This window comes from Ruegeria sp. CDSB113 (assembly GCF_059611045.1).
The window spans coordinates 56160-113484 of record NZ_JBXWOU010000011.1 but is presented as its reverse complement, the minus strand read 5'-3'; the positions used below and the strand labels follow the sequence as shown (position 1 = coordinate 113484).

General features: G+C 57.7%; 56 protein-coding genes and 1 riboswitch (1 of these 57 running past the window's edge). Of the genes, 20 read left to right on the top strand and 36 right to left on the bottom strand.

Features of this window, described 5'->3' with window-relative positions:
* The 3 genes from AC2FIS_RS17710 to AC2FIS_RS17700 form a co-directional block, all read right to left on the bottom strand.
* On the bottom strand, window positions 1-216 hold the beginning of the coding sequence (locus AC2FIS_RS17710; RefSeq protein WP_496774693.1) for a DUF1007 family protein. 432 nt of this gene lie to the left of the window's left edge; the window shows 216 of its 648 coding nt (coding positions 1-216); it begins with the start codon at window positions 214-216; its stop codon lies off the left edge, out of view.
* Window positions 217-290: 74 nt separating this feature from the next.
* Window positions 291-1097: a thioesterase family protein gene (locus AC2FIS_RS17705; RefSeq protein ID WP_496774692.1), complete on the bottom strand. Its 807-nt coding sequence runs from the start codon at window positions 1095-1097 to the stop codon at window positions 291-293.
* 8 nt (window positions 1098-1105) lie between these two features.
* Window positions 1106-2341, bottom strand: coding sequence for an acyl-CoA dehydrogenase family protein (locus AC2FIS_RS17700; protein ID WP_496774691.1), 1236 nt, complete (start codon window positions 2339-2341; stop codon window positions 1106-1108).
* A 127-nt stretch (window positions 2342-2468) separates the two neighbouring features.
* Here AC2FIS_RS17700 and AC2FIS_RS17695 point away from each other — a divergent pair, with 127 nt between their 5' ends.
* Window positions 2469-3404, top strand: coding sequence for a 2-hydroxyacid dehydrogenase (locus tag AC2FIS_RS17695; RefSeq protein ID WP_496774690.1), 936 nt, complete (start codon window positions 2469-2471; stop codon window positions 3402-3404).
* Window positions 3405-3411: 7 nt separating this feature from the next.
* Here AC2FIS_RS17695 and AC2FIS_RS17690 read toward each other — a convergent pair whose 3' ends face one another.
* Window positions 3412-3768, bottom strand: a complete 357-nt coding sequence (locus tag AC2FIS_RS17690; RefSeq protein WP_496774689.1) for a hypothetical protein — start codon at window positions 3766-3768, stop codon at window positions 3412-3414.
* 175 nt (window positions 3769-3943) lie between these two features.
* Between AC2FIS_RS17690 and AC2FIS_RS17685 the strand changes: the two genes are divergently transcribed.
* From AC2FIS_RS17685 to AC2FIS_RS17675, 3 genes are all read left to right on the top strand, one after another.
* On the top strand, window positions 3944-4777 hold the full coding sequence (locus AC2FIS_RS17685) for a bifunctional allantoicase/(S)-ureidoglycine aminohydrolase (RefSeq protein ID WP_496774688.1): 834 nt from the start codon (window positions 3944-3946) through the stop codon (window positions 4775-4777).
* A gap of 89 nt (window positions 4778-4866) precedes the next feature.
* The gene (locus AC2FIS_RS17680) at window positions 4867-5190 is read left to right on the top strand and encodes a hypothetical protein (protein ID WP_058273193.1); all 324 of its coding nucleotides are present in this window, start codon (window positions 4867-4869) and stop codon (window positions 5188-5190) included.
* Between the two features lie 54 nt (window positions 5191-5244).
* Window positions 5245-6231 carry a type I glyceraldehyde-3-phosphate dehydrogenase gene (locus AC2FIS_RS17675; RefSeq protein WP_496774687.1) on the top strand — a complete coding sequence of 329 codons (987 nt, stop codon included), beginning with the start codon at window positions 5245-5247 and terminating at the stop codon, window positions 6229-6231.
* A 94-nt stretch (window positions 6232-6325) separates the two neighbouring features.
* On the opposite strand, the gene AC2FIS_RS17670 is transcribed toward AC2FIS_RS17675, so the two are convergent.
* Window positions 6326-6814, bottom strand: a complete 489-nt coding sequence (locus AC2FIS_RS17670) for an ureidoglycolate lyase (protein WP_496774686.1) — start codon at window positions 6812-6814, stop codon at window positions 6326-6328.
* Window positions 6811-8229, bottom strand: a complete 1419-nt coding sequence (gene puuE, locus AC2FIS_RS17665) for an allantoinase PuuE (protein ID WP_496774685.1) — start codon at window positions 8227-8229, stop codon at window positions 6811-6813. Before puuE ends, AC2FIS_RS17670 begins: the two co-directional genes overlap by 4 nt.
* Window positions 8230-8390: 161 nt before the next feature.
* Here puuE and uraH point away from each other — a divergent pair, with 161 nt between their 5' ends.
* Window positions 8391-8747: a hydroxyisourate hydrolase gene (uraH, locus tag AC2FIS_RS17660; RefSeq protein ID WP_496774684.1), complete on the top strand. Its 357-nt coding sequence runs from the start codon at window positions 8391-8393 to the stop codon at window positions 8745-8747.
* Window positions 8748-8780: 33 nt separating this feature from the next.
* On the opposite strand, the gene AC2FIS_RS17655 is transcribed toward uraH, so the two are convergent.
* Window positions 8781-9704: a LysR family transcriptional regulator gene (locus tag AC2FIS_RS17655; RefSeq protein WP_496774683.1), complete on the bottom strand. Its 924-nt coding sequence runs from the start codon at window positions 9702-9704 to the stop codon at window positions 8781-8783.
* A gap of 96 nt (window positions 9705-9800) precedes the next feature.
* On the opposite strand from AC2FIS_RS17655, the gene AC2FIS_RS17650 reads away from it, so the two are divergent.
* The 3 genes from AC2FIS_RS17650 to AC2FIS_RS17640 all read left to right on the top strand — a co-directional run bounded on the left by AC2FIS_RS17650 (window position 9801) and on the right by AC2FIS_RS17640 (window position 17064).
* Window positions 9801-11024 (top strand): urate hydroxylase PuuD, encoded by a 1224-nt coding sequence (locus AC2FIS_RS17650; protein ID WP_113791601.1) that lies wholly within the window; start codon window positions 9801-9803, stop codon window positions 11022-11024.
* A gap of 215 nt (window positions 11025-11239) precedes the next feature.
* Complete coding sequence (locus AC2FIS_RS17645; RefSeq protein WP_496774681.1) at window positions 11240-12988, top strand: autotransporter assembly complex protein TamA; 1749 nt, start codon at window positions 11240-11242, stop codon at window positions 12986-12988.
* A 38-nt stretch (window positions 12989-13026) separates the two neighbouring features.
* Entirely contained in the window at window positions 13027-17064 is a 4038-nt protein-coding gene (locus tag AC2FIS_RS17640; protein ID WP_496774680.1) for a translocation/assembly module TamB domain-containing protein, read from the top strand.
* Window positions 17065-17076: 12 nt separating this feature from the next.
* Here the strand turns inward: AC2FIS_RS17640 and AC2FIS_RS17635 are convergent, their stop codons facing one another.
* The 7 genes from AC2FIS_RS17635 to ychF form a co-directional block, all read right to left on the bottom strand.
* The gene (locus AC2FIS_RS17635; RefSeq protein WP_496774678.1) at window positions 17077-17598 is read right to left on the bottom strand and encodes a thioesterase family protein; all 522 of its coding nucleotides are present in this window, start codon (window positions 17596-17598) and stop codon (window positions 17077-17079) included.
* Complete coding sequence (locus tag AC2FIS_RS17630) at window positions 17582-18388, bottom strand: cyclase family protein (RefSeq protein WP_496774677.1); 807 nt, start codon at window positions 18386-18388, stop codon at window positions 17582-17584. Before AC2FIS_RS17630 ends, AC2FIS_RS17635 begins: the two co-directional genes overlap by 17 nt.
* A 110-nt stretch (window positions 18389-18498) precedes the next feature.
* A complete protein-coding gene (gene fdhF / locus AC2FIS_RS17625) occupies window positions 18499-21282 on the bottom strand; it encodes a formate dehydrogenase subunit alpha (protein WP_496774675.1) in 2784 nt (927 codons plus the stop codon).
* 13 nt (window positions 21283-21295) lie between these two features.
* A complete protein-coding gene (locus tag AC2FIS_RS17620; RefSeq protein WP_496774674.1) occupies window positions 21296-22999 on the bottom strand; it encodes an NAD(P)H-dependent oxidoreductase subunit E in 1704 nt (567 codons plus the stop codon).
* Between the two features lie 85 nt (window positions 23000-23084).
* Window positions 23085-23966, bottom strand: a complete 882-nt coding sequence (locus tag AC2FIS_RS17615) for a LysR family transcriptional regulator (protein WP_496774672.1) — start codon at window positions 23964-23966, stop codon at window positions 23085-23087.
* Window positions 23967-24093: 127 nt separating this feature from the next.
* Window positions 24094-24327: a hypothetical protein gene (locus AC2FIS_RS17610; protein WP_496774670.1), complete on the bottom strand. Its 234-nt coding sequence runs from the start codon at window positions 24325-24327 to the stop codon at window positions 24094-24096.
* Window positions 24328-24516: 189 nt separating this feature from the next.
* A complete protein-coding gene (ychF, locus tag AC2FIS_RS17605; protein ID WP_109312571.1) occupies window positions 24517-25614 on the bottom strand; it encodes a redox-regulated ATPase YchF in 1098 nt (365 codons plus the stop codon).
* A 198-nt stretch (window positions 25615-25812) separates the two neighbouring features.
* Here ychF and AC2FIS_RS17600 point away from each other — a divergent pair, with 198 nt between their 5' ends.
* The 8 genes from AC2FIS_RS17600 to hmuQ all read left to right on the top strand — a co-directional run bounded on the left by AC2FIS_RS17600 (window position 25813) and on the right by hmuQ (window position 32391).
* Complete coding sequence (locus tag AC2FIS_RS17600; protein WP_058273182.1) at window positions 25813-26298, top strand: acyloxyacyl hydrolase; 486 nt, start codon at window positions 25813-25815, stop codon at window positions 26296-26298.
* A 79-nt stretch (window positions 26299-26377) separates the two neighbouring features.
* On the top strand, window positions 26378-27169 hold the full coding sequence (gene trpA, locus AC2FIS_RS17595; protein ID WP_496774669.1) for a tryptophan synthase subunit alpha: 792 nt from the start codon (window positions 26378-26380) through the stop codon (window positions 27167-27169).
* A gap of 153 nt (window positions 27170-27322) precedes the next feature.
* Complete coding sequence (locus AC2FIS_RS17590; RefSeq protein WP_496774667.1) at window positions 27323-28489, top strand: alpha-hydroxy acid oxidase; 1167 nt, start codon at window positions 27323-27325, stop codon at window positions 28487-28489.
* A gap of 267 nt (window positions 28490-28756) precedes the next feature.
* Window positions 28757-29413 carry a 50S ribosomal protein L25/general stress protein Ctc gene (locus tag AC2FIS_RS17585; RefSeq protein ID WP_496774665.1) on the top strand — a complete coding sequence of 219 codons (657 nt, stop codon included), beginning with the start codon at window positions 28757-28759 and terminating at the stop codon, window positions 29411-29413.
* Between the two features lie 256 nt (window positions 29414-29669).
* The gene (gene pth, locus AC2FIS_RS17580) at window positions 29670-30350 is read left to right on the top strand and encodes an aminoacyl-tRNA hydrolase (RefSeq protein ID WP_496774663.1); all 681 of its coding nucleotides are present in this window, start codon (window positions 29670-29672) and stop codon (window positions 30348-30350) included.
* An 82-nt stretch (window positions 30351-30432) separates the two neighbouring features.
* Window positions 30433-31596: a serine hydrolase domain-containing protein gene (locus AC2FIS_RS17575; RefSeq protein ID WP_496774661.1), complete on the top strand. Its 1164-nt coding sequence runs from the start codon at window positions 30433-30435 to the stop codon at window positions 31594-31596.
* Between the two features lie 9 nt (window positions 31597-31605).
* The gene (locus AC2FIS_RS17570) at window positions 31606-31983 is read left to right on the top strand and encodes a DUF2237 family protein (protein ID WP_496774659.1); all 378 of its coding nucleotides are present in this window, start codon (window positions 31606-31608) and stop codon (window positions 31981-31983) included.
* Between the two features lie 87 nt (window positions 31984-32070).
* On the top strand, window positions 32071-32391 hold the full coding sequence (hmuQ, locus tag AC2FIS_RS17565; protein WP_496774657.1) for a heme-degrading protein HmuQ: 321 nt from the start codon (window positions 32071-32073) through the stop codon (window positions 32389-32391).
* A 31-nt stretch (window positions 32392-32422) separates the two neighbouring features.
* Here the strand turns inward: hmuQ and AC2FIS_RS17560 are convergent, their stop codons facing one another.
* From AC2FIS_RS17560 to AC2FIS_RS17525, 8 genes are all read right to left on the bottom strand, one after another.
* The gene (locus tag AC2FIS_RS17560) at window positions 32423-32887 is read right to left on the bottom strand and encodes a class I SAM-dependent methyltransferase (protein ID WP_496774656.1); all 465 of its coding nucleotides are present in this window, start codon (window positions 32885-32887) and stop codon (window positions 32423-32425) included.
* Between the two features lie 50 nt (window positions 32888-32937).
* Window positions 32938-34185, bottom strand: coding sequence for a tryptophan synthase subunit beta (gene trpB / locus AC2FIS_RS17555; protein ID WP_496774655.1), 1248 nt, complete (start codon window positions 34183-34185; stop codon window positions 32938-32940).
* 67 nt (window positions 34186-34252) lie between these two features.
* Window positions 34253-34588 carry a hypothetical protein gene (locus AC2FIS_RS17550; RefSeq protein ID WP_496774653.1) on the bottom strand — a complete coding sequence of 112 codons (336 nt, stop codon included), beginning with the start codon at window positions 34586-34588 and terminating at the stop codon, window positions 34253-34255.
* A gap of 46 nt (window positions 34589-34634) precedes the next feature.
* Window positions 34635-35276, bottom strand: a complete 642-nt coding sequence (locus tag AC2FIS_RS17545) for a phosphoribosylanthranilate isomerase (RefSeq protein WP_496722326.1) — start codon at window positions 35274-35276, stop codon at window positions 34635-34637.
* Between the two features lie 9 nt (window positions 35277-35285).
* Window positions 35286-35636, bottom strand: coding sequence for a lipopolysaccharide assembly protein LapA domain-containing protein (locus tag AC2FIS_RS17540; RefSeq protein WP_496774739.1), 351 nt, complete (start codon window positions 35634-35636; stop codon window positions 35286-35288).
* A 7-nt stretch (window positions 35637-35643) separates the two neighbouring features.
* Entirely contained in the window at window positions 35644-35928 is a 285-nt protein-coding gene (gene ihfB / locus AC2FIS_RS17535) for an integration host factor subunit beta (RefSeq protein ID WP_037310872.1), read from the bottom strand.
* Between the two features lie 271 nt (window positions 35929-36199).
* Window positions 36200-37876 carry a 30S ribosomal protein S1 gene (gene rpsA, locus AC2FIS_RS17530; RefSeq protein ID WP_113791620.1) on the bottom strand — a complete coding sequence of 559 codons (1677 nt, stop codon included), beginning with the start codon at window positions 37874-37876 and terminating at the stop codon, window positions 36200-36202.
* 248 nt (window positions 37877-38124) lie between these two features.
* Window positions 38125-38400, bottom strand: coding sequence for a DUF6525 family protein (locus tag AC2FIS_RS17525; protein ID WP_496774652.1), 276 nt, complete (start codon window positions 38398-38400; stop codon window positions 38125-38127).
* A 215-nt stretch (window positions 38401-38615) separates the two neighbouring features.
* On the opposite strand from AC2FIS_RS17525, the gene AC2FIS_RS17520 reads away from it, so the two are divergent.
* Window positions 38616-40091: a sulfatase family protein gene (locus AC2FIS_RS17520; RefSeq protein WP_496774650.1), complete on the top strand. Its 1476-nt coding sequence runs from the start codon at window positions 38616-38618 to the stop codon at window positions 40089-40091.
* Between the two features lie 95 nt (window positions 40092-40186).
* On the opposite strand, the gene AC2FIS_RS17515 is transcribed toward AC2FIS_RS17520, so the two are convergent.
* Window positions 40187-41875, bottom strand: a complete 1689-nt coding sequence (locus AC2FIS_RS17515) for a tryptophan halogenase family protein (protein ID WP_496774648.1) — start codon at window positions 41873-41875, stop codon at window positions 40187-40189.
* Window positions 41876-42183: 308 nt separating this feature from the next.
* The gene (locus AC2FIS_RS17510) at window positions 42184-42708 is read right to left on the bottom strand and encodes a hypothetical protein (RefSeq protein WP_496774647.1); all 525 of its coding nucleotides are present in this window, start codon (window positions 42706-42708) and stop codon (window positions 42184-42186) included.
* A gap of 218 nt (window positions 42709-42926) precedes the next feature.
* On the opposite strand from AC2FIS_RS17510, the gene AC2FIS_RS17505 reads away from it, so the two are divergent.
* Window positions 42927-43406: a YHS domain-containing (seleno)protein gene (locus AC2FIS_RS17505; protein WP_058273166.1), complete on the top strand. Its 480-nt coding sequence runs from the start codon at window positions 42927-42929 to the stop codon at window positions 43404-43406.
* Between the two features lie 24 nt (window positions 43407-43430).
* Here the strand turns inward: AC2FIS_RS17505 and cmk are convergent, their stop codons facing one another.
* The 10 genes from cmk to miaB all read right to left on the bottom strand — a co-directional run bounded on the left by cmk (window position 43431) and on the right by miaB (window position 53971).
* The gene (gene cmk / locus AC2FIS_RS17500; protein WP_496774645.1) at window positions 43431-44057 is read right to left on the bottom strand and encodes a (d)CMP kinase; all 627 of its coding nucleotides are present in this window, start codon (window positions 44055-44057) and stop codon (window positions 43431-43433) included.
* A gap of 5 nt (window positions 44058-44062) precedes the next feature.
* Complete coding sequence (gene aroA / locus AC2FIS_RS17495) at window positions 44063-45415, bottom strand: 3-phosphoshikimate 1-carboxyvinyltransferase (RefSeq protein ID WP_496774644.1); 1353 nt, start codon at window positions 45413-45415, stop codon at window positions 44063-44065.
* A gap of 68 nt (window positions 45416-45483) precedes the next feature.
* Window positions 45484-46194: a tRNA (guanine(46)-N(7))-methyltransferase TrmB gene (gene trmB / locus AC2FIS_RS17490; protein ID WP_496774643.1), complete on the bottom strand. Its 711-nt coding sequence runs from the start codon at window positions 46192-46194 to the stop codon at window positions 45484-45486.
* Between the two features lie 103 nt (window positions 46195-46297).
* Complete coding sequence (metK, locus tag AC2FIS_RS17485) at window positions 46298-47479, bottom strand: methionine adenosyltransferase (protein WP_496774642.1); 1182 nt, start codon at window positions 47477-47479, stop codon at window positions 46298-46300.
* A 5-nt stretch (window positions 47480-47484) separates the two neighbouring features.
* A riboswitch (SAM-SAH riboswitch) is annotated at window positions 47485-47532 on the bottom strand.
* Window positions 47533-47577: 45 nt separating this feature from the next.
* Window positions 47578-49071: an apolipoprotein N-acyltransferase gene (lnt, locus tag AC2FIS_RS17480; RefSeq protein ID WP_496774641.1), complete on the bottom strand. Its 1494-nt coding sequence runs from the start codon at window positions 49069-49071 to the stop codon at window positions 47578-47580.
* Entirely contained in the window at window positions 49068-49955 is an 888-nt protein-coding gene (locus AC2FIS_RS17475; protein ID WP_496767113.1) for a hemolysin family protein, read from the bottom strand. Before AC2FIS_RS17475 ends, lnt begins: the two co-directional genes overlap by 4 nt.
* A 36-nt stretch (window positions 49956-49991) precedes the next feature.
* Entirely contained in the window at window positions 49992-50486 is a 495-nt protein-coding gene (gene ybeY, locus AC2FIS_RS17470; protein WP_496774639.1) for an rRNA maturation RNase YbeY, read from the bottom strand.
* Window positions 50487-50525: 39 nt separating this feature from the next.
* Window positions 50526-51548 (bottom strand): PhoH family protein, encoded by a 1023-nt coding sequence (locus AC2FIS_RS17465; RefSeq protein WP_108860953.1) that lies wholly within the window; start codon window positions 51546-51548, stop codon window positions 50526-50528.
* 154 nt (window positions 51549-51702) lie between these two features.
* Window positions 51703-52458, bottom strand: coding sequence for an outer membrane protein (locus AC2FIS_RS17460; RefSeq protein WP_496774636.1), 756 nt, complete (start codon window positions 52456-52458; stop codon window positions 51703-51705).
* 193 nt (window positions 52459-52651) lie between these two features.
* Entirely contained in the window at window positions 52652-53971 is a 1320-nt protein-coding gene (miaB, locus tag AC2FIS_RS17455) for a tRNA (N6-isopentenyl adenosine(37)-C2)-methylthiotransferase MiaB (RefSeq protein WP_496774635.1), read from the bottom strand.
* A 120-nt stretch (window positions 53972-54091) separates the two neighbouring features.
* On the opposite strand from miaB, the gene AC2FIS_RS17450 reads away from it, so the two are divergent.
* Window positions 54092-54955 carry a hypothetical protein gene (locus AC2FIS_RS17450; protein WP_496774633.1) on the top strand — a complete coding sequence of 288 codons (864 nt, stop codon included), beginning with the start codon at window positions 54092-54094 and terminating at the stop codon, window positions 54953-54955.
* A gap of 29 nt (window positions 54956-54984) precedes the next feature.
* Here the strand turns inward: AC2FIS_RS17450 and AC2FIS_RS17445 are convergent, their stop codons facing one another.
* Window positions 54985-55782, bottom strand: coding sequence for a phytanoyl-CoA dioxygenase family protein (locus AC2FIS_RS17445; protein ID WP_496774632.1), 798 nt, complete (start codon window positions 55780-55782; stop codon window positions 54985-54987).
* An 86-nt stretch (window positions 55783-55868) separates the two neighbouring features.
* On the opposite strand from AC2FIS_RS17445, the gene AC2FIS_RS17440 reads away from it, so the two are divergent.
* Entirely contained in the window at window positions 55869-56759 is an 891-nt protein-coding gene (locus AC2FIS_RS17440) for a LysR family transcriptional regulator (RefSeq protein WP_496774630.1), read from the top strand.
* A gap of 1 nt (window position 56760) precedes the next feature.
* Here AC2FIS_RS17440 and irrA read toward each other — a convergent pair whose 3' ends face one another.
* Window positions 56761-57177: an iron response transcriptional regulator IrrA gene (irrA, locus tag AC2FIS_RS17435; protein WP_109312620.1), complete on the bottom strand. Its 417-nt coding sequence runs from the start codon at window positions 57175-57177 to the stop codon at window positions 56761-56763.
* Window positions 57178-57325: the final 148 nt, after the last annotated feature.

The window sequence follows — 57325 nt, the reverse complement described above, 5'->3', positions numbered from 1 at the left end:
GCTCTCGGTCAGAATGCCATCAGAATCCTGATCCAGCTTCATATCTTCAAGCTGAAACAAAGAGAAAAGCTCATCATACGCCCAAGTTACCCTGACATGGGTCAACTGGCCGCTGTCATCCACAATAAATTCCAGCCCGGTGTCGATAAAGACATGCGGGTGGGCCAATGCCGGAACCGGCAGGCAACAGGAGAAAAGGGTTATGAGCCATCGCATAGGCGAAAGATAGGGGCTTGGCCCGTGCCCGGCAACGTGTTTCGGCGGGCCTATGCATGAACCGGCCAAACCAGTCACTTCGGCGGGAACAAAACCAGTGTCTGCAACGCTGTTCCAACCGGGCCTTCGGTGTCGAACAGAACCGATTGCGACATCCCTATTCCTGACGGTTGCCAATGAGATACGGACTGCGAGGCCAACCAGTCCGATTTGGGTTCACGATGAATCTGGACCGTCAGATCGGTGTTCATGAACCCCATCTCGGACGTTGGTGCATTCCATGAAATCCCGTTGCCACAATCCGCCAGCGGGCATAGCGCTTGGATCGGCGATTGCGCCTCGTCTTCTAACAGCGATGGTGTGCGCATCCAGATTGTCTTTGGACCGGCTTTCTGGTTGCCACCCTTGGGGTAGAGAATGTCCGAATGGTTTGCGAACCCGGGCAGGTCGTGGCGCGTTTCGCCAATCGGAAATGGGCCGGTCACCGCATCGTCGAGTTCGGGCGTCGGCAACGTGATGTTCGGAACCGACCCCAAATCGCGACGCACCATGTGCATCGTGGTGGCCGTAGCGCACAGTGTGTCGTCCAGATCGTGCACAGTGACGCGGGTTGTGGCCAGCGTCTTGGTGTGTCGCGTAGTCTCCGCCGCCACACGCAGACCTGTCAGCGGCAGAGGGCGCAGCAAGTCCACGGTCAGCCGTGTCAGCATCTTTTCCGGCCCAACCTCTGTTTCGGCTGCACGAACGATCAGCCCCGCGACCGGGCCCGCATGGCAATGATCCGCAGACCACGGCCCGCGCGCGGGATCATTGCCGACAAAAGCTCCGTCAGCCCGAACGTGGAAATAGGCTTGTTCCTTCAGATCCGGTTTCAACACCACCTAAAACCTCAGACTTTTTCCTGGGTATGTTTTTTCAACTCGGCCCGCGCCACCTGACGGCGGTGTACCGCATCAGGCCCATCGGCCAGCCGCAAAGTACGAACATGGGTCCAGGCCGTCGCCAACGGCGTGTCTTGACTGACCCCCTGCCCGCCGAACATCTGAACGGCCTCATCGATGACTTTGAGTGCGACACGCGGGGCGACGACCTTGATCTGGCTGATCCAGGGAGCCGCCGCGCGGGCATCGCCCTGATCCATGTACCAGGCCGCTTTCAGGCACAGCAGGCGCGCCATTTCAATCTCCATCCGGCATTCGGCGATGATATCGAAGTTCGCCCCGAGTTGCGCCAGTTTCTTGCCGAAGGCTTCGCGCTGCAGCGATCGTTTGCACATCTGTTCCAGCGCCGTTTCAGCCTGACCGATTGCGCGCATACAGTGGTGGATACGGCCGGGCCCAAGGCGGCCTTGCGCGATCTCGAACCCGCGGCCTTCGCCCAACAGAATGCTCTCTGCTGGCACCCGGACGTTGGTAAAGCGAATATGCATGTGGCCGTGCGGGGCATCATCGTGGCCGTAAACCTGCATCGGTCGCAGAACCTCGATCCCAGGCGCATCAGCAGGCACAACAATCATCGACTGCCGCTTGTGTTTGGGTTGCTCGTCGCCTGCCGTCTTGACCATGACGATATAGACCTTGCAACGTGGATCACCCGCCCCCGATGACCACCATTTTTCCCCGTTCAGAACAAAGTCATCACCGTCCCGCACACAGGACATCGACACGTTCGTGGCATCCGATGACGCCACATCCGGCTCTGTCATCAAATACGCGGACCGGATATCGCCGTTCAGCAGGGGTTTCAGCCACTGCTCTTTCATCTGGTCCGTGCCGTAGCGCTCGAACACTTCCATATTACCGGTATCGGGGGCCGAACAGTTGAACACCTCGGCCCCAAGGGGTGTTTTGCCCATCTCTTCGGCGAAGTAAGCATACTCGACCGTGGTCAAACCAAAGCCCTTGTCGCTGTCGGTCAGCCAGTAGTTCCAAAGTCCGGCAGCCTTGGCTTTGGCTTTCAGTCCTTCCAGGATTTCAGCCTGACGTTCGGTGTACTGCCAGCGGTCGCCCTTATCGATTTCGGCCTGATATTCTTCTTCCAGCGGCATGATCTCATCCCGGATCATATCTGCCACACGTTGCAGCAGCGCGCGATTTTCTTCGCGCAGACCGAATGACATGTTCATGAGCTTTCCTCCTCAGGCCCAAAGAGCGGGCTTTACCTTTGAACAGAGAATGACTTAGCTGCCGATGGAATGTCTAGCTGTGTGACGGAACGTCAACTCAATCAAAATGAAATTGCGAGGGTGATTCATGGCGCTATTGATCGAAACCGGTCTGACCGACTGGATAAGCGATGATGACATCGCAAAAACGATCCGAAACATACACCCCGGCGCGGATGTGCGAACCCGGGAAACGATTGGAGATGCAAGCGAAATCACCATGGTCGCTGTTGTCGGCCTGAACAACGACCACCCCAAACGGCTGCCAAACCTGCAACTGGTCCAGAAACTGGGCGCGGGCGTCGAAACGATTGTTGGCAACCCGAGCCTGCCCGATCACGTCCGTATTGCGCGACTCAAGCCCGATGCGCCGGCGCAGGGCATTGCCGAGTGGTTCGTCGCCTATGTCCTTCACCATCAACGGAACATGGCATTTCACGAAGCAGCCCAGCGCAAGGCAGAATGGGTGCCCAAAGCGCCGGTATTCACGCCGGACACAATAGTGGGCGTTCTGGGCCTGGGCCATATCGGCGCCCGCAGCGCCAGGATGCTGCGCGCCATCGGATTTCAGGTCATGGGATGGAGCCGATCCCCGAAAGAGATCGAAGGCGTGACCTGCCTGCACGGCGAGGAAGCGCTGCCCACGTTGCTAGGCCAATGCGACCACGTTTGCGCCATTCTCCCGTCCACGCCGCAAACCGTTGGCTTGTTCGATGCGCAGATGCTGGCCGCTATGAAACCCGGTAGTCAACTGTTGAACGCAGGGCGTGGTGATCTGATTGACGAAAATGCGCTGATCGAGGCCTTGGACCGGGGAACGCCCGGCCACGCCGTTCTGGACGTAACCGGTACAGAACCCTTACCGTCAGACAGTCCGCTCTGGGCACACCCCAGCGTCACAATCACTCCGCATGTTTCTGGCTGGCACTTAGGTGAAGCACTGGCGGACGTTGCCGAGAATTTCCAACGGTTGTCCGCAGGAAAGCCCTTACTGCACGAAGTCGACCGCACACGCGGCTACTGAGCCGAAATTAGGGCGTCAGAACCCAGTTCCCGCCGGCGTCCCGGCAGTTGCGGGTTCTGACTTCGCGTGATTGTTCGGCCCCGGCGGGCACAATGAAATGCTGAAGATGCACGCAATTGTCCCGAACCTCGCGCACCCGAACAGTGCCTTTTGATCCGGTGTCATCGTTCGACCAAGTGCGCTCGGTTCCGACCTGAGGCGTTCCATCTGCCAACATCGCGTTGGTCGTGGCGTTGACGACACTATAGTCCTCGGGGCTCAAACCCATTTCTGCGATGATTCTCGAAAGTGGCTTGGCCTGTGCCAGTGAAACCGCGCCGATCATAACGGCTGCTGCAAAAAAGGGTGAAATCCAGGCTTTCATGATCTTCTCGCCTTGCTGAAATAAGTTTGGTCACAAGACTATACCGCCGGGGAACGGGGGCCAAGCCCCGCTGGCCGACCTTCAAATAATACCGAACAAACCTATCGCGACTCGGGTGCTAGGACCTCCGGGCCAATCCCCGCATAGTACCCCAAACACGAACCAGAGGCATGAAATGGCACAGCCCACCTATTATGCGCCCACAGGCGGACACCCCGGACAAGACCAGCTGCTGACCGACCGCGCCATGTTTACCGAAGCCTATGCGGTTATCCCCAAAGGCACCATGCGCGACATCGTTACCAGCAACCTGCCGTTCTGGGAGGGCACGCGGCTTTGGGTCCTGTCCCGCCCCCTCAGCGGATTTGCCGAGACGTTTTCGCAATACATCATGGAAGTTCAGCCTGGCGGCGGCAGCGACCACCCTGAAACTGACCCTCAGGCCCAGGGCGTTCTCTTTGTTGTCGAAGGTGAGGTGACCTTGACATTAGGTGGAGCTGTTCATGTTCTCGATACCGGCGGTTATGCCTATATCCCGTCCGGATCGGATTGGACCCTGCACAACCGCGCCGAAAAAACCGCCCGATTCCACTGGGTTCGCAAGGCATACGAGGCCGTTCCCGGCCTGCCTGCACCAGATCCGATCATCACCAATGAACGTGATGTATCGCCCGTCGTGATGCCCGGAACTGAGGGGCGCTGGTCCACGACCCGCTTCACCGATCCGCAGGATCTGCGTCATGACATGCACGTCAACATCGTCAATTTCGAACCCGGCGGTGTGATTCCCTTTGCCGAAACCCATGTCATGGAACACGGGTTGTACGTGCTGGAAGGCAAGGCAGTCTATCGGCTTAACCAGGATTGGGTCGAGGTAGAGGCCGGCGATTATATGTGGTTGCGCGCCTTCTGCCCGCAGGCCTGCTATGCGGGCGGGCCTGGGCGCTTTCGCTATCTGCTTTACAAGGATGTGAACCGGCACATGCCGTTGACACTGTCCAAACGCTAGGCTTTTAAACGCTTTATTTCGGTCAGGGGTTCACAGAAGCCTGTGAATCTGGTGAAATAACAGCAGTTTTTAGCACTGGAGATTGTTCAATGGTACTGCGTGTAACGATGCTGGCACTGGCAGCTGCAATTGGTTTGACGGCATTTGATGCAACACCTGTCGCCGCGAAGGAAGAAACAAAACAGGTTTCTGTCATGAGCCGTACCTGGGCGGTGACACAGGTCTCGGACGCTCCGGTCGTGTACCGTGCGACGCGCGACAACAACAACCTGAACCCCTTTGGCCCACCGCCGCGCTTGCGCACCATTCAGGCCATAGCCGCCTTTCAGCAAGCGACCGGGTGCAGACCGATCGTGGCCAGCATGTATCAGAACATTTCGGGTCAGTTCTTTTCGCAGGTTAGCTGCAACTGACCATAGGTCACAACGGGCATTGAGCTATTGGCAGAGCACTGCCATAGCTTGCGCATGAAACTTGCAATCAACGGATTCGGCCGTATTGGCCGCACAATCCTGCGGCAGCTGCTGGCTTTGCCGCAGGACACGGATATTGAGCTGGTTCTGATCAACGACATCGCCCCGCTTGAGACCTGCGCCTACCTGTTCAAATACGACAGTACATTCGGCCCCTACGCCGGCGCAGTAGAACAGGGCGACGCGGCGATCGTCGTCGATGGGCGTACAATCCCAATGACACACAGCCCCAATCTGGCACATGTCGACCTGTCGGATGTCGATGTTCTGATGGATTGCACCGGCGTTGCCCGTACCTCGGATGTGGCCAGTCAGGGCCTGACCGCCGGGGCCAGCAAAGTGCTAATCTCTGGCCCCTCGCCCGCGACCGAAATCACTATTGTTCTGGGCGCCAACGAAGATCAGTTGGGCAATGCTCGCATCGTGTCCAACGCGTCATGCACAACCAACGGGCTTGCGCCCTTGGTCAAAGTGCTGGACCAGATTGGTGGGATCGCGTCAGCCCATATGACCACGATTCACTGCTATACGAACAGCCAGCCTATGGTGGACGCGCCACGCGGCGATTTGGCCCGTTCGCGCGCGGGCGCGCTGTCTATGGTGCCGACCACGTCAAGCGCCACTCATCTGATCGACGAAGTCATGCCGCATTTGGCCGGCCGCATCTCGGGCGCTGCTGTTCGGGTCCCGACGGCCAGTGTATCCGCCATTGATCTGGTGGTAACGCTGGATCGCGGAATGTCGCCTGGGTTGTTCGAAGCCGAACTGCGCGCAGCCGTCCAGACATCGCCCGTGCTGGGCTGGACCGATTCCCCTCTGGTCTCGTCAGACCTGCGTACACGCCCAGAGTCGCTGGTTATCGCGGGACCCGAAACACGCATGGTCGGCGAACATCAGGTCCGTGTTTTCGGCTGGTATGACAATGAATGGGGATTTTCGGCGCGCATGCTGGATGTTGCCCGCCTTATGACAGATGGCTGAATTTGCGCGGGCGCAGCGGGCGGGCTTGCCCGCGCGCTGCTTGGCCAAACGGGTCACAAGCATCTTTGATGCGCATTGACCGGGCGGGAGAGCCCTATCCGCCTATGATCTCAAACGGGGCGTCAAACCAAAACTCCTCCAGATTAGCCCCCTCACCAATCCGATCAATCACAGCGAATAAGCCGGGCCCATGCAATGGGGTCAGCACCCCATGCCATGTGCCGCGAAAATAGTTCACACCCTGTCCGGGCCTGGTTACGAACGCCTGAGGAAGCCCGGGCTTCCCGCCCTCATCCGGGGCCACAACAACCAGAAAAGGCTGATGTGTCATTGGGATGAACGCCTGACTGCCCTCGGGGTGACGCTCAACCATATCCAGTTGAAAGGGCAAGGATCGTGGATTGGCGTTGAACAGATTGATCCCGGCGCGCCCGTCTGTGAAATCCAACCGCGCCAGATCGTGATATCGGCCACATTGCCCTTGATTGATGATCTTATCCGGATCACCGGTCACTTCGATCACATCCCCAAACGGGGCAAACGCCGAGGCCGTCAGCGGCGCGGTCGTAACGCGCGCAGTCATGAGCGTAAAACGTCCTGCAACCGGAATTCGGCGATCCTTTCGACCTGTCGGCAAGCCTCGGCGAATTCGGTGTCCTTATCCTGATCAATCCGCCGTTGAAACGCCTGAAGGATAGACGTTTTGTCGTGATCACGCACGGCGATGATAAACGGAAAACCGAATTTCTCGGTGTATTTCTGGTTCAAGCCCGTGAACATCGCACGCTCATCATCTGTCAGAGCATCCAACCCTGCCGAAGCCTGCTCGGACGTGCTTTCCTGCGTCAGCCGCTTTGCCTGCGCCAGCTTTCCGGCCAGATCCGGGTGCGCGGTCAGGACACCCATCCTTTCGTCCGCAGAGGCGGAACGGAACATGCGGGTCAATGCGCTGTGCAGCCCTCCGGCCGTGTCATGGGCCGGTCCCAATTCCAGCTCATAAGCCCGTTCAGCGATCCAGGCGGAATGCTCGAAGATGCCACCATACGCCGCCACGAACGCGTCCCGATCCATCTGGGCAGGCTTCGGATGCGGCGCTGCCGGATGGTGTTCCGCCCAGTGTTCGGCGATCTGCAACCGTGTTGCAAACCAGACATCAGAATAGCCGCGCGCGTATTCCAGAAACCGTTTCAACGCCATCACCCGGCCCGGTCGTCCGATCAGGCGGCAGTGCAAACCGATCGACAGCATCTTGGGCGCTCCGCCCTCGCCCTCGGCGTAAAGCGCATCAAAGCTGTCTTTCAGGTAGGAATAGAACTGGTCACCCGCATTGAAGCCCTGCGGCGTGGCAAAGCGCATGTCATTGCAATCCAGTGTATAGGGCACGATCAGCTGATCCCGCCCACCCGCTTGCACCCAATATGGCAGGTCGTCCGCATATGTATCGGCCACATAGGCAAATCCGCCCTCTTCTGCCACCAACTGAACAGTATTCTCGGAACAGCGCCCTGTGTACCAACCGCGCGGGCGTTCTCCGACGACCTCGGTGTGAAGACGGATAGCCTCGGCGATTTGTGCACGTTCTTCATCTGCCGGCATGTCTTTGTGCTCGACCCATTTCAAGCCATGACTGGCAATCTCCCACCCGGCGGCCTTCATCGCTGCCGTCTGATCCGGCGAGCGGGCCAGGGCTGTTGCAACTCCATAGACTGTGATCGGCAAGTCCTGCATCAACCGGTGCAGTCGCCAGAAACCAGCGCGAGAGCCGTACTCATAGATCGACTCCATGTTCCAATGGCGCTGGTCCGGCCATTGGGCGGCCCCCACGATTTCAGACAAGAACGCCTCGGACGCGGCATCGCCGTGCAGCACGCAATTTTCACCGCCCTCTTCGTAGTTCAGTACGATCTGAACGGCCAGCTTCGCGCCGCCCGGCCATTTTGCATCTGGCGGGTTGGCACCATATCCGATCATGTCACGAGGATAGCGAGAGGGCTGCATGGCATCTTCCATTCTTGATCTTTTGAATAGCCTTACCCCAGAAACACACCGATGATTATCAAATCAATCCGAACGCTGTTTCCGGTTCTTTCGGCATTTCCACTGTTTCAAACTTTGCGTCAGACTGTGACAAAGCAAAAGACAAATCAAAGGAGAGACCCGTGGCTGGCTATCTGACGACCCATGTTCTGGACACTGCACGCGGCTGCCCGGCTGAAGGATTGAAAATCGCACTCTACCGGGTGTCGGGGAACTCCCATCGCAAAATCGCCGAGATGGAGACCAATTCGGACGGTCGCACTGACAGCCCAATCTTGCCACAAGACTCTTTCAAAACTGGTACTTACGAGCTGGTTTTCTTCGCAGGAGACTATCTGCGCGCATCGGGCCAGGCTGCTGGTGACCCGCTGTTTCTTGATCAGGTGCCGCTCCGGTTTGGCATGTCTGATGCCGAGGCACATTATCACGTGCCCCTGCTGCTGTCCCCTTACGGCTATTCAACCTACCGGGGCAGTTAAACCGCGGGATGGGGCTGCCGCTAAGCGGCAGCTTTATTTGTCAGCTGATTCCGATCCACGCACGACCTTGCCGATCCGCGCAATCATGAAATCCATGAACAACCGCGCTTTGGGGTCCTGATGGCGGCGATGTGTGTATAGGCAGGCCATTTGAACAGACACCGGCGGCGTTTCGACCGCAACGGGGACCAGACGCCCCGAACTGAGGTGTTCGGCCACTTCAAAAACCGGTTTCATCGCGATCCCCTGCCCCGACAGCGCCCAGTCAGTCAGCACGTCACCGTCGTCACATTCGAACCGGCCAGAGACTGCGAACCGTTTGGGACCGTCAGGTGTTTCCAATTGCCACTGAAACTCGGTCGCGCCGGGAAACCTCAGGTTCAGGCATTCATGGCGCTGGGAAACCAGGTCCGCGCCGGTTTCTGGCATTCCCCGACGCTCGATATAGGCCGGTGCGGCGCAAAGCACGCGCTGACAGTCGGCGATCTTGCGAATACGCAAAGTACTGTCTTCGGGTTGGCCGATGAAAAAGGCCAGATCCAGACCCTCGGTCGTCAGATCAACGGATCTGTCCGTCAACCGCAGGCGCACATCGATCTCGGGATATTCCGCAAGGAAATCAGGTACGTGTGGCGCTAAGACCCTGCGCCCGACCCCTAGTGGGGCAGCCACAAACAGCGATCCGCGCGGTGCCTCAGTCAGGTGGACGACCTGCGCTTCGGCATCGTCTACCGCATCCAGAACAGCCACAGCACCCGGATAGAATGCCCGCCCCTGTTCTGTCGGGCTCAGGTTGCGCGTCGTTCTTTGAAACAGGCGCACGCCCAGATGATCTTCAAGCTGAGATATCCGCGCCGACGTCACCGCAGGCGAGATACGCAGGTCTCGCCCGGCGGCGGACATGCTGCCAAGGTCATAAACCCTGACAAAGGTACGGATGTTGTCGAGATAAGACATTTTTTCGTTTTTTTTGATACAGTTTGACAATATCAGGGAATACCGAAGAAAGTGCCCTTTGCCTAGTGTGTCGGCAACCAATCGGAGAGCTTTCTCATGTACGACTTCGCCGTGTTCTGGGACTGGATGGCTTTTGCCGTGCGCTGGCTGCACGTTATTACCGCCATTGCCTGGATCGGATCCTCATTTTATTTCATCGCGCTGGACCTTGGCCTGAACCGCGACATCCCCGGCCCGGCGGATGGCGAGGAATGGCAAGTACATGGCGGCGGTTTCTACCACATCCAGAAATATCTGGTTGCGCCCGAACGGATGCCGGAACACCTGGTTTGGTTCAAATGGGAAAGCTACGCGACTTGGCTCAGCGGGGCTGGGTTGCTGATGATCGTGTATTGGGTTGGCGGAGAACTGTATCTGATCGACGCCCAGAAAGCAGATCTGGCCCTGTGGCAAGGTATTCTGATTTCGGCCGCCTCGCTGACTGTCGGTTGGCTGATCTATGATTTCCTATGCAAATCAGGTCTAGGTGAACGTCCGACGCTTCTGATGGTGCTGCTGTTTGTGCTGCTGGTTGTTATGGGCTGGGGTTACAATCAGGTGTTTACCGGTCGTGCGATGATGCTGCATCTGGGTGCATTCACGGCCACGATCATGACGGCCAACGTGTTTTTCATCATCATGCCGAACCAGCGCATCGTAGTAGACGACCTGAAAAACGGGCGTACACCTGACCCCAAATATGGCAAGATCGCCAAGCTGCGCTCGACGCATAATAACTACCTGACGTTGCCGGTGGTGTTCCTGATGTTGTCGAACCACTACCCGCTGGCCTTTGCAACCGAATACAACTGGATCATCGCGGCTCTGGTCTTCCTGATGGGCGTCACCATTCGACACTACTTCAACACGCGCCACGCTCGGGCAGGCGATCCGACCTGGACATGGCTGGTGACCGCGTTGCTGTTCATCGCAATCATGTGGTTGTCGACCGCCCCCATGTACAAACCTCTGGAAGAGGCCGAAGCACAGCCACTGACACCGTTTGAACAGAAATACGCTGCCGCTGACGGATTTGAAGAGGCCCATGACGTCGTTCTTGGACGCTGTTCGATGTGCCACGCACGCGAACCGGTGTGGGAAGGCATTCTGTGGGCCCCCAAGGGCGTGTTACTGGAAACCGAGGGCGACATCGCCCGCAACGCCCAGCAAATCTATCTGCAGGCGGGGGTCAGCCATGCGATGCCTCCCGCAAACGTCACCTACATGGAGCCCGAGGACCGAGAGGCAATCATCCGCTGGTTCCGCAACGCCGGTTCCTGATCCCGAGACCGATCAATCACACAGGTCGCAAAATTCAGGCGACGCTGGATTTAGTCTTTTCCTGCAAGGACTCTGATGCTCTAACATGAATGTAATCAGCCGTTGCTTTGCAAAAAACGGCAAATGTGATTTCGAGTTGGGGCAGTTGGAGCTATCAGATGCCGGGGAGCAGGCCGCGCGCCTTTTTGAAGAGATGCCTTCTCGGCGCGATTGCAATGACCCTGCCGACCGCATTGGCCGCGCTGGAAACCACCTTAACAGCTCCGGGTGCTTCAAAGGAGCTTGTCGAGCGGATGGAGGAAACCTCCTCAGTTACGACGGCCGAATCTCGCGGGCTGGACACGCCGCTTGAGATCTTGTCGGCGGCGCTTTCGGATTATCGCACTCTCGTCCAAATTCTTTATGACGAAGGGTATTTCAGCCCAGTCGTAAGCATCAAACTGGATGGAAAAGAAGCAGCTGAGATCAGCTCGCTCAGCGTACCGGCGCAGATCAATAGCGCGGTAATCACGGTCAACACCGGCCCCAAGTTCACCTTTGGCGAAGCCATCGTACAACCGATAACGCCCGAAACAGTTCTGCCCGAGGAGTTTGCGGTCGGCAAACTTGCAACCACCGGCGCGATCCAACAAGCCGCGTCAGCTGGCGTGCAGGGTTGGCGCAACGCGGGTCATGCCAAGGCCGAAGTCGAAGGCCAGAAAGTCATTGCCCGCCATGCCGTGGCCAAGCTGGATGCCGAGATCGACCTTACCCCCGGCCCGCGCCTGAGATTTGGCAAAATGATCATCAAGGGCGACACCGATGTGCGCCAACGGTCAATCGAAAAGATCGCCGGGTTTCCGGCAGGCGAAGTATATTCGCCCGAGAAAATCCAGAAGGTCGGTACACGGTTGCGGCGGACCGGGACCTTCAACGTTGTTTCGATTGAAGAGAGGGACACTCCGAACCCGGACGGCACATTGGATTTCGACGCCACGTTTGAAGATTTACCCAAGCGCCGACTGACCTTTGGCGCCGAGATCGCGTCGCGCGACGGGGTAGACGTGACCGCGACCTGGACGCACCGCAACGTGTTCCGGCGTGCCGAACGCCTGCGGTTCGAGGCGGCAGTCCGTAATATCGGCGGTGCCGAGGATATCGACGGCCGGATCGGCTTGCGTCTGGATCAGCCCGACCGGCTTGGTCCCGATGACAGCACTTTCTGGAACGCGCTTCTGGAACGGCGCAACACAGAAAATTACAATGTCACCGTTGCGTCGCTGGCCTACGGTGCCCGGCGCACGTTCTCTGATCGGCTATATGCCGAAGCCTCAGCCGGGTTTCAGTGGTCCAGTGCGGATGACGCCTATGGCGATGACCGCAGATTCCGATATTTCATCCTTCCTTTGCGTTCGGAATGGGACGAGCGCGACAGTAAGGTCAGCGCAACGCGCGGCTTTTATCTGGACGCGCAGATCACGCCCTTTGCTGGTCTGTCCGAAACCGAAAGCGGCATACGCATGTTCTTTGACGGACGCGGCTATACCAGCCTTGGCACCGGTGGACGGCTGGTTCTGGCCGGTCGCGTACAACTGGGATCGGTGCTCGGGCCGTCACCGGACGGTGTTACACCAGATTTCCTGTTCTTCTCGGGCGGTGCCGGAACCGTTCGGGGGCAACCTTACGAAAGTCTTGGCATCCCTGTCGGCACTGGTATTGCAGGCGGCAAATCTTTCCTTGGTCTTTCCGCCGAGGTGCGCGGCAAAGTCACCGAAGCCATATCTCTGGTCGGGTTTTATGACTACGGTACGGTGGACACATCCTCATTCATCGGCAGCGGCGCAGAATATCACGCGGGTGCCGGGCTTGGGGTTCGGTATGATCTGGGCGGATTTGGTCCGTTGCGGCTGGATCTGGCCGTTCCAGTGCAGGGTGACACCGGCGACGGATTGCAGTTTTACATCGGGATCGGACAAGCATTTTGATTGGACGTCGCGCATATCCGTTATTGATTTCGGGGCTGATGCTGTCTGCCCCTCTGCCACTTGCCGCGCAGGAGGAAGGCGGCAGCATGCTGGAGAATTTCCTGCAGGATACGCTCTCTGGCGACGACCAAAACGTGACCGTAAAGGGCCTGCAGGGCGCCCTGAGCGCGCGCGCGACGATTGAAGAGATCACAGTTGCCGATGATGAAGGTGTTTGGCTGACCATCAAGGACGCCGAACTTGACTGGAACCGTCTGGCGCTGATCCGCGGCCGGTTTTCGGTCAACTCTCTGACTGCGCAGGAAATCGATATTGCCCGTGCGCCGGGCACAACGACCAAGGCAGAACCACCTGCTTCGGCGGAAACGCAACCGTTTCAACTGCCCGAACTGCCAGTTTCCGTCGAAATCGGTGAAATCCGGGTGGATGAGTTGTCTCTTGGTGAGCCGCTGATCGGTGTCGCCGCTGATCTGAGCGTGACAGGCAACCTGTCGCTGGCAGATGGGGCGCTGGACACCAATCTGGATGTAATCCGACTGGATCGCGCAGGTGATGAGATCAAGCTGGCCGCTGGTTTCCAGAACTCAACAAGTGAGATCAATCTGGATTTGCAAGTGAACGAGGCCTCTGGCGGTCTGATTTCAACCGCGCTGAAAATCCCTGACAGCCCACCGATCGGCCTCACGGCCAAAGGCGCGGGCCCGCTGTCGGATTTCACTGCCGATATCGGGCTGAGCAGCGACAACCAGATGCGCGTCACTGGGCAGGTTCAGCTGCAGGCGGCCGAGGGCGGCGCAGCGGACGGTATTGCGTTCACCGCTGATCTGAACGGCGATCTGACACCCTTTCTGGGGGAGGACATCGATCCGTTCTTCGGCCCAAAATCACGGCTTTTTGTGGATGGCCAGACCAAGCCCGAAGGCGCGCTGGACATCTCGGATCTGGAACTCACCACGCAGGCGCTGGATCTGAAAGGTGAATTGCAACTGGCTGAAGGCGGCACTCTGCAACTGGCCGCCCTGCAAGGGCGCATTACCCCACCGGATGGGGAAGCCGTCGTGCTGCCGGTGGCAGGAGGCGACACATCGCTCAAGGCGGCACAGATTTCAGCGCTGTTTGACCGCCAGAACGGCAACCTTTGGGATCTGAGCCTGACGGCCAACGAATTCGCATCTCCGCAGGCCAAGCTGGGTGATGCCCGGATCACCGCACAAGGCACCCTGGATCAGGGCGAGGTTCTGACAGTTGATGGCGACGTTCAAATCGCGGTCGGCGGAATAGACATGGCCGATGACGCGCTGACCACAGCTTTGGGCGATCGCATCACGCTTGATGGCCAGTTCGACTATAGCAGCGACCAATCGCTGAACCTATCGGGGTTCGAGCTTGTGGGGTCTGATTACACATTAGCGCTGGACGCGCTGATCTCAGGTCTGACCAGCGGCTTGACGGTCGACGGTACGGCCAAGCTGGACGCAACTGACCTGTCGCGCTTTTCGGATCTTGCCAAGCTGGACCTTGGCGGGCAGGTCTCGGCCAGCGTGACCGGAAAAGGTTCACCGCTGGAACGCAGCTTTGACGGCAAAGTCATGGTTCAGGGCCGCGACTTGTCTACTGGCCGTGACGATATCGACCCGGTTATCACCGGAGAGACCACGATCACTCTGGACGCAAGCCGCGGCACAGACGGCATAACTATCCGTGAATTCGATCTGGACAGTGAGGCCGCCAAAGCCGTGGCCAGCGGTGTTGTGACGACGCCCGACGGCAACCTGACCATTGATGGGCAGGCCCGGGTCAACGCATCGGATTTGTCGGTCTTCTCTGGCTTGGCAAAACGCGACCTTGGCGGTTCACTACAGGCCACCGTGAACGGCACAGGCACGGTACAAACGCTGGAATTTGACGGCACGGCCAGCGTGACAGGTCAGAACATCAAGACCGGTATGGCCGATATCGACCCTCTGCTGACCGGCAGAACCGAGATCGAATGGGACGGTGCCAGAACCGAAGACAGCATCGATATCCGCAGCGCTTCGGTGAATGGCCGCGCCATTAGCGCACAGGTTCAGGCAACCGTCGACGACCCTACCGGAGATCTGGCGGCAGATGGGCAAGCGCAATTGAGCGTGCCGAACCTGTCCCTGTTTTCCGGTTTGGCCGGGCGTGATCTGGCGGGTTCGATCGCGGCAAACGTGCAAGGCAACGGTACCCTGTCTACCCGAGCCTTCGATGTTCAAGGTAATCTCGATGCCAACGACATTCAGACCGGCATCGAGGCCGTGGACAAGCTGATTCAGGGCCAGACGACCCTGTCCGTAGATGCACAGAATGGGGAAGATGGCCTTAGCATTCAAACGTTCCGCCTGAACGGAACGGCCATAACCGCGACGGCTTCGGGCAAGCTGGACCGTCAAGCGGGCGGGCTGGATTTCTCGGTCAAATTGGACGATCTGGCGCGGGTGTTGAACACGATGTCCGGTCCACTGACGTTGGATGGAAACGTTGCCCCGACATCCAAGGGCGTGGAAGGCACGGTCAACCTGAATGGCCCCGACAGCTCATACGCCAAGCTTGCCGGAACGGTCGACAGCGATGGGTCGGCGGATCTGGACTTTGACGCCAAATTCAACCGGATCGAGCGTTTTATACCTGAGTTTCCGGGTACAGTGGCCGCCAATGGCAGCGCCAAGCGCGACAAGGGTGTCTGGACAATCGACGCTCAGGCCGACGGGCCTGCGGATATTAGCAGCAAAGTCTCGGGCACCTTCGACGAAAGCAACGGCGAAGCCGACATGAAAGCCGTTGGCGGAGTAAATCTTGGCATTGCCAATATCTTTATCAAGCCCAACAAGATCGACGGCAGCGCTCGCTATGACCTTACTCTGTCGGGCAAACCCGCACTGGAATCCCTGTCCGGATCAATCACCACGTCAGGTACGTCCCTGGCAATTCCCGGCGCGGGACAGACGATCACAGGCATCAGCGGATCGGTCCAACTTGCAAATAGCCGCGCCACTATTTCCCTGAGTGGCGGACCACGGGCAGGCGGCAATTTTACCGTCAGCGGGCCTGTAGACCTTTCACCACCATTCAATGCCAATATCACGACCGCCCTTAACAGCCTCGTACTGACCGATCAGTTGCTGTATGAAACCACGCTGAACGGGCAAATTGCGATGACCGGGGCGCTGGCGGGTAACAGCTCGATCGCTGGGCAGATCACGTTTGGCGAAACCAACATCAACCTAGCGGCCGCATCAGGTGCCGTGGGGGCGGCACCCGTCCCGGATATCGTGCATGTGAATGAAAGCGCGGCTGGCTATGTGACCCGTGAACGCGCGGGCCTCGTCCAAAAGGAAGACGGCAATAAAAGCGATTCTCGTATCGCCCTGGATGTCAGTCTTTTGGCGCCCAAGGCCGTGTTTGTCCGCGGGCGTGGCGTCAACGCTGAGCTGGGTGGAAGAATAAACATCGGCGGCACCACGTCCTCGGTCATCCCATCGGGTCAGATCGAACTGATCCGTGGTAACTTTGACATTCTGGGGCGCAGGCTGGCCCTGACCAAGGGCATTGTGACGCTGCAAGGGGACCTGACGCCCTATATCGAGTTCGAATCCTCGACCAGCACCTCTGATGGGACCGCAACGATCGAGATCGCCGGACCACTAGACTCGCCTGAGGTTAACGTCTTTTCTGACCCTGAGCGTCCGGCCGAGGAAGCGCTGGCAATGCTGTTGTTCGGCAATCGCTTCTCAGAGTTGTCACCGTTCGTAATCGCTCAGATGGCGGCCTCGCTGGCACAACTCAGCGGCGCTGGCGGAGACGCGACCAAAGGCCTGCGCGAGTCAACGGGCGTCGACACCGTGGACATCGGCGTGTCCGACGGTGGCGCGGGTCGGCTCGGCGCCGGGGCGTATCTAAGCGACAACCTCTACACCGACTTCACCGTCAACACCGAAGGCGACACCGAGGTGAACCTGAACTTGGATGTCACCGACAGTTTCACCGTGAAAGGCACTGTAGATGGCCGGGGTGAGACCGGGGTCGGGGTCTTCTTTTCACGCGACTACTAAGCAGGCCTTAGGTCACTTTCTGCGGATGCCTATCTGCTGCCCGACCTCTGGGGCCGGGTCTAGCGCCGCATGATCCTTTACCATGCGCTGTAAGCGTGTGACTGCCCAATCCGGATAGGCAACCGACCTGCCGGTCGTGTGGCTGACATTCATGAACAACGCTTCCTGCGTGGCACAAACGGCGCCGTCCTTTTCCGACACCAACTGCGCAAAAAAGTGGCCGCGTTTGTGATCTGCGTCCAGCATCCGAAACCGGATGCTGAAGGCCTCGCCTTCCAGAATTTCGCGCAGGAAATTCATGTGGGATTGCAAAATATAAGGTCCCTGCCCCATCGCATTGACCTGCGCCTCACCCAGCCCAAGGTGATCCACCATCAACAGCTCTAGCGCATTGTCGAAAGCGACGCCGTAGTAGCCCACGTTCATGTGACCGTTATAGTCAATCCACTCGGGGCGCGCCTTGAAACCGCGGAATTCAAGCGGGGTATCATAGGGTCCATCATGTCCGGCCAGCGTTTCAGGCGTCAGTTGCATCAGGTGCTCCTTCTTGGCTCTCAAAGATCGCGACCGCGCGAATAAATCCAGCTGAGGCCCCTTTGATCTTGAACGGGAAACAGGAAATCTCGAACCCGGTGGGCGGCAAGGTTTCAAGGTTCGTCAGTTTTTCCATGTGACAATACCCAACCTCCATCGAGGCCCGGTGCCCTTCCCAAATAATCGATGCGTCTTGCGTTTCAGCATATTCCTGCGCGGTCAAGGGAAACGGTGCGTCCCAGCTCCAGGCGTCAGTTCCTGTCACGCGAACCCCGCGTTTGGTCAGATACAGCGTTGCCTCGCGCCCTATGCCGCATCCTTTGGCCAGATAGTCCGGATGCCCATAACGCGTGCCAGCCGAGGTATTCACGACGACGATATCCAGCGGCTGCAATTCGTGACCAATCCGTTTCAACTCGGCTTCGACATCGGCGGCGGTCGCCACATAACCATCGTCGAAATGTCGAAAGTCCAGTTTCACGCCGGGGTTCATGCACCATTCCAGCGGCACTTCGTCGATGGTGATCGCCCTCTCACCGTTATTCATGGTCGAGTGGTGGTGGTAAGGCGCATCCAGATGGGTGCCGTTATGCGTGGCGATCTGAAGGCGTTCGATGGCCCAGCCCTCGCCGCCGGGCAAGTCATCTTTCTGCAGGCCCGGAAAAAAGGACATGACTTGTTCGGCGGTCTGGTCATGGGCCAGATATTCGATTTCGGGTAACATGATCGGCGGGTCCGACAGGATGCCGGTTTCCAACGGAACTGACAGATCGACGAACCGGCGTGCCATGTAAAACTCCTCCACCAAGAACGGTGACAGGGTTGGCCGCAGGTAAGCTGCTGTCAAGGAAAGAAAAAGGCGACCCAAGGGCCGCCTTTCCAAGACTGTACGTGACGGATTTACTCCGCCGCGATGGCGTCTTCGATCTTTTCAACGCGAATGGCCGAGAACTTGAACTCGGGGATCTTGCCGTACGGGTCGATGGCCGAGTTGGTTAGGATATTCGCCGCCGCCTCGACATAGGCGAACGGAATGAACACCATATCTTCGGCGATCGCCCGGTCGGCTCGAACCATAATTTCGATCGAGCCGCGCCGCGTGGTGAGACGGATCATTTCGCCCGGCTCGATCCCCATCAGTTTCAGCTGGCGCGGGTTCATCGAACAGTTTGCTTCCGGTTCCACAGCATCCAGAACGTTGGACCGGCGAGTCATCGACCCGGTGTGCCAGTGTTCCAGCTGACGGCCGGTTGTGGCAATCATCGGGTATTCCTCATCCGGCGCTTCATCCGGCGGGATGACACTGGCGGGGGTGAACTTGGCCCGTCCATCTGTCCGCGGGAAGCCATCACCGAACACGATCGCCTGTCCCGGATCGGTTTCACTGAGCGACGGATAGGTGATCGTCTCGGTCTCAAGCCGCTCCCAGGTGATGTTGTCGAGTGACGCCATGGTCAGCTTCATCTCATCAAACACCTGGCTTACATCGGTGTAATCCCAGTTCAGCCCGATGCGCTGCGCAAGCTCGACGGTGATTTTCCAGTCCTCACGCGCCTCACCCGGAGGTGCCACAGCCGGACGCACGCGCTGAACCTGACGGTTGGTGTTCGACACGGTGCCGTTCTTTTCATACAACGCCGAGGCAGGCAGGATGATGTCGGCATAGTTGGCCGTTTCGGTCAGGAAGATATCCTGCACGATCATCAGCTCCAACTTTGCCAAAGCTTCCCGTGCGTGACCAACATCAGGGTCGGACATAGCCGGGTTTTCACCCTGAATATACATACCCTTGATGTTGCCCGCATAGGCCTGATCAATGATCTCGGTGACGGTCAGGCCCTTCTCGTTAGAGAAGTCGTCCGAGTTCCAGACGTTGTTGAATTTGGCCCTAATGCCGTCATCCATAACCGACTGATAATCCGGCAGGAACATCGGGATCAGACCCGCGTCAGACGCGCCCTGCACGTTGTTCTGGCCACGCAGCGGGTGCAGACCCGCGCCGGGTTTACCAACATTGCCGGTCATCAATGCCAGCGAGATCAGGCATCGCGAGTTATCGGTGCCGTGAATGTGCTGACTGACGCCCATACCCCAGAAGATCAGACCAGCCTTGGCCTGTGCGAAGGTACGCGCGACACGGCGCAACTGATCCGGCTCAATGCCGCAAATCGGCGCCATCGCTTCGGGCGTGAAGGCGCGCAGATGCTCTTTCTCGGCTTCCCAGTTCTCGGTCCAGCGGTGGATGTACTGGCTGTCGTACAGTTCCTCTTCGACGATCACGTTCATGATCGCGTTGAGCATCGAGACATCAGCACCTGGACGGAACTGCAGCATTTCGTCTGCGAACTTGCGCATACCAACGCCGCGCGGGTCCATCACGATCAGTTTGCCACCGCGCTTGGTGAACTGCTTGAAGTAGGTTGCCGCCACGGGGTGGTTTTCGATCGGGTTGGCCCCGATGATGATAACCACATCCGAGTTCTCGACCTCGTTAAAGGTGGCGGTCACCGCGCCTGAGCCCACGTTCTCGATCAGCGCCGCCACGGACGAGGCATGGCACAGACGGGTGCAGTGGTCGACGTTGTTGTGCTTGAAGCCCTGACGAATGAACTTCTGGAAAAGATAAGCTTCTTCGTTGGTGCATTTGGCCGAACCAAAGCCAGCGACGTTGCGCGGATCTTCATCACGCAGCGCCTTCAGCTTGGTGGCCGCCAGATCCATTGCCTCTTCCCAAGTCGCCTCGCGGAAATGAGTGCCCAGATTGCCCGGATCGACATTCAACCCCTTTGCAGGCGCATCCTCACGCCGGATCAGTGGCTTGGTCAAGCGGTGTGGATGGTGGATGTAGTCGAAACCAAAGCGGCCTTTGACACACAAGCGGCCTTCGTTGGCCGGGCCGTTGATGCCTTCGACATATTTGACCTTGCCGTCTTTGACCTTCAGCGAAACCTTACAGCCGACGCCGCAGAACGGGCAGACACTTTCGGTTTCGCTATCGTAAGCCTTGCTGTCCCCCTGCTGCTGATCGTCCAGAACAGTGGTTGGCATCAATGCACCGGTCGGGCAGGCTTGAACACATTCACCGCATGCGACACAGGTCGAATCCCCCATCGGGTCGTTCTGATCAAACACCACCTGCGCGGTGTGTCCGCGACCGGCCATGCCGATCACGTCATTCACCTGCACGTCGCGACAAGCACGGACACAGAGGTTGCAGTTGATGCAAGCATCCAGATTGACGCGCATCGCAACGTGGCTGTCATCCAGCAGAGGGATCTTCTCGGCCTCTTTCGCCGGGAAGCGACTGTCGCTGACATCGTTCAGCTTGGCCATATCCCAGAAATGGCTAGATTTATCGTGCGCCTCTTCGGGTTGGTCGGCGACCAACAATTCCATGACCATTGCGCGCGATTTCTCGGCCCTGTCGCTATCGGTTTTTACCACCATTCCGTCCGCAGCCGGACGGATGCACGAGGCGACCAGAGTGCGCTCGCCTTCCACCTCGACCATACAGGCGCGGCAATTGCCGTCGGGTTTATAGCCCGGTTGCGGCTTGTGGCAGAGGTGCGGAATGGTAAATCCCTGCCCCTTGGCGGCTTCCCAGATGGTCCAGCCCTCGGGCACGGTGACGTCATCGCCGTTCAGGTTGAAGGTGACGGTCTTGGTTGGGCTTGCATCAAGCATGGCTCTGTCTCCCTCAGATTTCGTCAGCGAAGTGTTTCATGACCAGACGGATCGGGTTCGGGGCCGCCTGCCCCAGACCGCAGATCGAGGCATCGCCCATGACCTGACACAGGTCTTCCAACAATTCCTGATCCCACTTTTCGGCCTGCATCAGTTTCACCGCCTTTTCGCAGCCTGCTCGGCATGGGGTGCACTGACCACAGCTTTCATCTTCGAAGAACCGCAGCATGTTCAGCGCGGCATCGCGTGCGGTGTCCTGATCGGACAGAACCACCACAGCGGCGGATCCGATAAAGGTGCCATGTGGTTGCAGCGTGTCAAAGTCCAATGGGATATCGTCCATTGACGCGGGCAGCAGACCCGAGGACGGACCGCCCGGCTGATACGCTTTGAAGGTCTGACCTTCGATCATGCCGCCAGCGGCCTCAATCACGTCCAATATGGTCGAACCCGCAGGCAGCAGGTAAACACCCGGCTTGGCCACCCGCCCCGAGATTGAGTAGCTGCGCAGACCCTTGCGACCATTTTTTTCGACAGAGTTCAGAATCTGCGGCCCTTCGCGGCAGATCTTTGAGACCCAATACAGCGTCTCGACATTGTGCACCAAGGTCGGACGATTAAAGACCCCAACCTGCGCCACAAACGGAGGACGGTGACGCGGCAGGCCCTTCTTACCCTCGATCGACTCGATCATCGCGGATTCTTCACCGCAGATGTAAGCACCAGCACCCCGGCGCAGGTCAATGTAACCCTTTTCGACGATCCCGGCCTCTTCCAACGCGGCAATCTCGCGGGCGAGGATTTCCAGCACCGCCGGGTATTCATCACGCATGTAGATGAAGCACGTCTCTGCCTCGACCGCCCAAGCGGCGATCAGCATACCCTCAAGGAAAACATGAGGCGCACGCTCCAGATAATAGCGGTCTTTGAAGGTACCGGGCTCGCCCTCGTCACCGTTCACGGCCAGATAGCGGGTGCCTTCGTTCATGCGAACAAAGCCCCATTTCTTGCCGGAAGGGAAACCAGCACCACCCAGACCGCGCAGGCCTGAGGACAGAATGTCTTCTTGTACTTTCTCCCAGTCGCCGCTCTCGCGCAGCTCTTTCAGCTTGGCGTAGCCACCGTTTGCCTCATAAGCAGCAAAGGTTTCGTATTCGGGTAGATGGGCGTGAGTATCACCGGCGGCAATTGCAGCCTGCACCTTTTCAGGGGTCGCATGGTCGATGTGGTTGTGACCAATCTCAAGCACCGGGGCCGTATCGCAACGCCCCATGCAAGGCGCGCGCACCACACGCACTTCGGATGCATCCAAGCCATCTTCCAGCGCCTTCTGCAACTGCTGGGCACCGGCCATTTCGCAGGACAGAGAGTCACAGACACGGATCGTCAACGCGGGCGGAGGCACCTCGCCTTCTTTCACCACGTCGAAATGGGCGTAAAACGTCGCGGTCTCATAGATCTCGGCCTGACCGATCCGCATCTCAACCGCCAGCGCGGCGATATGGTCGGCGCTGATATGGCCGTGTTCGTCCTGAATCAAATGCAGGAATTCGATCAACAGATCGCGACGGCGCGGGCGGTCGCCCAGCAGGCGCGCGATCTCGGCCTGCGCCTCATCCGTGAACTGACGGCCTTTGGGCGTATGCCGCCCTTTGCCTTTACCTGACTTCCAGACGCCCTTGGGTGCGCCTGATGGCTTGGTATCTAATGGTGCCATGATGCCCTCCGATTAAGGCTCCGTGTTTCATCAGAATAGCATATCGTCAAATCGCTTATCGCTATCGCACGATAACGACACCTTATCACCGCAAAGACGTCACCACGGCGCGCAAAGCCCCAACCGTTGGCAATTCCGGGTCTCGGCTTAAGGTGGCCAGACAAATCGGTTTACTTACAACAGGATCGACCAGAGGCAGCACTTTCGTTCCCTTTAGATCGCCCAGCGCCCGAACCAGAACGCGGGGGACAACGGTGGCTGCCAGCCCTTCACGCGCCATGACCATTGAGGCAGTAAAGCCACTGGTTTCGGCGACCACTTGAGGGTGGAGGCCCTGCTCGGCAAAGATACGGTCCAGAATGCGACGGTTCTGCATCTGCGGCTCAAGCAGGCTGAGTGGAAACTCGGCGACCTGTGTCCATGGGATCGGCCCGATTTCTGCGGTCATATGTGATGGGATCAACAGCACGTAAGTCTCTTCGTACAACGGCTGCACCTGCCGCAAGTCGGTGCCAATGCTGTCGCCATAGGTGATCCCCGCATCCAGACTACCCTCGTCCAACCGGTGCTGAATGGACGAGGCCGACATGGTTTCGATCCGTGTGACAACGCGCGGATGCGCCTGATGCAGCCGCTTGATCAGCCGTCCGGTGAAGGCAATCGCGGTTGGGATTACGCCCAGTTTGAGTGTCCCGGTAATCTCACCCTTCGAGGCCAGAACCTGCTGTTCCAGCGCCTTTGTGTCATCCAGAATGCGCCGCGCGCGCTGGACGATCATCTCGCCTTCTTCAGTCAGACCCTGAAACCTGTTGGCGCGGCGCACGATTGAGACACCCAGCCGATCCTCGAGATTCCGAATGCGCATGGAAAACGCCGGCTGAGAAATCCCGCATTCTTCGGCCGCCTTGGCAAAATGACGATGCCGCGCCAGAGCGTTGAGCAGTTGGAGGTCACGGATTTCGATCATTTGGAGTTTTCTCGGATGGCATGTTGCAAATTACACTATCGAGGTTTGGGCCAAAGAGAAAAGCGTGAGTATGTGGAGGGCGCACGGTCAGCGTACACTTATTCAACCGGAGTTCTGAGCCTGCTGTTCAAGGAAAAGGCGACCCGCCTTGCAAGCATTTCAACCGGCTTGAGACTTGATCCTCTTTCGAAAGCGCCATCCTTTTGCGCCCAAATATCAGACCCACACAGATGAAGTACCATCGAAAGAACCATGGGGCGACGATCGCCAATCCACCAACCCCCAGAACCGTTGAGGCCATTGCGCCAATCACGCCAGCGTTCTCAAGTAGCCAGACGCAGAAAATACCAACAGGGATCATGGGTAAAAAGAACCAAACCCATAACGTTCCAAATGTAAAAAAGCCCATAACAGGCACTTTCTTCGCAACTTTCAGTGCCCAAGCTTCATGGCGTGTGAAACGCAACTTCAGAGAGTGGGCCATCCTTCCAACAAGAGTGGAACAGTGAAGCGCAGTCTCATCAATCTCTGCCATGAAGTCGAGGTGTCCTCAGGTGTTGAACAAGAAGTGCATCACATCGCCGTCTTTGACGATATAGCCCTTACCTTCGGCCCGCATCTTACCCGCCTCTTTCGCGCCCTGTTCGCCATTGGCGGCGATATAGTCGTCATAGGCGATCGTCTCAGCGCGAATGAAACCTTTTTCGAAATCGCCATGGATCACACCAGCGGCCTGTGGCGCAGCGGTGCCGGTGCGGATGGTCCAGGCGCGGGCCTCTTTCGGGCCGACTGTGAAATAGGTTTCCAGCTTGAGCAGGTCATAGCCGGCACGGATTAGACGGTCGAGGCCGGGCTCTTCCAGACCCATTTCTTCTAGGAACATCTGCGCCTCGTCTTCTTCCAGCAGGCTGATCTCTTCTTCGATCTTGGCGCTGATGATGACGTGAGAATTGCCCTGCGCCGCGGCCATCTCGGCCACGCGGGCGGAATATTCGTTACCCTCGGCGGCTTCTTCCTCGGACACGTTGCAGACATAGAGAACCGGTTTCGTGGTCAGCAGCTGAAGCATCGTCCATGCCTTGGCGTCTTCGTCAGAGACTTCGACCAGACGCGCGGGTTTGCCGTCTTCCAGCATCGCTTGCGCCTCGGCCAGCAAGCGTTCCTGCTGCTGTGCCTCTTTGTCGTTGCCTTTCAGCTTGCGCACCAGATTGGCGCGGCGCTTTTCGATGCTTTCCAGATCGGCCAACATCAACTCGGTCTCGATGGTATCAGCATCGGCCACAGGATCGACGCGGCCGTCCACGTGGGTCACATCGCCATCTTCGAAACAGCGCAGCACGTGGGCAATAGCGTCGGTTTCACGGATATTCGCCAGAAACTGGTTGCCCAGCCCCTCACCTTTCGAGGCTCCCTTTACCAGACCGGCAATATCCACAAAGGTCATGCGCGTCGGGATGATTTGCTTGGAGCTTGCGATGGTGGCCAGCTTGTCCAGCCGGTCGTCGGGGACGGCCACATCGCCCACATTGGGTTCGATCGTGCAGAACGGGAAATTCGCCGCCTGCGCAGCTGCGGTTTTGGTCAGCGCATTGAAGAGGGTCGACTTACCCACGTTCGGCAGACCCACGATTCCCATTTTAAAGCCCATGACGGCCTCCTGCATAGCATTCGAGCGCAGCTTCTATGCAGGTCGGGCACAATGCGCAAGCCAGCGGGCGCATTAGGTACGCAAGGGCGTTTTGACAACACAATTGATTGTCACGGCTTTGTGCGCTTGCTCACATTGAAATGAGAGCACTAGAATCACCAATTAGCAATTTAGAAAAATTGAATAGTGAATGCTGACATGAGATCTTTTGTTCTTGCCCTTGGGGTTCTTTTCGCCGCGACCTCCGCACACGCGCAATCAGTTGTCTTCGGTGCCGGATATGCAGATTTTTCCGAAAGTGACGCAAAAGACCAGGCCGCCTTTTCGGTCGAATACCATCACCGCCCTTTCTACGAGGCGACACGCCTATCCGCGACATGGGGCGGTGCGCTGACCGTGGACGAAGCCGGTGACGTCCATGTGGGTGCTGGCCTGATCGGTACATATACCTTCGCAGAACGCTGGTTCGTAGAGGGCAGCGTCATGCCCGGCTATTTCTCTGAATCAGAGGAACTGAACGACCTGGGCGGCAGTTTCCAGATCCGCAGCCTGTTGGGCGTCGGTTATACGCTGAACAGCGGCAACAAAGTCTCGGTGGCGATTACGCATAAATCCAATGCAAGCACGCAACAGGAAAACCCCGGCGTCAATTCCGTGTTGCTGCGATACCACCTTGCGTTCTAGGGGCTGCGCTGCGAACCGGGATTGATTTCCCCTCAAAGTTTCTGCACATCAGGTCTGAACCTGATTGCAAGGACAGCTTATGACCCGTATCGACGCCAAGTTCGCCGCTCTGAAAGAACAGGGAAAGAAGGCGTTCGTCGCCTATATCATGGCCGGTGACCCGGATTTCGAAACCTCGCTTGAAATCGTAAAGGGCCTGCCTGGCGCAGGTGTCGATGTCATCGAACTGGGCCTGCCCTTTACCGATCCGATGGCAGACGGCCCGACGATCCAAGCCGCCGGTCAACGCGCACTGGACAGCGGCATGACTTTGCAGCGGACTTTGGATCTGGCCCGAGCGTTTCGCGAAACCGATGACACCACTCCGATTGTGCTGATGGGCTACTACAATCCAATCTACAGCCGCGGTGTCGAAAAATTTCTTGCCGATGCCAAAGAGGTCGGAATTGACGGTCTGATCGTTGTCGACCTGCCGCCGGAAGAAGACGAAGAACTATGCCTGCCTGCACAAGCTGCAGGTCTGAACTTTATCCGTCTGGCCACGCCAACCACCGATGACAAGCGCTTGCCCCGCGTTCTGCAGAACACATCGGGCTTCGTATATTATGTGTCAATCACCGGCATTACCGGTGCAGCCGAAGCCCAAGCCACAAATGTTGGCCCCGAGGTAGCACGCATCAAATCCGCAACCGATTTACCCGTGATCGTCGGGTTCGGGATCAATACACCTGAAAAATCACAGGCAATCGCAACTGTTGCCGATGGTGCCGTGGTTGGCTCTGCTATCGTTAGCCAGATCGCTGCGGGCAAGCCCACCGGCGAAGTTTTGGATTTTGTGAAATCTCTGGCTGACGGCGCCCACTCGGCCTGAGTGAGGCCTGATCAATTTTCGACGCGGTCGGCCCTGTCCGACCGCGTTTTTTGTTGCCCGGGGAAACACGGCGTTGCCTCGCAACGTCCCAGCGTTGCGACGGCCTCAAATGGTTGGTAACAAACATCAACAATACTGCGAAGGCCGAACCTCATGCCCGTCATTACCAATATCGACGACCTGAAACGTATCTACGAACGCCGCGTGCCGCGCATGTTTTTCGACTATGCCGAAAGCGGCAGCTGGACCGAACAGACCTTCCGAGACAACAGCTCGGATTTCGAAGATATCAGGCTGCGCCAGCGGGTCGCCGTGGACATGGACGGGCGCTCGACCGCATCGCAGATGATCGGGCAGGATGTTGCGATGCCGGTGGCTCTGGCCCCTGTTGGCCTGACAGGCATGCAGCACGCGGACGGTGAGATGAAGGCCGCAAAGGCTGCCGAGGAATTCGGCGTGCCCTTCACCCTGTCGACCATGTCGATCAACTCGATCGAGGATGTCGCAGGGCATACAAGCAAACCCTTTTGGTTTCAGCTTTATGCAATGAAGGATCAGGATTACGTCGGTCGCCTGATCCAGCGCGCCAAGGATGCCAAATGTTCCGCATTGGTGATCACCCTGGACCTGCAAATTCTGGGGCAGCGCCACAAAGATCTGAAAAATGGCTTGTCCGCGCCTCCGAAACTGACAGCCAAGACAATCGCAAACCTCATGACCAAATGGGCTTGGGGGATAGAAATGCTGGGCGCACATCGGCGCGAATTTGGCAATATCGTTGGTCATGCCGAAGGCGTTTCTGACGCCTCATCGCTGGGCGCGTGGACGGCCGAGCAATTCGACCCCAGCCTCGATTGGAAAAAGGTCGAAAAGCTGATGGAACAATGGGGCGGCAAGGTGATCCTGAAAGGCATTCTGGATGCCGATGACGCAAAGATGGCGGCTAAGCTGGGCGCCGATGCCATCGTTGTTTCGAACCACGGCGGGCGACAGTTGGATGGAGCGCTCAGTTCGATCCGCGTTTTGCCTGAAATCATGGACGCCGTTGGTGATGACGTCGAAGTCCATCTGGACAGCGGCATCCGATCCGGGCAGGACGTTCTCAAGGCGCTGGCGCTTGGGGCCAAGGGCACCTACATCGGTCGCGCTTTTGTCTATGGGCTGGGTGCGATGGGCCAACAAGGTGTCACGACTGCGCTGGATATCATCCACAAAGAGCTGGATACCACGATGGCCCTGTGCGGCGAGCGGGATGTGAGCAGTCTTGGTCGTCACAATCTGCTGATCCCCGAAGGTTTCGGCGGCCGATGGCAAGCCTGATCTCGCAAGACCTTCCAGCAAACTATGTTAAAGGGGGCTCTGCCCCCACCGCAGCAAGCTGCGATTCCCCCGGGATATTTTCTGCCAGATGAAGCAGGGGATCCGATCTTCATCTGGCCCCAAATATCCCGGAGCGCGAGGCAGAGCCTCGCAAAGTATGAAGACCCCTAAAAACCGCTTTCCAAACCTGACAAATCAAGCTAAGGACGCGGCTTCACGCGGGTATACAGCCTTGGAGGATGCCCGCCCTAACATTGGAGAATTATCATGGCTGGAGAGATTCCTGATCTCGTAGCTCTGGAACGGACGGGGACAGGCAAGGGCGCCGCTCGTCAGGCACGCCGCGACGGCATGGTTCCGGGCATTGTATTTGGTGGCGACAAAGAACCGCTGCCGATTCAGATCCCGTTCAACGAACTGTTCAAGCGCCTGAAAGCTGGCCGGTTTAAGTCGACCCTTTGGAACCTGAAGGTTGAAGGCCAGGAAGACGTCCGCGTCATCTGCCGCGACGTTCAGCGTGACGTCGTCAAAGACCTGCCGACTCACCTGGACCTGATGCGCCTGCGTCGGACCACTAAGATCGCGCTGTTCATCCCGGTTGAGTTCGTCAACGAGGAAGAAGCACCCGGCATCAAAAAGGGCGGCGTTCTGACGGTTGTCCGTCCGGAAGTCGAACTGCTGTGCACCGCAGGTGATATTCCTGAGAAGATCACAGTTGACGTCGCCGGCATGAACATCAACGACGTCGTCACCATTTCGTCTGTCGACTTGCCCGCAGGCACCAAACCGACCATCGACCGCGACTTCGTTATCGCGAACGTTTCCGCACCGACCGGTCTGGTAACGGATGATGACGAAGAGGGTGAAGAGGGCGAAGTGGCCGCAGACGAAGTAGAAGTCGTCGGTCAGGAAGCCGAAGAATAAGTTCAGGTTTCAGTACCTTAAATTTGAAACGGGGCTCCTTTGGAGCCCCGTTTTTTTGTCGAATGCGGATCTTCGCACTAGCTTGCCGCCGGCACCAGCATTCGCTCTGGCGGGTTGAAATCACAGCCCTTACAGACCAAGCGCGCCTCACCTGCAGCTGCTGGTGACAGGCATTGGCAGACGAAGTCTCACTGGAATTCCGATCCAATTCGGGGCATGAGGAAGCAAGTCGTACAATGACGCGCGGAGCAGAACCATGAAACTATTTGTCGGACTGGGCAATCCGGGGCAGAAATATGCCCGGAACCGACACAATATCGGCTTTATGGCACTGGACAGGATTGCCGGCGATCACGGTTTCGGCCCGTGGAAATCAAAGTTTCAGGCAGAAATCGCCGAAGGGCGGTTAGGCTCGGAAAAGGTGCTGCTGGTCAAGCCGCAAACCTTCATGAACCGCTCGGGTCAATCCGTGGGTGAGGCCATGCGCTTCTATAAGCTGGGCTCGATAGATGTGACCGTTTTTCATGACGAGCTGGATCTTGCGCCAGGCAAGGTACGCGTCAAGGCGGGTGGAGGTCACGCGGGCCACAACGGATTGCGGTCGATCCATGACCATATCAGCCCGGCCTATGATCGGGTTCGTTTGGGCATTGGGCATCCGGGTCGTAAAGAACTGGTCTCGCCTTATGTCCTGAGTGACTTTGCCAAGGCAGATTCGGATTGGCTTGAAGACGTCTTGCGGGGGGTTTCCGACGGCGCCGGTCATTTGGCAGATGGCGATGGTGGCAAATTCATGAACGCGGTCGCATTGCGCACCGCACCGCCACGGTCATCAAAAACCGCTGCGGCCTCCTCGAAATCGGTCGCTGCAGCTACGCCTGAACCTGAGGCGGACACCAGGTCCGCCATGCAAAAGCTGATGGACAAGTTCAAGTAAGGCCAACGATGTTGCCGCTACGTCTCAATTGCGAACTGCGCCAGTCCGCGCTCCAATGCACACCAAAAGCGGGAGGTAACATATGCGAACCCTGATGAAATGGGTGCTGCGCATCGTTTTGATGTTGGTGTTGGCGGCGGTGGTTGTTGGCTTTTGGAAGCGGGAAGAGATTAAGCGCCTGATGGCCGTGAACTCTTTGTTTTCCGAAGAAAAGATCATTCACAACTTCTCTCACATGGATGACGCCTTCCTGACTGTCGACCTGCCAAGGGGGGAAGGCGCGACATTCGAACTGCCCTACGGCCCCGGTTTTGACCTGCCCGAGGGCACGGACAAATGGATCGAAGACCGGGCCGTAACCTCTCTGCTGGTGATGCAGGACGGGCAGATCAGGTTCGAAGAATACTATCTGGGGACCGCCCCCGAGGATCGCCGGATTTCCTGGTCGGTCGCCAAAAGCTATCTGTCTGCCCTGTTCGGCATCCTGATGGCCGAAGGCGCCATCGACTCGCTGGACGATCCAGTGGTCAAATATGCCCCGAAACTACAGGGGACGGCCTATGACGGCGCGACGATCCGCAATGTTCTGAACATGGCCAGCGGTGTGACCTTCGACGAGGATTATCTGGACTACAACTCCGACATCAACCGAATGGGTCGCGTCGTCGCCCTGGGTGGACAGCTGGATGACTTTGCCGCCTCGCTGAACGAAACGTTCGTCGAGCCCGGCGAGACATGGCAATATGTCTCGATCGATACCCACGTTATCGGCATGGTTGTTCGCGGTGCGACGGACCGGTCTGTGGCTGACTTACTGACCGAAAAGATCATTGAACCCTTGGGTCTTGAACGCGGCGGTTATTATGTCACCGACGGCGCTGGCGTGGCTTTCGTCTTGGGCGGGTTGAACTTCACCACTCGCGACTTTGCCCGGTTTGGACAGATGATCCTGCAAAACGGCGAACATAATGGCCAGCAGATAGTGCCCGCTGAGTGGATTGCGGAATCTGTCTTTCCCAGCGCCCCGACCAAAGCCGGAGAGATCGGCTATGGCTATCAGTGGTGGATTCCCGTCGGCGCACATGAAGGAGAGTTTCTGGCCCGTGGCGTATATGGCCAATACATCTATTTTGACCAACCGCGCGGTGTTGTTATCGTTTCAACCGGGGCTGATCGCAGTTTCCGTGACGATGGCGTCAACGAAACAAATATAGAAATGTTCCGCACAATCGCTCAAAGCCTGTAAGGTGTGTCCATGCAAAAACTGGACAGCATAAACGTTCTGGGGGGCGCCCTTGCCCCCTGCTCTCGCGATCCTCTGACCGGTTTTTTCCGGGACGGGGCCTGTAACACCTGCGCCGAAGATCAGGGCAGTCACACGATCTGCGCGGTCATGACGGCCGAGTTTCTGGCCTATTCCAAGTATGTTGGCAATGATCTGAGCACACCGCGCCCTGAATTCGACTTTCCCGGTCTCAAGCCCGGTGACAACTGGTGCCTGTGTGCCGGGCGCTTCCTGCAGGCCCATGACGAAGGCTGCGCGCCCAAGGTTGATCTGGAGGCCACGCATCAGCGGGCGCTGGACATCGTCCCTATTGGAATCTTACGCGAAAATGCCGTCGAACCTGATTGACCTCAGGGGTAAAAAGACATCAAAGAAGCCCGCCAGCCGACACTTTGTTTAGCAAGCGCGAAACCGTCAAAAAAAACGAGGTAGGCTATGAGCTTTATCGCCATGAACCGCTTCAAAGTCCGTCTGGGCAGCGAAGCCGATTTCGAATCCGTTTGGAAAGACCGCGAAAGCCGGTTGAAAGAACTGCAAGGATTTCAGGAGTTCCGCCTTCTGAAAGGCCCCGAGGGCGACGGGTATCGGCTGTATTCCAGTCATGTGATCTGGGACAATCGCAGCGATTTCGAGGCCTGGACTAAATCCCAACAATTCCGGGATGCGCACAAAAACGCTGGCAACGGCAAGACGCAGTCGGCTCTTATGGGACCACCTCAGTTCGAGGGGTTCGAAACGGTTTTGCATCAGAACTGATCAATCCATGTCGCCAACACCGGATTGATGATTACACGGCGCGCGCCAGATAGCTGCGCGATGTGCGCGAGGGCGGACCAGTTGGAAAACTGTGCTCCGCCTCCAGCAGCCACCCCGCATCTTTTAACATCCTTGCCACCTGTTGCGGTCTGTACGACCGGTGACGCCATTGAAGCCAGATAATCGCGTTGCACCAGTGCGGTTTGCTGACGACCAGCCACAGCTTTGCTTCCTGCGCGGCCTGTTTCAGCATTTTCCCGGATGGCTCGAGCAGAGTGACCCGCCCTTCGGGTTGAATGACTGCACGTGCCTCGGCAAAAGCGCCTGTCCCGCAGCCCACATCCAGCCCGTTCCGGCCTAAATCATCTGTAGAACCGATCGACAGAAACCCCAGATAGGCATCAAAATAGCCCAGCAGACGCATCTTATCCGCCCAGCCAGGGGCCGCGGCATCGTATTTTTGATCGAGTCTTTCTGAACTGGACACGTCTTGCATGCCCACCAGCGTGGCATGAAACACCCGGGACGCAAAGCCCCGGGTAATCGTTAGCCAGCCGTACGGCCTTCGGTGTCGGACATATCAAAGTTCAGGTATTTGGCGACCGTCTGAACGTCCTTGTCCCCGCGGCCGCACATGTTCATGCAGATCAGGTGATCCTTGGGCAGTTCAGGCGCGATCTTCATGACATGCGCCAAAGCATGGCTGGGCTCGAGCGCAGGGATGATACCTTCGGTTGCACAGCACAGCTGGAACGCTTCCAGCGCCTCTTTGTCGGTGATCGAGACATAGTTCGCGCGACCGATGTCATTCAACCAAGAATGCTCGGGTCCAATGCCAGGGTAATCCAAACCCGCTGAGATAGAATAGCCTTCGAGTATCTGGCCGTCATCGTCCTGCAGCAGGTAAGTGCGGTTGCCGTGCAGCACACCCGGACGACCACCGGTCAGCGAGGCGCAATGCTCCATCTTTTCGTTCACGCCCTTACCACCGGCTTCGACGCCAATGATGTTGACGCTCTTGTCGTCAAGGAACGGGTAGAACAGGCCCATCGCATTCGACCCACCGCCGATGGCGGCGATAAGCGTGTCGGGCAAACGGCCTTCGGCCTTTTGCATCTGTTCCTTGGCTTCCTTGCCGATGATCGACTGGAAATCACGCACCATCGCCGGATACGGGTGCGGGCCCGCCACGGTACCGATGCAGTAGAACGTGTCGCGCACATTGGTCACCCAATCGCGAAGCGCGTCGTTCATCGCGTCTTTCAGCGTGCCACGGCCTGAGGTCACCGGAATCACCTCGGCACCAAGCAGGCGCATACGGAACACGTTGGGCGCCTGACGCTGCACATCGTGCGCGCCCATGTAAACGATGCATTTCAGGCCGAATTTGGCGCAGACGGTAGCTGTCGCCACACCGTGCTGCCCTGCCCCGGTTTCCGCGATGATCCGGGTTTTACCCATGCGCCGCGCCAGAATGATCTGGCCCAACACGTTGTTGATCTTATGCGCCCCCGTGTGGTTCAGTTCGTCGCGTTTCAGATAGATTTTCGCGCCGCCCAGATGCTCGGTCAGGCGCTCTGCGTAATACAGCGGCGAGGGTCGACCCACATAGTTCGCCCACAGATCGTCCATCTCGGCCCAAAAGGTCGGATCATCCTTGGCCTTCTCATATTCCTCTTCCAGCGACAGAATCAGCGGCATCAGCGTTTCGCTGACAAACCGTCCGCCGAAGATGCCAAAGCGGCCCTGTTCGTCGGGACCGGACATGAAGGAATTGAAAAGATCGTTGGCCATGGGTGTCTCCCTCGTCGTACCCGTTGTTCATAGGAGGTAGTGGATGGTTTTGCCATGGCAAAACGTATCATTTCGCGGGTCTGTACCGATGCTTCCATATCCGCAGGGCCTGTTCTTCGGTCGGCACCGCGATGCATGAGAAATGATGGAAGTCATGCGTGATGGACAACCGGTCCGATGCCTCAAGAACGCGCCTGTGTGGTCCCGAATGGGCAAATGTCAGCATGGCCTCGGCGTCTTGCCAAACACTGAGTGAAAAGTAGAGCCCACCGTGAGGGAACATCTGCGCATGCTCGCATAATGGATCCCCTCGCGCCTGCTTCAACGCTTGCCCGGCCCGCCAAAAGAACTCTGGCGCGTTGTACCAATGTTGCAGGGAAACCCCACCAATCGCTGCAATCATCTTTGTTCCTCCCCAGCGTTATATACGGGGGAGGTCAGCGATCAGATCAATGAGCGGCGGATACGAATTCAGAAATCTTAATGGTATCTTTAACTCCCGGCGCGCTTTCGACGCCCGAAGACACATCGACTTGTTTTGCGCCGGTCATGCGGATCGCTTCGGCGACGTTGTCCGGCGTAAGACCTCCGGCCAGCATCCATGGCTTTTGCCAGTATTTCCGGCCGGCCAACAGCCGCCAATCAAAGGCCAACCCATTCCCGCCCGGCAGTTCGGATGTACGCGGAGGTTTCGCGTCGATCAGCAACTGATCTGCAACCTCGGAATACAGGTCAATTGCGCTCAGATCCTCGGCCTCGGCAATGCCGATTGCTTTCATCACCGGCAAGCCAAACCTGTCGCGAACCTCAGAAACACGCTGCGGTGTTTCTTTGCCGTGCAGTTGCAACATGTCCAAGGGCACGCTTGCGACGACGCGGTCCAGCTCCTCGTCCGTCGCATTCACGGTTAGGGCAACCTTGGCCACGCCTGCCGGCACCAGCTGTGCCAGTGACGCGGCTGCATCAATGGCCAGATGCCGTGGCGACTTTGGAAAGAAGACAAACCCGACATACCGCGCGCCAGCATCAGCCGCAGCGCGCACGTGATCAGGTGCGGTCAGCCCGCAGATTTTAACAGCTACGTTCGTCATAAAGGTGCCTTAGCTGGCTTCGTCCAGCAGAGCCAGAACGTCGTCCTTGCCCTCATTCTGCTTTTTCTTGAGCTTTTTGACCTCACGCTCAAGCTTGCGCACTTCGCCTGTTTTGGTCGAGGCATCGCGGCGATGCTTATGTTCGCGCAGCCATTCCCAAAGGAAGCCGATGATCAGACCGGCTACAACGCCGCCCAGCACCACAAGGAACAAAGGCAGGGTCGTGGCGAGGTTGAAACCCAGCAGCTCGGCCAGAGCATCCGGCATTAATTTCAGTTCAACCATCTGGCGATTGGCCAGCGAGATCGACACAAGAACGATCCCGAGGATCGCCAGGAAAGCATATCGAAGGTAACGCATCATGGTGTCAGGCTTTACCGTTCAATCGGTCCCTTAGCAACTTACCAGTTTTGAAGAATGGAACACATTTTTCTTCGACCTGCACGGTCTCACCCGTACGAGGATTGCGGCCAACACGCGCGTCCCGTTGTTTGACCGAGAACGCGCCGAAGCCGCGCAGTTCAACACGGTCGCCACGCGCCATGGCATCTGTCACTTCTTCGAACACGGTATTCACAATCCGCTCGACATCACGCTGATAGAGATGCGGGTTTTCGTCGGCGATTTTCTGAATCAGTTCTGAACGGATCATGAGTGTTACCCTCCCAGGCGACCGGTTAACCATGTCTATACTTCTGGACAGTATAGGAAAAAACCGTGATCGGGGGAATGTAAACTCTGTGTGCAAAGCATTCATTTTACAGAAAAGTCGTGCGATTTTTTGCTTGTTCGCGCAATTTCCGCTCCTAAAGCGTGAACGACTGCCAAAATAAGCCCAAAATTCGGAACATATTGATTCGCAACAAAAACGGCCCCGCGCGTCTGCACGGGGCCGCAATTTCGTCTGGAATTCCAGCCTGAGCTTAGTCGCCGGATTTCAGCGCTGCACCCAGGATGTCGCCCAGCGATGCGCCCGAGTCGGAAGAACCGTACTGTTCCACGGCCTCTTTCTCTTCGGCGATCTCACGTGCCTTGATCGACAGACCCAGACGACGAGTCTTGCTGTCGACATTGGTGACGCGGACGTCGATCTTGTCGTTGACCGAGAAACGCTCGGGGCGCTGCTCTGCGCGGTCGCGCGACAGGTCGGAACGACGGATGAAGGACTTCATGCCTTCGTACTCGACCTCGATGCCGCCATCTTCGATCGCGGTGACTTCGACAGTGATGATCGAACCACGCTTCACGCCGCCCACGGCTTCGGCGAACTTGTCACCGCCAAGGGCTTTGATCGACAGCGAGATACGCTCTTTCTCGACATCCACTTCCGAAACGACAGCCTGTACGACGTCGTTCTTGTGGTAGTTCTGGATGGCCTCTTCGCCACGTTCGTCCCACGAAAGGTCGGACAGGTGAACCATGCCGTCGATGTCGCCTTCGAGGCCAATGAACAGACCGAATTCGGTGATGTTCTTGACTTCGCCTTCGACTTCGGTGCCCTCGGGGTGTGTTTCTGCAAACACTTCCCACGGGTTGCGCATGGTCTGCTTCAGGCCCAGAGACACACGACGCTTGGCGCCGTCGATTTCCAGAACCATGACGTCAACTTCCTGGCTGGTCGAAACGATTTTGCCGGGGTGGACGTTTTTCTTGGTCCAGGACATCTCGGACACGTGCACCAGACCTTCGACACCAGCTTCCAGCTCGACGAACGCGCCGTAGTCGGTGATGTTGGTGACGCGACCCTGATGAACCGAGCTCAGCGGATATTTGGCAGCAACCAGATCCCACGGATCTTCCTGCAGCTGCTTCATGCCCAGGCTGATGCGGTGGGTCTCTTTGTTGATCTTGATAACCTGAACGTTGATGGTTTCACCGATCGTCAGGATCTCGGACGGGTGGTTCACACGGCGCCATGCCATGTCGGTGACGTGCAGCAGGCCGTCAACGCCGCCCAGGTCAACAAACGCACCGTATTCGGTGATGTTCTTGACCACGCCTTCGACGGTTTGACCTTCGGTCAGGTTGCCAATGACTTCGGCACGCTGTTCGGCACGCGATTCTTCCAGGATAGCGCGACGCGAAACAACGATGTTGCCACGACGGCGGTCCATTTTCAGAATCTGGAACGGCTGCTTCAGACCCATCAGCGGGCCAGCGTCGCGCACGGGACGGACGTCAACCTGCGAGCCGGGCAGGAACGCAACTGCGCCACCCAGATCGACGGTGAAGCCACCTTTGACGCGACCAAAGATTGCACCTTCGACGCGCTGGTCGTCGGCATATGCTTTTTCCAGACGATCCCATGCCTCTTCACGGCGGGCCATCTCGCGCGAGATGACGGCTTCGCCACGGGCGTTCTCTGCGGCGCGCAGGTAGACTTCTACCTCGTCACCAACAGCGATTTCAGGAGCTTCGCCGGGATTCGCGAATTCTTTCAGATCAACGCGGCCTTCCATTTTGTAGCCAACGTCGATGATGGCTTGGCCGGCTTCGATCGCCAGTACCTTGCCTTTGACAACAGAACCCTCTTCGGGCGTGTCCATTTCGAAGCTTTCGTTCAGGAGGGCTTCGAATTCCTCCATGGTTGTATCAGCCATCTGGCAGTGTTTTCCTTTACATACGTTTTTACTGGCCGAGCGGTTGTCTCCGCCGGTCTTGTTTCATGGTGTCATCGGACGTGATCCGGTGCGCCCCTGAGCAAACAAACACAAAGGGCCGAGGTGACCCGGCCCTGCTCAGTAACGTCATCCGGACGTTGACCGCCCTTGTGTTGACAGCGCGCGTATATGCGGAATTCCCGACATGTGCAAGAGGAAAGCCTTGATATACAGGGCATCGGACGCCGTCACACCCGGCGCGACATGTCCCAAACGTGCCCGTCCCGTTGCAACATGGATTGCTCAATCGCATTCAAACGCAAATAGGCATCATCGGGATCATGCGCGCCGCCTACCTTATGCCAAATGCGCAGAGCCGAGGCCGGGCTCCACGGCAGACAAGCCGAGGCAAGCCACCATCGCAATTCGGCAGGCAAAGCGTCATAGGCCTGCATTGGCGATCCCGTCCGCCGGCGACGTTTGATCCGGCTACGCAGGTTTCGGTTCTTTCTGCGGTCAGTCATTGTGCGCCCCGTTCATCGGCGCGCACGAATCTAGACTGTCAAATGTCAGTGGATATCGCCATGCTCGCTCGATCATTTTGCTATGTTATTACATTTTCTTAATCCGTTTACAACCGCTCTCGTTAGGCGCATTGCCCGCTTCCTGCGAAGAATGTCGTGTTTCGAACAGCAAAGTCTGCACCAATTGCGAAGCTTTGAAAAAGTCGGAGGATCTCATGCGTCAAGACCTGAACTTTCTCGTCATCATTTCAGACGAACACCGCAAGGACGCGATGGGATGCGCTGGCCATCCGATTGTCAAAACGCCCAATCTGGATGCACTGGCCGCGCGCGGCACGATGTTTCAGTCCGCTTACACACCCTCACCCATGTGCGTACCCACACGGGCGGCGCTTGCGACCGGAGACTGGGTTCACACGACAGGAAACTGGGACAGCGCAACCCCCTATGACGGGCACCCGCGCAGCTGGATGCGGCAGGTGCGTGACGCAGGGCGCGAAGTCGTCTCTATTGGAAAACTGCATTTCAGGTCCAACGAAGACAACAATGGCTTCTCGCAGGAAATCTTGCCGATGCACGTGGTCGGAGGTGTCGGCTGGGCCGTTGGGCTTTTGCGCGAAAACCCACCAGACTATGATTCGGCATCCGAGCTGGCGGGCGATGTCGGCGTCGGGCCCAGCACCTATACCGATTACGATCTGGACATTACCGCAGCAGCCGAAGCCTGGCTGGCCGATCCCACACGCCAGGACAAACCCTGGGCTGCATTCATGTCGCTGGTCAGTCCGCACTACCCCCTGACTTGTCCCAAGGAATGGTACGACCTTTACGATCCAGCTCAGATGGATTTGCCGGTCGGGTATGGCAAAGGGCTGCCGGATCATGAAGAGCTGCGCAACATCGCCGCGTTCTTCAACTATGACGAATATTTCGACGAACAGAAAATGCGCGAGGCGAAAGCGGCTTACTATGGCCTGACCTCATTGATGGACGATTGCGTGGGGCGGATCCTGAAAGCCTTGTCCGACAGTGGTCAGGCCGAAAATACGGTCGTGATCTATGTATCCGACCACGGTGACATGATGGGGGATCAGGGGTTTTGGACCAAACAGGTGATGTATGAGGCCAGTGCAGGAATTCCGATGATCGCGACCGGACCGGGTATCCCGTCGGGGCGACGTGTCACCACATGCACCAATCTGACCGATATTGCTGCAACCGCCCGGGGCGTCTGCGGCGTCGATGACGACGAAGGCAACGCGGGTCAACCAGGTTTGTCTTTGATCGGATTGTCCAATGCGCCGGACGACCCCGACCGAACCGGGTTCAGCGAATACCACGATGGCGGGTCAAGAACCGGCAGTTTCATGGTGCGATGGGGCAAGTGGAAATACGTCTACTATGTTGGTCAGCCCCCGCAATTGTTCGACCTGTCAACCGATCCGCAAGAACAGACCAACCGCGCGCAGGATCGGGTAAATGATCCGCAGGTTCAGACCGCGCTGGTCGAAGGTGAACGCCGTCTGCGCGAAATCTGCGACCCCGAAGAGGTCAACGCCCGCGCCTTTGCCGATCAGCGCAAGAAAATCGAAGACCTGGGCGGAGAAGCAGCCTGCCGCACGGCCTTTGTCTTCAATCACACACCCACCCCGTCCGAGCAGGAAAAGCTACGTGAAGGCCCCGCGCTTTAGCGCAGGCAATTTGCATTTCTCCGGTGGATCCTTGGTCCGCACAGCGCAGTTCAATGCTGCCATCACCGCAAAGCTGCGCGGAGCGTTAGGACCGTCTAGAACAGTTGCAGATCTTTCCGACCACTTTGGATTTCGGCAAGGTTCGGCATGTTCTGGATCGCCACGGGTGCAAGTTGTTCACCCGGCATCGCGACGGTCGGTTGCATCGCTGCCGCCTTACCGAAGGCTGGGGGTTGCTCCAGCTCTCCTCGGATATCGCGCAGCAGTGTTTTGTGATCCGGCATCGCCTTGAGGATCTGCGCAAGATCCACTTTCGCGCCCTTCCACCACTGGAACCAGATCGGTTTCTTCAACGGTCGCAGACGATCACGAATGCCGGTTCCATAGCCGGTATCATAGACCTGCTTGCCCAAAAGAACCGCCTGATAAACGCGGAAGTTAAACAGCGTCGCGAATTCGATATCGTGTTCCATGGGCAGGCGATGTTGCCACAATTCCAGGTTTTCGGCCAAACGATCCGGTATCTTCATCTCTGTGCGTGCGTCGATCCAATATTGGTCGTCCGTGCGGTTTCCCAATCGGTAGTGCAGACAGATGAAATCCAGAACCTCGTCATAGAGATTGTTCATTTGCCGATTGTACCTTGCCCGCAGCGATGGCTCGATGTCGCGCGTGGGCAAGTGTTCTGCGAACCAGCGCACTGCATGATCAACCATATGGATCGCGGTACTTTCCAACGGTTCAATGAACCCGCCGGACAAACCGATTGCCAGACAGTTCTTGACCCACGCATTGCGCGCTCGCCCGATGCGCATCGGGATCACGCGCGGTGTCAAACCCTTGCCACTGTCGCCCAACCATTCGAGGTATTCTTCTGCCGCCTGATCATCCGTGCGATGCGCCGATGAATAAACGTAGCCCGTGCCCACACGATTGTAGAGCGGCACCCGCCATGTCCAACCGGCACCCAGCGCGGTAGATCGGGTGACGCTTTCGATTTTCTCTGGGTCGGGATGTTCGATCTGTAACGCCATGGCGCGGTCGTTGGGCAGGTATTCCGAGTAATCCATAAACGGCTCACCCAGAGCCTTGTTGATGATCAAGCCGCGGAACCCGGTGCAATCTATGACCATCTCGATGTCGTGGCGGCCCTTACGGTCTAACATCAGATGGCTGACATTGCCCTGTTCATCCAGCTCAACCGCCTGCACCTCATCCTGGATATGCTCAACGCCGCGCTTGGTGCAGACCTTGGTCAGCATGCCTGCAAACTTCACAGCGTCCAGATGATATGCATAGCCAAACCGTTGCTCGAACTCGGGCTGACCCAGCGGTCGTCCGCCCTTGCACAGGCGGGCCAGATCGTCATGCGGCGAGATGGATTGTGTAAAATCCCTATCGCCGTTGCCAAAGCGTAAGAAATACTCGGCGGCTTCCAATCCTTCCAACAACTGACCGTGGGCAAAAGGGTTCACGTAATCGATGCGATTGCCTTTTGCGTCCTTGTTCCAATTGCAGAACTTCACACCCAGCTTGAACGACGCATTGGTCTCGCGGAAGAAATCCCGCTCGGAAATGCCCGCTTGGCGCAGCGTGACCGGCATGCGCGGCACCGTGGCCTCACCGACGCCAACGGTGGCGATATTGGGGCTTTCGATCAGGCATATGCGCGGGCGATCCTTGGGTGCTGAAGTGCGTGACAACACCATGTCCAAGATCAGCGCGGTCATCCAACCCGCCGTGCCACCACCTACGATGGTGATCTTACGCAAACGATTATTCATATTGTTCTGTCCCTGTTGGCTTGAGGGATTTATTGGCTGCTTCCCCTTTTTGTTTTTGAGGATTGTATGGCAGCCTTCCCTTCTGGCATGGGCAAAGCATAGCAGGTTTCCTGCATCCAGCTAGGGTCTTGGAGGCTCTGAACTGAATGCACGATCCTTCTTCGGGCAAAGCGACGCACGGTCACCCGCCCCCTGGCCCAGGGCAACACACATAGCCGCAAAGCGTTCAAGGCAAACCGGGCCGCCGATGCACCGCAGCTTCTGCGAGGCAACTTGAAATCAGAGCAAACGCAATTCCCGGGCGCGTGTCAGATTTCCTCGCCTTTTTTCAGAAGTTCTTCGATCAGATCGCGCTGCAGATCCTGACTGTCGCCCCCTCCGAATTCGGCCGCGCCACCGGTGTACAAGGTGCCATAGGTCTTGGCGATGTTCACTGTCTGGGCCAGCCCCGAGATCAGCTGGTTCTTGTCCAGCCGCGATAGTGGATGGATGTACGCAGCCCACAAGATACCGTTCGCAAGCGCGTAACGCGCGTCCAGCGTGCTGTCAAAATTCGCCTGCATCATGCGTTCAAGGTCCGCAGGCGACAAGTCTTCGGCGCTGCCGATCGCGACCATGGCCCGCATCCGGTCTGCATTGATATCCGTAACGACCAGCACCGTTGCGTCCCCAACTTTCAGTTCAAACCCCGGTCCAAACGGTTTCGCGTCAGGATCGAGCGCAAAGATGATCTTTCCCAATCGCTCATACGTCATTGGGGGTTCCGGCTCAGCCGTCTCTTGAGCCAATGCACCACCGGTAAGGAAAATCATCAATAGGGCTAGTCGGATCATGGCATCGCTCCTTCAGGCTATAGGCCGACAATAGGGTCGGGGCGCAGACCTGACCAAACAAAGCTTGGTGAACAGTATTTCGAAGGCACCCACAGCTTTGAACGATCTGCAAGATACTCGGGGCTATCTGCGATAGCTCGTTCAGAACCTAGTTCCTAGCTTTGGTTCAGCGGCTGGCAGACCTGCTGGCCGGATACTGAACCGGAAAGGAAATACAAATGAAGTCTCTCGTTCTTACCACCCTGATCGCCACATTGCCCCTGATCGCAGCCCCGGCCTTTGCTGCGGATGAGATCAACGTATCAAACGGTATTTCTGCCGCCGGTGCGCCGCTTGCCGCGCATGGGGTCGATCTGGTGACTCTCGTTAACGACGGCAACCCGGTCGATGGATTTGCCACCCACTCGGCCACTTATGACGGCGCATCTTATTACTTCACCAGCGCCGCCAACCGCGAAGCGTTCGAGGCTAACCCGGCGGCCTACCTGCCGCAGCATGGCGGGTTCTGTTCGTTCGGCGTTTCTGTCGGCAAAAAATTCGACGGCGATCCGGATCAATACCTGGTGGCTGACGGGAAGCTGTATCTGTTCCTGAACGCAGATACTCGCGCGGCGTTCCTTGAAGATGTCTCTGCCACATCCGAAACCGCTGACAATCAGTGGTCCAAGATCAAAAGCATCGCGGTCGGAGAACTGTAATCTGACAGCCAAAGGCCCGCGAAGTTACGATTTTGCGGGCCTTTTTGCTTCAATGACCTCGATGGCGCTGGCCAAGGCTGCTTCTATGCTCAGGTCTGACGTGTCCAGCAAGACGGCATCTTCGGCCGGCTTCATGGGCGCGGCGCTGCGTTCTGCATCGCGTGCGTCGCGTTCTTTTACGTCCAACAGCACCTGTTCACGCGTGATATCACTGCCCTTCGAGCTGAGCTCAAGGAACCGACGCTCAGCCCGAACTTCGGGGCTGGCGGTGACGAACAGTTTCACCTCGGCCTCGGGACAAATTACCGTACCGATGTCGCGACCGTCCAGCACAGCTCCCCCACTGCGGCGTGCGAAAGCGCGCTGGAAGTCAACCAACGCGGCCCGAACCTCGGGGATCACGGCTACTTTTGAGGCCGCCTGCGCGATCTCGGCCGTACGTAAATCGCCCTGCTCCAACTCTTCTGGGGTCAGGGCTTGTGCTGCCGCGATCGGCTCCAGTCCCTGCAAAGTCCGCCTGCCGACCGCGCGGTACAAAAGCCCGGTGTCCAGATGCGCGAACCCAAATTGGGCCGCGACCGCTTTTGAGATCGTGCCCTTGCCCGCCGCCGCAGGCCCGTCAATGGCGATTGTGAACTGCGAAACTGACATCAAACCTACCGATTATTACGCTGCAATTTAGCACCCAACGTGGCCATCAAAGGTTCAAAAATCGGGAACGAGGTGGCGATCGGGCCTGCATCGTCGACGGTCACACCCTTTTTGGCGCCCATCCCCAAAATCATGAAAGACATGGCGATCCGGTGGTCAAGAAAGCTCTCACACGTGCCGCCGCCGGGGACGTTGCCGATGCCCAGCCCCTCAACCGACCACCATTCATCACCTTCTTCGACGGTTACACCGTTGGCGCGCAGGCCCCGGGCCATTGCGTCGATCCGGTCACTTTCTTTCACGCGCAGCTCTTTTACACCGCCCATCATCGTGACGCCGGTGGCATTTGCCGCAACGACGGACAGCACAGGGTATTCATCGATCATCGAGGCTGCGCGTTCCGGTGGAACATCGATCCCCTTCATATTCGGCGAATATTTCGCGCGCAGATCGGCTACGGGTTCACCGCCCTCTTCGCGCTCATTCTCGTATGTCAGATATGCACCCATCTCGCGCAGCGTGGTGAACAACCCTGCCCGGGTAGGGTTCAGGCCGATGCCCGGCACCAGAACGTCCGACCCCGGCGTGAGCAGCGCCGCGCAGACCGGAAAGGCCGCGCTGGACGGATCGCGCGGAACGGCAATGACCTGCGGTTTCAACTCGGGGCGACCGGTCAGAGTGATAACCCGGCCCTCATCAGTGTCCTCAACGGTGATTTCCGCGCCAAAGCCCGCCAGCATCCGCTCGGAATGGTCGCGTGTGGCTTCTTTCTCGATCACCACAGTTTTGCCGGGAGCATTAAGGCCAGCTAGCAGCACCGCAGATTTTACCTGGGCGGAAGGCACGGGTACCTCGTAGCGCACCGGCGTGGAGTCAGCCGCACCAACGATGGTCATCGGCAAGCGCCCCCCTGAACGGCCCACCGATTGCGTTCCAAACAAAGCCAGCGGATCTGTCACCCGCGCCATGGGGCGTTTGTTCAGACTCGCGTCGCCCGTAAAAGTCGCCGAAATCGGACAGGTCGCCATCGCGCCCATAATCAAACGAACACCGGTGCCCGAGTTGCCGCAATCAATCACCTGATCGGGTTCGGCAAAGCCACCGACACCCACACCATGCACAGTCCATTCACCACCGCCGTGGTCAGTGACCTCGGCCCCGAAGGCGCGCATGGCCTTGGCGGTGTCCAGAACGTCTTCGCCTTCCAACAGGCCCGAGATCTTGGTCTCGCCCACGGCCATCGCACCCAGGATCAGCGACCGGTGCGAAATAGATTTGTCACCGGGCACCTCTGCCGTTCCGGTCAGCGGGCCGCAGGGATGCGAGGTCATCGGGATGGGCGTGCCGTGTCCGGACATGGGGGCTCCTGTTTTCGCTATCAGTTCAAGGCGGATTAGCGAATTGGGGCCGGTTGGTCCAGCCGCAATCAGTCTTTGCGGCGGAAGGTCAGGTAGTGTGGCGTACGGCCTTCACGCAGGGCTTTCTGTTCATAGCGGGTGGAAATCCAGTCATCCCACGGCTCGCGCCAGTCGGCAGGGCGCTCGGCCTGCCATTCGAACCCGGCGCGCGGCACCTCTTCCAATGTCTGGCGCACATAGTCGGGGATGTCCGTAGCAACGCGGAATATAGACCCCGGCTTCAGGGCGCGGGCCAAAGGCTCCAGATGTTCCTGCGTCACGAAACGGCGACGGTGGTGCCGTGTCTTGGGCCATGGGTCGGGATACAGAAGGAAGGCGCGTGAGATGCTGGCCTCAGGCAGAACATCGAACAGATCGCGCACATCGCCCGGATGAACCGCCAGATTTTCGACCCCGGCCTGACGAATCTTACCCAACAGCATTGCGACGCCGTTGATATACGGTTCGGCCCCGATAATGCCGATATCGGGGTTGCTGGCAGCCTGGTGCACCAGATGCTCACCCCCACCAAAGCCGACCTCAAGCCAGACGTCTTTGCCACTGAACAGAGCGTTCAGGTCCAGCGGATGGCGTTCAGGATTGGTTTCCCAATCCACCGCGCCCGGTGACAGTGCATCAAGGTCTTCGTTCAGATACGTCTTTTGGCTGGGCTTCAGGGTTTTCCCTTTGAAGCGGCCATAGAAGTTTCTGCGCGGGCGTTGTGGGGTCTGGGTGCTCATGGCGGTGGCCATACTGCGACACCGAGGTTGGTTCAAGAGGGGCGTAGTAATCACCGGCCAACAAAAAAAGCGCGCCGATGTCGGCGCGCTTTGATATTTCAGATCAGACGGCGGCTTTCAGCGCATCCGCCAGATCGGTCCGTTCCCAGCTAAAACCGCCATCCGCCTCGGGCTCGCGGCCAAAGTGGCCGTAAGCCGCCGTGCGCTGATAGATAGGCTTGTTCATCTGCAGATGCTGCCGGATTCCGCGCGGGGTCAGATCCATGACCTGACCAACAGCCTTTTCGATTTTGGCGTCCGGGATTTCACCAGTGCCGTGAGTGTCGGCATAGATCGACAGTGGCTTGGACACACCAATCGCATAGCTTAACTGGATCGTGCAGCGTTCTGCCATTCCGGCTGCCACAACATTCTTGGCAAGGTAACGCGCGGCATACGCGGCTGAGCGGTCCACCTTGGTCGGGTCCTTACCCGAGAACGCGCCCCCGCCGTGCGGCGCTGCGCCACCATAGGTGTCTACGATGATCTTGCGCCCGGTCAGACCTGCGTCTCCATCGGGGCCACCGATCACGAATTTGCCAGTGGGGTTCACGTGCCACTCAGTTTCGTTGCTCAACCACCCTTCGGGCAGTGATTCACGAATGTAAGGCTCGACAATCGCGCGGATGTCGGCCGAGCTCAGCGCTTCGTCCAAGTGTTGTGTCGACAACACGATCGAGCTGACGCCCACAGGTTTGCCGTCACGGTAAATGACCGACAATTGCGACTTGGCATCAGGGCCCAACGCGGGCTCGCTGCCATTCTTGCGCACTTCGGCAAGACGGCGCAGGATCGCGTGCGAATACTGGATTGGCGCCGGCATCAGCGCAGGCGTTTCCGTGGTCGCATAACCGAACATGATGCCCTGGTCACCGGCACCTTCGTCCTTGTCTGCAGCTGCATCCACGCCTTGAGCGATATGCGCGGACTGTTCGTGCAGCAGGTTTGTCACCTCGACGGTTTCGTGGTGGAACTTGTCCTGCTCGTATCCGATGTCTTTGATACAGGCGCGCGCAATCTCGTCGATGCGGCCCATGTAGTCGTGCAGCTTTTCCTGATCAGACAGACCTACTTCGCCACCGATGACGACCCGGTCGGTCGTAGCAAAGGTTTCGCACGCCACGCGCGCTTCGGGTTCTTCATTCAGAAATGCGTCAAGCACGGCATCAGAAATCCGGTCACAAACCTTATCCGGGTGCCCTTCGGAAACGGATTCCGAAGTAAATGTGTAGTTCTGTCGGGACATGAAAGTGCTCCATTGAGATTTTCCATCACGCCAGGAAGCCGTTGTGATGAGCATGCAACCGGATACGCACGATGAAACACAGCGTCAATCCGAAAATACTATTGCTGCTCTCTGGCGTTGCGCCAAAGCAGCGCAAATAACGCCAACAGCGCGACAAATACCGGTGCATCACCCAGCCGGGCGTACACAGTCGGGGCCAGCGCCTTGGGCAATGTCGCATCGACAAAACCGGCCTGCCCCAGAGGCAATGCCTCGGTCACCCGGCCCAGCGGGTCAATCATCGCCGACACTCCCGTATTGGCCGATCGCATCATCGGCAACCCTTGCTCGATGGCGCGCATCTGAGCTTGTGCCAGATGCTGATACGGCCCCGAGCGCGTTCCGAACCACGCGTCGTTGGTGATCTGCAAAAGAAAATCGGCACGACCCGGTGCAGACAAGACGTCCTGAGTAAAGACTGCCTCATAGCAGATAAGTGGCAGGGCTTTCCCCAGCTTGCCAGCGTCCATCAGCGAAGCACCCGGTCCGGCACTAAAGCCATTGCCAGTAGTGGCAGCCAGTCCGTAAATTCCGAACTGGGCCAAGATGTCACCAAATGGGACATATTCCCCAAAGGGTGCCAGGTGATGCTTGTCATAAAGCCCCTGCTGCCGGCCATCTTCATCCAGATAGATCATCGAATTGTAGATGCGCGGGCCGTCCCCTCTCTGAATTCCCAGAAATACGGGCGTCCCCTGCGCGGCATCGGCGATTGCGGTCAGATAAGGCTGTGCACTGCCCAGCCATGCAGGAACCGAGGTTTCCGGCCAGACAATTAAGTCTGGTCGCGGGGCCGCCGCCGTGAACTCTAATTGACGGGCAAAAAACAGCGGGGCGTAATCCGGATCCCATTTTTGATGCTGGGGCGCATTTGGTTGAATGAGGCGAACAACATTGTCAGTGTCCGTAACAGACGGGCGCGACGCGGCATAAATCAATGCGAAACACGCGATTCCAACAGTTAGGACTAACGGAACCACATAGCCATCGCGCTGCGACAGCGCGGCCCCAAGCGGCAAAGTCGCCAGCAAAGTCACCGCGCCCAGCCCATTTGGCCCGAACAGAGACAAAAGCTGTGCGCCCTGTGTGTCCACCCAAACCTGCGCCAGCCCCGCCCAGGGAAACCCCGTCAGGACATACCCTCGGGCAAATTCCAGCAGTGAGATTGAAATCGCCAGAAACACGGCCTCTGATACGCGATTGCCGTCAGGGCGTCGCACCAGCCAAAAAGCAAGCGCCCAAAACAACGCGAGGCCGCCTGCCATGAATGTCAGGGCAAATGGTGCCATCCATCCGTGACGTTGGACATCAACAAGGAACGGCTCGACAATCCAACTGAGCGCATGCGCAAAATACCCGGTCGCAAAGGCCCAGCCCAGCCACGCCGCCTTCACCCGCGTCTCAGTCGTAAGAAACAGAGGCGACAGCAAGATCAGTGCGATCACTGTTGCCGGCCAAATGCCGAACGGAGCAAGCCCAAACGCCGCGACCGCGCCCAGCAGAGCTGCGGATATTAACCGCAACCAAAACGGCCAGCCCTGTGCAGGGTTCATTCAACGCGATCCGGCAACATGACACGCAGACGTTTGATCCGGCGCGGGTCGGCGTCAATCACCTCGAACTCGGGACCTTCGGGATGCAATACGACCTCGCCCCGCGCTGGGACGCGACCAGACAGCATGAAGACCAATCCGCCCAAGGTGTCGATCTCTTCCTCGTCCACGTCTTCGTGACTTGTCAGAGAACGCCCGATCTCGGCCTCGAATTCCTCCAAGGGGACGCGGGCTTGCACGACATAGTAGCCGGGCTTTTCCTGTATCCAAAGCTGGCCTTCGTCGGCATCGTGCTCATCCGCAATCTCACCGACCACCTGTTCGATCAGATCCTCGATCGACACCAGACCATCAACACCGCCGTATTCGTCAATCACCAGCGCCATATGGCGGCGTTCGGTCTGCATCTTCGTCAACAACACGCCAATAGGCATCGACGGCGGCACAAACAGCAAAGTGCGCAGCATCGAGACCAGATCAAACTCTGACCCCGTGCCGTTAAATCCGTGCGTAAGCGCAAAATCCTTCAGGTGTACAAACCCCAAAGGCGTATCAAGCGTTCCCTCATAGACGGGGATACGGGACAGGCCGCTGTCGCGGAAAACCTGAGCCAGTTCATCCTTGCTGATTGTCGAGGGCACGGACACGATTTCCGCCGTGGGAATAGCCACATCTTCGACCCGCATTCGCCGCAGGTTGATCATGCCGCGAGGCTGAACCATGTCGACCTCATGTCCATTGGTTGCGCTGACCTCTTCGTCGCTCTGCGGCGAGAACGCGTCCACTATTCGAGAAAAGAAGCCAGCTTTTTCGCTGGCATTTTCACCGCTGTCCTTCGGTTGCGCGCTCTGCGCCGCCATAGAACTGCCGTCTGTATCGCCCATAATCCTGTTCCAAATGATCGGCCAATGCGGCCACTATTACATACTATATGGGTCATCTATACCCATTTTGCCAAGTATCTCGACCTCGACCCCTTCCATCAAAGTGGCGTCGGGGTCACGGATGTGGTCATAGCCCAGCAAGTGCAACACTCCGTGAATGATCAGATGCGTGACGTGATCGTCCATAGTTTTGCTGGCGTCGGCTGCTTCACGGGCGCAAGTATCGAAAGATATCGCAATGTCGCCCAGCGCGATTTCGCCTGTAAAGTCTGGCGTGAGTCGGGCAGGCCTCTGCCCCGCTTCATCAGCGGCCAGATCTTCGGCTGGCCAACTCAGCACATTGGTCGGCGTGGGCTTTTCCCTAAATTCCGCGTTCAGGTCAGCAATTCGCGCATCATCGCAGGCCAACAGACTGATTTCGCACAGCTCGGCGTCCAGATCGCAAAAGTCCAAAACTGCCTTTATCGCGCGCGCGGCCAACGGTTCAAGCTGTTGCCAGCGCGCATCTTCGATCGTCACTTCCAGGTTCATCTCACCGTGTCCAAAGCCCTGTGGCCGCAACCGGGACGACTATGCTTTCTCGCGGCCCGAGTCGGCCTCATACGCTTCGATAATGGCGGCCACAAGCGGGTGGCGCACAACATCCTTGGACGTGAAGTAGTTGAAGCTGATGTTTGGTATCGTATTCAACAAACGCTCGGCATCGGCCAACCCTGACTGAACACCGCGCGGCAGGTCAACCTGCGAGCGGTCACCAGTGATCACCATTCGGCTACCTTCACCCAGACGCGTCAGGAACATTTTCATCTGCATGGTCGTGGCGTTCTGAGCTTCGTCCAGCACAACAAACGCATTCGCCAGCGTACGTCCCCGCATGAAGGCCAGCGGCGCGATTTCGATTCGCTTTTCTTCGATCAGCTTGGCCAGCTGCTTTCCGGGAAGAAAGTCATTCAATGCGTCATAAAGCGGCTGCATGTAAGGATCGACTTTGTCTTTCATGTCGCCGGGCAGATAGCCCAGCTTTTCGCCAGCTTCGACTGCAGGGCGGCTAAGAATGATCCGATCTACATGGCCGCCGATAAACATCGACACGCCAGCGGCCACGGCAAGATAGGTCTTACCCGTACCGGCAGGGCCAATCCCGAAGGCCAGCTCATTGTTGAACAAGGACTGGACGTATGCCTTTTGTGCATCCGTGCGCGGCTCGACCAGTTTCTTGCGCGTCTTGATTTCGACCGTGCCGCCTCTGAACATCTCAAGCTGATCACCGTCGCGGCTGCCGGTTCCCGTCTCCGAGCCACCCATCCGCAACTCGCGGTCCACATCGGCCGCTTCGACGTCACGTCCGCCTTCCAGGCGTGTGTACAGCGCCTGCAAAACCTCGATGGCCTGCTTCTGGGCGTCTTCGTCACCCATAACGGCCAGCTGATTCCCGCGGCGCACGATCTGAACTGAGAGCTTTTGCTCAATATCTGTCAGATTGCGGTCATATTCCCCGCACAGGTCAATTAATAATCGGTTGTCTGGAAACTCAACAAACGCTTCGCGCTGAGGCATTTCATCTTGCGGTGGGTTTAGGGCACCGATGGCCAATCCGCTCTCCTGTCTTGGCGTTTCACCTTGAGCGTAGACAGGAAGTCTTGGTGGGCGCAAGCCACAGTTTCATTTTTTCCGCCCAAATGGCAAAACCGCCAATGCGGCCGGCCCGTGCGCGGTACCTGTTGGCGCCGCTGTTTTAGTCGGCGTGTCAGAACCGATAGTTCAAACCCAGCTTCAGACCGCGATATTTCGGTGTCGATCTGGTTGAGGTTCCATTGCCGAAATCCACGTTTTCAGCGCTGAACTGAACGTATTCGAACTCACCCGTGATCGACCAGTGTTCGGTCAGGTTATGTTCGGCCCCGATGCTGGCGGTAAAGCCGCTGCGTCGGCCGCCACTTTCGAAGAATTGAGAGCCCCCCTGGACGGCCTGTCTGCTTGTTGTGTTGATGTCGCCATTCACATATCCAGCCGACACAAAATACAACACCGTACCGCTTTTGTTGGTCAGGCCATTGCGCAGCCGAATCGAGAACACGCCCGATATTTCGGACCCGCCCGTGACCGTCTGGCCGTTGATCTGGTTGGAGGCGTCATCGCTAAGCGAGCCGAACTCGTACCCAAGCTCAAACCCGTAAACGTAGTCGCGCCCGCCGCGCGCAGGCAAAACGCCGCGCCACCCGGCCCGCACGCCACCCAACGAACCGCTCAGGTCCAGGTCGCCTACTTCCGAGGTTCCGCCGGGTCCAGTCAGTCCAAATCGATCGTCGCCCCCAAAAGCGTACGCGCCCGTAGCACCCAGATAAAAGGCGCTGACGTCACTGCCGAACCGTTTTGGGTTGACGACAGGAGGGTCAGAGAGACCTTGATCCAGATTGCCTGCAGCGGTCACACCGGGAAGCACCGAAACAGCGATCGCGGTGGTAAGGGCGGATTTCAACAGCCGCCCAGAAAAACGTTTCAAAGTCTTCACTCGTACCCTTTCCATTCACCGACCTGCCCATCCCGTCGGCAAGAGATGAGGTCTCCCAAAGGCACAAAACACTCGACCCCTAAGCAACCTGATTTTTCTCGGAACATAATTCCGAGTAATAAATCAAGGGTAAATTTGGAATTAACAAATCCGTATGGTTTCCAAAATCCAAATAACGGACGCGTTAGCGCAACGCACCCGCCAATGAATTTGCGCCCGATGACATGATCCGGACATCGCGCAATTCGCCCACCGCAACATCAGCGTCAGACACGTGAACCGAATGAAGATACTCGGACTTTCCGACCATCTGACCTGGCAAACGACCCGGTTTTTCAAACAGCACTTTCACGTCCCGGCCAACCATTGCGTCCTGAATCTCGCGCTGGTGACGGGTAATCAACCCCTGAAGCCGCTGCAGACGATCGTCTGCAGCCTTGGGATCAACCTGAGACCGCTCAGCCGCCGGTGTTCCGGGGCGGGTCGAATATTTGAACGAATACGCATATCCGTATTTGACCTCTTCCACCAAATCCATGGTGGCCTGAAAATCCTCTTCGGTCTCTTCAGGGAAGCCGACGATGAAGTCGCCGGACATCACGATATCCGGGCGCGCGGCGCGAATGCGCTCGATCAGGCGCAGATAGCTCTCGGCGGTGTGACTGCGGTTCATTCGCTTGAGGATGCGATCCGAACCCGACTGAACCGGCAGATGCAGATAAGGCATCAGCTTGTCGCACGTCCCGTGCGCTTCGATCAGGTCATCGCCCATGTCGTTGGGATGTGAGGTGGTGAACCGGATCCGCTCTAGCCCGTCGACCTTGTTCAGCTCCCAGATCAGACCGGCCAGCGTCATGTCACCATTAGGACCAGCGCCGTGATAGGCGTTTACGTTCTGCCCCAGCAGAGTGATTTCGCGCACTCCGCGTTCGACCAGATCGTTCGCCTCGCGCAGGATACGATCGGCGGGACGGCTGACTTCGGCACCGCGGGTATACGGCACCACGCAGAAGGCACAGAACTTGTCGCAGCCTTCCTGCACCGTCAGAAATGCGGTCGGTCCGCGTTTTGCCTTGGGGCGGTTTTTAAGTTTTTCGAATTTGTCTTCTTCGGGGAATTCCGTGTCCAGCGCCTTGGCACCGGTGCGCGTCTTCGCCTCCATCTCGGGCAGGCGGTGATAGCTTTGCGGACCGACAACAAGGTCAACAATCGGCTGGCGGCGCATAATCTCTTCGCCTTCTGCCTGTGCAACACATCCAGCAACACCGATCTTGAGGTCGGGCTTTTCGGTCTTCAAACCTTTGAACCGGCCAAGCTCGGAATAGATTTTTTCCGCAGCTTTTTCCCGAATATGGCAGGTGTTCAGCAGGATCATATCCGCTTCATCGGGGCTCTTGGTTTCCACGTAACCCTGACCGCCCAGCGTTTCCGCCATACGCTCGCTGTCGTATACGTTCATCTGGCAACCATAGGTCTTGATGTACAGCTTTTTGGGTTCTGACATGAAAACGGCCTTTGCATTCGCGGGATCGGCGTCGTCTATACCCTACGAACGCCGCTTGCAATGGCGACGCGATTACCCGATTCTGACCCGAAACTCCAGCAAGGCGGCAGCGGACAGGCAATGCAATACGAATCTCTCGACTCTTTCCTGCAAACGGGCAAGTCCGCTTTGGCAAAGGGACCCCTCGCGTTGGTTTTTGTCGAAGATGACGTCGAAACTGATAGCACCATCCGTCACCATCTGAATCTGGGCTTCAAGTCCCTGATCGTTTTCATGCCGCAGGAATTTGCGCTGGACCCCGAACTTGAGGGCCGAGTTCACCGCGTCTCTCTCAGCTGCGTCCCGCGCACCGTCGTGTTTGAGACGATCAACAAGATCATTCAGGCGGCACCGAGTTTGTGGATGTATTACTGCTTCAACGCCGAGTACCTCTTCTTTCCCTTTTGCGAGACGCGCACAATCGGTGAAATGCTGGCGTTTCACACCGAAGAACGCCGCGACTCGATGCTGAGTCATGTCGTCGATCTTTATGCAGAGGATCTGAACGAATTCCCGAACGGCGTCGCACCTGAACACGCGATGATGGATCGCACCGGGTATTTCGCCCAGGCGCGGCTTGATTCATTAAAGCACCCGAAGGAGCGCCAGCTGGATATGTCTGGTGGCTTGCGATGGCGGTTCGAAGAACACGTTCCCGCACAAAGCCGCCGAATTGATCGGATTGCCCTGTTCAAATCCAAACCGGGATTGTCATTGCGACCGGATCACACGTTTAACGACGAAGAATACAACACGTATTCCTGCCCGTGGCATCACAACCTAACGGCTGCAGTGTGCTCTTTCCGCGCGGCCAAAGCCCTGAAAACCAACGCAGGATCTACTTTTGACATTCCGACATTCCGCTGGCGCAATTCGATTCCGTTCGAATGGTCGTCAAATCAGTTGCTTGAGATGGGGTTGATCGAAACGGGCCAGTGGTTCTGACCCGCCTCAATGACCTATCCGGTGTCTGATCACCGCCGCAGCAACATCGGAAACCAATCCTCGCGCAAGCGCTGGCCCGGAACCATGTCATGCCCCGGAAACGGCGGCGATGTCCGGCCTGGCCGCTCGACAAATCGCGCATCGTCACCAACCAAACGCAGTGAAAACGCGCGGCGGCGGCTTTCAGAGTTGTTTCCCCGCGCGCCGTGAAGCGTTCGGTAGTTGAAGGCAACCGCGTCGCCCGGCTCCATCTCGAACTCGACAACCCGCATCCCTTCGGCATCCGGGTCCGGGGCCGGGATGTATTGGCCTTCGTCGGGAAAGAACCCGTCTTCCGAAACCCAGCGGGTCGGCAGGACCTCTTTCTCCCAACGATGCGAGCCTGCCACACAGCGCAGTGTGGCTTGCGTGACCGGATCAAGCGGCGACCAAAAGCTGATCGTTTGCTGCCCTTCAACAAAGTAATAGGGCCCATCCTGATGCCACGGCGTCGCCATCGAGGTTCCGGGCTCTTTGACCAAAACGTGGTCGTGGAACATCTGCACTGTATCCGACTGCATCAAATCTGCCGCGACTTCTGCCGCAGGGGATTCGTGAATGACCGTCTGAAATTGTTCAATGCGCGACCAATTGCAATAATCGTCGAAAAACCGACCCGTCTGGCCTTCTTTCTTGTTCTCGGATGCATAAGGTCCGGGATCCGCCATATTCGCTGCCACCCCTTCGCGCAGGGCCTCAACGTGATCGGCAAATAGCCCTTTGATCAGGACCACGCCGTCCCGTTGATAGGTGTCGATCATTTCGTGAGTAACCAAGGGGTGCGTCATGTCTGTCTCCGTGCCGGTGGTACGACGATCTGCACATGGATGACCCCTCTGTTCAAATAATATCTTTCTAAGATAGGTTTAATTTCATGTTATATATTTCACTTCGCCAATACGAATATGTCTGTGCTATCGGCCGCTTCGGCAGCTTGTCTGCCGCGGCGCAACAGCTGAATGTCTCACAACCGGCGCTATCCACCGCTCTGACGCGCGTCGAATCGCGTCTTGGCCATCCGTTATTTTCGCGAAAACGCGGGGCCGCGCTGGCACTGACCCCGCAAGGGCGCAGATTTATCGAAGACGCGGAAAACTTGCTGACCAATGCGGCCCGGCTTGAGAAAGCGGATCAAGTCAGTGCAACCAGGGCACAGTTGCGATTGGGGTGTTTCGTGGATTTGGCCCCGTTTTTGCTGGCCAAGGTGCTGCGCCCACTGCGCATGGCACTGCCGGATTTGACCGTTTCGTACAAGGTAGACGGGTTCGAAGGGCTGATTACCGACCTGATCGACGGGCGCATAGATTTGGCGCTGACGTACGGCCTGAGCATGGATGCCGGATTTCAACAGCAGACCCTTTTCCCCAGCAGGCCAAACGCCATAATGGCCCCGGACCACCCATTGGTACGCGCGCCGTCTGTTTCGCTGAGCGAGCTGGCCGCCTATCCGCTGATCCTGTCAAACGAAGGCCTCTCATCACAGCACGTGCTTGGACTGTTTCGGCAGATCGGATTGCGACCTTCAGTGGCACACCGGGCGGCAACGCTGGAAATCCAGCGCAGTCTTGCCGCTCATCACGAGGGGGTTGCGATCAGCTATGCCACCCCGCCCTCGGACCTCAGCTATGACGGAATGCCACTTATCAGTCGCCGAATCCTGGATGACATCGCTGCGGAACCTGTGGTTCTGGCGCGCCACGGCACCGGCCCTACAGAGCCACACATCGCGCAAGCGGAACAGATTCTGATGGAGTTTTTAGCCTGAGTTACTTTTTCCGCAGACGGATTACCACGTCGACTGACGCGATCTCAACGCCCTCGGGCGCTTCCGGCAGGCGTTGAATCACCAACTGGTCCGACGGCGCATCGCTCAGGCGGCTTTCGTCTTCCCAGAAAAAATGTGGATGATCGTGGGTATTGGTATCGAAATAGCTTTTCGAACCATCAACCGTGATCTCCTGCAGAACTCCGGCCTCACAAAACGCGCGCAGCGTGTTGTAGACCGTCGCCAGAGATACGGCGTCCCCATTCTTTTTGGCCGCCTCAAACAGGCTTTCGGCAGTGACGTGCCGATGGCGACCATCGCCGACTAAAAGCTCGGCCAAAGCGACACGCTGGCGCGTTGGGCGCAGCCCCGCGTCAACCAACCAATCTGTGGCTCTGTTCTGGCTCTGAGGTGTCATCAATCCGAAACCCAATTGTTGCTGAACCATATATAGGTGCTGTGTTCGGGTAATTTCAAATGAAATTCATTCGCAAAGAATGCCGCCTGCACAACAGGATGTGACGTGCTGCTCTTGCAGGACCTTGCATACGGGTGCTAGACGAGGC

Coding starts and splice junctions, on each gene's coding strand:
- AC2FIS_RS17645 (WP_496774681.1), top strand. CDS start 11,240: ATGACCCTGCCGACCGCATTGGCCGCGCTGGAAACCACCTTAACAGCT.
- AC2FIS_RS17450 (WP_496774633.1), top strand. CDS start 54,092: ATGCAATACGAATCTCTCGACTCTTTCCTGCAAACGGGCAAGTCCGCT.
- AC2FIS_RS17680 (WP_058273193.1), top strand. CDS start 4,867: ATGGTACTGCGTGTAACGATGCTGGCACTGGCAGCTGCAATTGGTTTG.
- AC2FIS_RS17445 (WP_496774632.1), bottom strand. CDS start 55,782: ATGACGCACCCCTTGGTTACTCACGAAATGATCGACACCTATCAACGG.
- cmk (WP_496774645.1), bottom strand. CDS start 44,057: ATGTCAGTTTCGCAGTTCACAATCGCCATTGACGGGCCTGCGGCGGCG.
- trpA (WP_496774669.1), top strand. CDS start 26,378: ATGACCCGTATCGACGCCAAGTTCGCCGCTCTGAAAGAACAGGGAAAG.
- AC2FIS_RS17510 (WP_496774647.1), bottom strand. CDS start 42,708: ATGATCCGACTAGCCCTATTGATGATTTTCCTTACCGGTGGTGCATTG.
- AC2FIS_RS17545 (WP_496722326.1), bottom strand. CDS start 35,276: ATGACGAACGTAGCTGTTAAAATCTGCGGGCTGACCGCACCTGATCAC.
- ychF (WP_109312571.1), bottom strand. CDS start 25,614: ATGGGCTTTAAAATGGGAATCGTGGGTCTGCCGAACGTGGGTAAGTCG.
- trmB (WP_496774643.1), bottom strand. CDS start 46,194: ATGAGCACCCAGACCCCACAACGCCCGCGCAGAAACTTCTATGGCCGC.
- trpB (WP_496774655.1), bottom strand. CDS start 34,185: ATGGCCAACGATCTTTTCAATTCCTTCATGTCCGGTCCCGACGAACAG.
- AC2FIS_RS17540 (WP_496774739.1), bottom strand. CDS start 35,636: ATGCGTTACCTTCGATATGCTTTCCTGGCGATCCTCGGGATCGTTCTT.
- lnt (WP_496774641.1), bottom strand. CDS start 49,071: ATGAACCCTGCACAGGGCTGGCCGTTTTGGTTGCGGTTAATATCCGCA.
- AC2FIS_RS17615 (WP_496774672.1), bottom strand. CDS start 23,966: ATGATCGAAATCCGTGACCTCCAACTGCTCAACGCTCTGGCGCGGCAT.
- AC2FIS_RS17690 (WP_496774689.1), bottom strand. CDS start 3,768: ATGAAAGCCTGGATTTCACCCTTTTTTGCAGCAGCCGTTATGATCGGC.
- AC2FIS_RS17590 (WP_496774667.1), top strand. CDS start 27,323: ATGCCCGTCATTACCAATATCGACGACCTGAAACGTATCTACGAACGC.
- AC2FIS_RS17505 (WP_058273166.1), top strand. CDS start 42,927: ATGAAGTCTCTCGTTCTTACCACCCTGATCGCCACATTGCCCCTGATC.
- AC2FIS_RS17570 (WP_496774659.1), top strand. CDS start 31,606: ATGCAAAAACTGGACAGCATAAACGTTCTGGGGGGCGCCCTTGCCCCC.
- AC2FIS_RS17610 (WP_496774670.1), bottom strand. CDS start 24,327: ATGATCCCTGTTGGTATTTTCTGCGTCTGGCTACTTGAGAACGCTGGC.
- AC2FIS_RS17575 (WP_496774661.1), top strand. CDS start 30,433: ATGCGAACCCTGATGAAATGGGTGCTGCGCATCGTTTTGATGTTGGTG.
- miaB (WP_496774635.1), bottom strand. CDS start 53,971: ATGTCAGAACCCAAAAAGCTGTACATCAAGACCTATGGTTGCCAGATG.
- AC2FIS_RS17600 (WP_058273182.1), top strand. CDS start 25,813: ATGAGATCTTTTGTTCTTGCCCTTGGGGTTCTTTTCGCCGCGACCTCC.
- AC2FIS_RS17640 (WP_496774680.1), top strand. CDS start 13,027: ATGCTGTCTGCCCCTCTGCCACTTGCCGCGCAGGAGGAAGGCGGCAGC.
- AC2FIS_RS17695 (WP_496774690.1), top strand. CDS start 2,469: ATGGCGCTATTGATCGAAACCGGTCTGACCGACTGGATAAGCGATGAT.
- AC2FIS_RS17620 (WP_496774674.1), bottom strand. CDS start 22,999: ATGGCACCATTAGATACCAAGCCATCAGGCGCACCCAAGGGCGTCTGG.
- AC2FIS_RS17635 (WP_496774678.1), bottom strand. CDS start 17,598: ATGCAACTGACGCCTGAAACGCTGGCCGGACATGATGGACCCTATGAT.
- ybeY (WP_496774639.1), bottom strand. CDS start 50,486: ATGAACCTGGAAGTGACGATCGAAGATGCGCGCTGGCAACAGCTTGAA.
- AC2FIS_RS17585 (WP_496774665.1), top strand. CDS start 28,757: ATGGCTGGAGAGATTCCTGATCTCGTAGCTCTGGAACGGACGGGGACA.
- fdhF (WP_496774675.1), bottom strand. CDS start 21,282: ATGCTTGATGCAAGCCCAACCAAGACCGTCACCTTCAACCTGAACGGC.
- AC2FIS_RS17685 (WP_496774688.1), top strand. CDS start 3,944: ATGGCACAGCCCACCTATTATGCGCCCACAGGCGGACACCCCGGACAA.
- puuE (WP_496774685.1), bottom strand. CDS start 8,229: ATGCAGCCCTCTCGCTATCCTCGTGACATGATCGGATATGGTGCCAAC.
- AC2FIS_RS17630 (WP_496774677.1), bottom strand. CDS start 18,388: ATGGCACGCCGGTTCGTCGATCTGTCAGTTCCGTTGGAAACCGGCATC.
- AC2FIS_RS17550 (WP_496774653.1), bottom strand. CDS start 34,588: ATGATTGCAGCGATTGGTGGGGTTTCCCTGCAACATTGGTACAACGCG.
- AC2FIS_RS17440 (WP_496774630.1), top strand. CDS start 55,869: ATGTTATATATTTCACTTCGCCAATACGAATATGTCTGTGCTATCGGC.
- AC2FIS_RS17670 (WP_496774686.1), bottom strand. CDS start 6,814: ATGACTGCGCGCGTTACGACCGCGCCGCTGACGGCCTCGGCGTTTGCC.
- AC2FIS_RS17675 (WP_496774687.1), top strand. CDS start 5,245: ATGAAACTTGCAATCAACGGATTCGGCCGTATTGGCCGCACAATCCTG.
- irrA (WP_109312620.1), bottom strand. CDS start 57,177: ATGACACCTCAGAGCCAGAACAGAGCCACAGATTGGTTGGTTGACGCG.
- AC2FIS_RS17515 (WP_496774648.1), bottom strand. CDS start 41,875: ATGAATAATCGTTTGCGTAAGATCACCATCGTAGGTGGTGGCACGGCG.
- AC2FIS_RS17655 (WP_496774683.1), bottom strand. CDS start 9,704: ATGTCTTATCTCGACAACATCCGTACCTTTGTCAGGGTTTATGACCTT.
- AC2FIS_RS17700 (WP_496774691.1), bottom strand. CDS start 2,341: ATGAACATGTCATTCGGTCTGCGCGAAGAAAATCGCGCGCTGCTGCAA.
- AC2FIS_RS17560 (WP_496774656.1), bottom strand. CDS start 32,887: ATGCAAGACGTGTCCAGTTCAGAAAGACTCGATCAAAAATACGATGCC.
- ihfB (WP_037310872.1), bottom strand. CDS start 35,928: ATGATCCGTTCAGAACTGATTCAGAAAATCGCCGACGAAAACCCGCAT.
- hmuQ (WP_496774657.1), top strand. CDS start 32,071: ATGAGCTTTATCGCCATGAACCGCTTCAAAGTCCGTCTGGGCAGCGAA.
- AC2FIS_RS17650 (WP_113791601.1), top strand. CDS start 9,801: ATGTACGACTTCGCCGTGTTCTGGGACTGGATGGCTTTTGCCGTGCGC.
- rpsA (WP_113791620.1), bottom strand. CDS start 37,876: ATGGCTGATACAACCATGGAGGAATTCGAAGCCCTCCTGAACGAAAGC.
- AC2FIS_RS17520 (WP_496774650.1), top strand. CDS start 38,616: ATGCGTCAAGACCTGAACTTTCTCGTCATCATTTCAGACGAACACCGC.
- pth (WP_496774663.1), top strand. CDS start 29,670: ATGAAACTATTTGTCGGACTGGGCAATCCGGGGCAGAAATATGCCCGG.
- AC2FIS_RS17525 (WP_496774652.1), bottom strand. CDS start 38,400: ATGACTGACCGCAGAAAGAACCGAAACCTGCGTAGCCGGATCAAACGT.
- metK (WP_496774642.1), bottom strand. CDS start 47,479: ATGTCCCGACAGAACTACACATTTACTTCGGAATCCGTTTCCGAAGGG.
- AC2FIS_RS17475 (WP_496767113.1), bottom strand. CDS start 49,955: ATGGGCGATACAGACGGCAGTTCTATGGCGGCGCAGAGCGCGCAACCG.
- aroA (WP_496774644.1), bottom strand. CDS start 45,415: ATGTCCGGACACGGCACGCCCATCCCGATGACCTCGCATCCCTGCGGC.